The sequence below is a fragment of the Pseudoselenomonas ruminis genome, from assembly GCF_008271295.1.
In the GTDB taxonomy this organism is placed as follows: domain Bacteria; phylum Bacillota; class Negativicutes; order Selenomonadales; family Selenomonadaceae; genus Selenomonas_A; species Selenomonas_A ruminis.
On record NZ_VTOY01000003.1, the window covers coordinates 115,343 to 173,013 of the forward strand.

General features: G+C 50.7%; 55 protein-coding genes, 3 tRNA genes, 1 other RNA gene and 1 riboswitch (2 of these 60 running past the window's edge). Of the genes, 57 read left to right on the plus strand and 2 right to left on the minus strand.

Translation table 11 applies throughout. The features are described from left to right. The 20 genes from FZ040_RS05990 to FZ040_RS06085 all read left to right on the plus strand — a co-directional run. Window positions 1–660, plus strand: the end of a protein-coding gene (locus FZ040_RS05990) for a menaquinone biosynthesis decarboxylase (RefSeq protein WP_149171175.1). It extends 801 nt beyond the left edge of the window; 660 of the gene's 1,461 nt are visible here — the last part of the coding sequence; its start codon lies off the left edge, out of view; it ends in the stop codon at window positions 658–660. Continuing rightward, a complete protein-coding gene (locus FZ040_RS05995; protein WP_149171176.1) occupies window positions 657–1,505 on the plus strand; it encodes a 4-hydroxybenzoate octaprenyltransferase in 849 nt (282 codons plus the stop codon). The genes FZ040_RS05990 and FZ040_RS05995 overlap by 4 nt, the downstream gene beginning before the upstream one ends. A 21-nt stretch (window positions 1,506–1,526) precedes the next feature. Continuing rightward, window positions 1,527–2,390: a bifunctional methylenetetrahydrofolate dehydrogenase/methenyltetrahydrofolate cyclohydrolase FolD gene (gene folD, locus FZ040_RS06000; protein ID WP_149171177.1), complete on the plus strand. Its 864-nt coding sequence runs from the start codon at window positions 1,527–1,529 to the stop codon at window positions 2,388–2,390. Between the two features lie 47 nt (window positions 2,391–2,437). Next, complete coding sequence (locus FZ040_RS06005; protein WP_149171178.1) at window positions 2,438–4,105, plus strand: formate--tetrahydrofolate ligase; 1,668 nt, start codon at window positions 2,438–2,440, stop codon at window positions 4,103–4,105. A gap of 184 nt (window positions 4,106–4,289) precedes the next feature. Further along, window positions 4,290–5,039, plus strand: coding sequence for a methylenetetrahydrofolate reductase (locus FZ040_RS06010; protein WP_149171179.1), 750 nt, complete (start codon window positions 4,290–4,292; stop codon window positions 5,037–5,039). A gap of 60 nt (window positions 5,040–5,099) precedes the next feature. Continuing rightward, window positions 5,100–5,942 (plus strand): sulfide/dihydroorotate dehydrogenase-like FAD/NAD-binding protein, encoded by an 843-nt coding sequence (locus tag FZ040_RS06015; protein ID WP_149171180.1) that lies wholly within the window; start codon window positions 5,100–5,102, stop codon window positions 5,940–5,942. A gap of 3 nt (window positions 5,943–5,945) precedes the next feature. Beyond that, complete coding sequence (gene gltA / locus FZ040_RS06020; protein WP_149171181.1) at window positions 5,946–7,349, plus strand: NADPH-dependent glutamate synthase; 1,404 nt, start codon at window positions 5,946–5,948, stop codon at window positions 7,347–7,349. Window positions 7,350–7,454: 105 nt separating this feature from the next. After that, window positions 7,455–8,033 (plus strand): 3'-5' exonuclease, encoded by a 579-nt coding sequence (locus FZ040_RS06025; RefSeq protein WP_149171182.1) that lies wholly within the window; start codon window positions 7,455–7,457, stop codon window positions 8,031–8,033. Then, complete coding sequence (locus FZ040_RS06030) at window positions 8,030–8,527, plus strand: 2-thiouracil desulfurase family protein (RefSeq protein WP_149171183.1); 498 nt, start codon at window positions 8,030–8,032, stop codon at window positions 8,525–8,527. The genes FZ040_RS06025 and FZ040_RS06030 overlap by 4 nt, the downstream gene beginning before the upstream one ends. Before the next feature lie 93 nt (window positions 8,528–8,620). Beyond that, a tRNA-Asn gene (locus FZ040_RS06035) sits at window positions 8,621–8,696 on the plus strand. A 3-nt stretch (window positions 8,697–8,699) separates the two neighbouring features. Further along, window positions 8,700–8,774: transfer RNA gene (locus FZ040_RS06040), tRNA-Glu, on the plus strand. Window positions 8,775–8,779: 5 nt separating this feature from the next. Beyond that, a tRNA-Val gene (locus tag FZ040_RS06045) sits at window positions 8,780–8,855 on the plus strand. 65 nt (window positions 8,856–8,920) lie between these two features. Beyond that, window positions 8,921–9,439, plus strand: a complete 519-nt coding sequence (locus FZ040_RS06050) for a transcription repressor NadR (RefSeq protein WP_149171184.1) — start codon at window positions 8,921–8,923, stop codon at window positions 9,437–9,439. Window positions 9,440–9,545: 106 nt separating this feature from the next. Next, the gene (locus tag FZ040_RS06055) at window positions 9,546–10,346 is read left to right on the plus strand and encodes an HD domain-containing protein (protein ID WP_149171185.1); all 801 of its coding nucleotides are present in this window, start codon (window positions 9,546–9,548) and stop codon (window positions 10,344–10,346) included. 13 nt (window positions 10,347–10,359) lie between these two features. Continuing rightward, window positions 10,360–12,036, plus strand: coding sequence for a glutamine--tRNA ligase/YqeY domain fusion protein (locus tag FZ040_RS06060; RefSeq protein ID WP_149171186.1), 1,677 nt, complete (start codon window positions 10,360–10,362; stop codon window positions 12,034–12,036). 1 nt (window position 12,037) lies between these two features. Further along, window positions 12,038–12,349, plus strand: coding sequence for a hypothetical protein (locus FZ040_RS06065; protein WP_149171187.1), 312 nt, complete (start codon window positions 12,038–12,040; stop codon window positions 12,347–12,349). Between the two features lie 37 nt (window positions 12,350–12,386). Then, window positions 12,387–13,670, plus strand: a complete 1,284-nt coding sequence (locus FZ040_RS06070) for an ArsB/NhaD family transporter (RefSeq protein WP_149171188.1) — start codon at window positions 12,387–12,389, stop codon at window positions 13,668–13,670. Between the two features lie 222 nt (window positions 13,671–13,892). Next, window positions 13,893–14,489 (plus strand): hypothetical protein, encoded by a 597-nt coding sequence (locus tag FZ040_RS06075; protein ID WP_149171189.1) that lies wholly within the window; start codon window positions 13,893–13,895, stop codon window positions 14,487–14,489. Between the two features lie 24 nt (window positions 14,490–14,513). Beyond that, a complete protein-coding gene (gene mtnN, locus FZ040_RS06080) occupies window positions 14,514–15,269 on the plus strand; it encodes a 5'-methylthioadenosine/S-adenosylhomocysteine nucleosidase (RefSeq protein ID WP_149171190.1) in 756 nt (251 codons plus the stop codon). Between the two features lie 171 nt (window positions 15,270–15,440). Next, window positions 15,441–16,637 (plus strand): MFS transporter, encoded by a 1,197-nt coding sequence (locus tag FZ040_RS06085; protein ID WP_149171191.1) that lies wholly within the window; start codon window positions 15,441–15,443, stop codon window positions 16,635–16,637. A gap of 62 nt (window positions 16,638–16,699) precedes the next feature. Here the strand turns inward: FZ040_RS06085 and FZ040_RS06090 are convergent, their stop codons facing one another. Beyond that, window positions 16,700–18,079, minus strand: coding sequence for an NAD(P)/FAD-dependent oxidoreductase (locus FZ040_RS06090; protein ID WP_149171192.1), 1,380 nt, complete (start codon window positions 18,077–18,079; stop codon window positions 16,700–16,702). A gap of 338 nt (window positions 18,080–18,417) precedes the next feature. Between FZ040_RS06090 and putP the strand changes: the two genes are divergently transcribed. From putP to FZ040_RS06215, 25 genes are all read left to right on the plus strand, one after another. Beyond that, window positions 18,418–19,869 (plus strand): sodium/proline symporter PutP, encoded by a 1,452-nt coding sequence (gene putP / locus FZ040_RS06095; RefSeq protein WP_149171284.1) that lies wholly within the window; start codon window positions 18,418–18,420, stop codon window positions 19,867–19,869. A 114-nt stretch (window positions 19,870–19,983) separates the two neighbouring features. Next, a complete protein-coding gene (locus tag FZ040_RS06100) occupies window positions 19,984–20,349 on the plus strand; it encodes a VOC family protein (RefSeq protein ID WP_149171193.1) in 366 nt (121 codons plus the stop codon). A 188-nt stretch (window positions 20,350–20,537) separates the two neighbouring features. Then, window positions 20,538–21,401, plus strand: a complete 864-nt coding sequence (locus tag FZ040_RS06105) for a response regulator (protein WP_149171194.1) — start codon at window positions 20,538–20,540, stop codon at window positions 21,399–21,401. Between the two features lie 4 nt (window positions 21,402–21,405). Beyond that, window positions 21,406–21,870 (plus strand): chemotaxis protein CheX, encoded by a 465-nt coding sequence (locus FZ040_RS06110; RefSeq protein WP_149171195.1) that lies wholly within the window; start codon window positions 21,406–21,408, stop codon window positions 21,868–21,870. A gap of 134 nt (window positions 21,871–22,004) precedes the next feature. After that, window positions 22,005–24,011: a methyl-accepting chemotaxis protein gene (locus tag FZ040_RS06115; protein WP_149171196.1), complete on the plus strand. Its 2,007-nt coding sequence runs from the start codon at window positions 22,005–22,007 to the stop codon at window positions 24,009–24,011. Between the two features lie 134 nt (window positions 24,012–24,145). After that, complete coding sequence (locus FZ040_RS06120; protein ID WP_255448786.1) at window positions 24,146–24,580, plus strand: YwiB family protein; 435 nt, start codon at window positions 24,146–24,148, stop codon at window positions 24,578–24,580. Between the two features lie 39 nt (window positions 24,581–24,619). Beyond that, the gene (gene argS / locus FZ040_RS06125; RefSeq protein WP_149171198.1) at window positions 24,620–26,275 is read left to right on the plus strand and encodes an arginine--tRNA ligase; all 1,656 of its coding nucleotides are present in this window, start codon (window positions 24,620–24,622) and stop codon (window positions 26,273–26,275) included. A gap of 30 nt (window positions 26,276–26,305) precedes the next feature. After that, window positions 26,306–26,635, plus strand: a complete 330-nt coding sequence (rpoE, locus tag FZ040_RS06130) for a DNA-directed RNA polymerase subunit delta (RefSeq protein ID WP_149171199.1) — start codon at window positions 26,306–26,308, stop codon at window positions 26,633–26,635. 86 nt (window positions 26,636–26,721) lie between these two features. Further along, entirely contained in the window at window positions 26,722–28,335 is a 1,614-nt protein-coding gene (gene pyrG / locus FZ040_RS06135; RefSeq protein WP_149171200.1) for a CTP synthase, read from the plus strand. A gap of 147 nt (window positions 28,336–28,482) precedes the next feature. Continuing rightward, window positions 28,483–29,118, plus strand: coding sequence for a hypothetical protein (locus FZ040_RS06140; protein WP_149171201.1), 636 nt, complete (start codon window positions 28,483–28,485; stop codon window positions 29,116–29,118). A gap of 102 nt (window positions 29,119–29,220) precedes the next feature. After that, window positions 29,221–32,562: a transcription-repair coupling factor gene (mfd, locus tag FZ040_RS06145; RefSeq protein WP_149171202.1), complete on the plus strand. Its 3,342-nt coding sequence runs from the start codon at window positions 29,221–29,223 to the stop codon at window positions 32,560–32,562. 1 nt (window position 32,563) lies between these two features. Then, window positions 32,564–33,238 carry an SAM-dependent methyltransferase gene (locus FZ040_RS06150; protein ID WP_149171203.1) on the plus strand — a complete coding sequence of 225 codons (675 nt, stop codon included), beginning with the start codon at window positions 32,564–32,566 and terminating at the stop codon, window positions 33,236–33,238. A gap of 153 nt (window positions 33,239–33,391) precedes the next feature. Then, entirely contained in the window at window positions 33,392–33,667 is a 276-nt protein-coding gene (locus tag FZ040_RS06155; RefSeq protein ID WP_187620264.1) for an HU family DNA-binding protein, read from the plus strand. 85 nt (window positions 33,668–33,752) lie between these two features. Then, window positions 33,753–34,511: an SDR family NAD(P)-dependent oxidoreductase gene (locus FZ040_RS06160; RefSeq protein ID WP_149171205.1), complete on the plus strand. Its 759-nt coding sequence runs from the start codon at window positions 33,753–33,755 to the stop codon at window positions 34,509–34,511. Between the two features lie 67 nt (window positions 34,512–34,578). Continuing rightward, window positions 34,579–35,691 carry an MGDG synthase family glycosyltransferase gene (locus FZ040_RS06165; protein WP_439653910.1) on the plus strand — a complete coding sequence of 371 codons (1,113 nt, stop codon included), beginning with the start codon at window positions 34,579–34,581 and terminating at the stop codon, window positions 35,689–35,691. Window positions 35,692–35,798: 107 nt separating this feature from the next. Next, window positions 35,799–36,263, plus strand: coding sequence for a hypothetical protein (locus tag FZ040_RS06170; RefSeq protein WP_149171286.1), 465 nt, complete (start codon window positions 35,799–35,801; stop codon window positions 36,261–36,263). Window positions 36,264–36,340: 77 nt separating this feature from the next. Beyond that, window positions 36,341–36,637, plus strand: coding sequence for an FtsB family cell division protein (locus tag FZ040_RS06175; RefSeq protein ID WP_149171206.1), 297 nt, complete (start codon window positions 36,341–36,343; stop codon window positions 36,635–36,637). An 83-nt stretch (window positions 36,638–36,720) separates the two neighbouring features. Beyond that, the gene (locus tag FZ040_RS06180; RefSeq protein WP_149171207.1) at window positions 36,721–37,194 is read left to right on the plus strand and encodes a S1 domain-containing RNA-binding protein; all 474 of its coding nucleotides are present in this window, start codon (window positions 36,721–36,723) and stop codon (window positions 37,192–37,194) included. 87 nt (window positions 37,195–37,281) lie between these two features. Then, window positions 37,282–38,682, plus strand: coding sequence for a tRNA lysidine(34) synthetase TilS (gene tilS, locus FZ040_RS06185; RefSeq protein WP_149171208.1), 1,401 nt, complete (start codon window positions 37,282–37,284; stop codon window positions 38,680–38,682). Then, complete coding sequence (gene hpt / locus FZ040_RS06190; RefSeq protein WP_033169849.1) at window positions 38,679–39,224, plus strand: hypoxanthine phosphoribosyltransferase; 546 nt, start codon at window positions 38,679–38,681, stop codon at window positions 39,222–39,224. The genes tilS and hpt overlap by 4 nt, the downstream gene beginning before the upstream one ends. Before the next feature lie 63 nt (window positions 39,225–39,287). Then, window positions 39,288–41,321, plus strand: a complete 2,034-nt coding sequence (gene ftsH / locus FZ040_RS06195; RefSeq protein ID WP_149171209.1) for an ATP-dependent zinc metalloprotease FtsH — start codon at window positions 39,288–39,290, stop codon at window positions 41,319–41,321. Window positions 41,322–41,421: 100 nt separating this feature from the next. Continuing rightward, window positions 41,422–42,402 carry a biotin--[acetyl-CoA-carboxylase] ligase gene (locus FZ040_RS06200; protein ID WP_149171210.1) on the plus strand — a complete coding sequence of 327 codons (981 nt, stop codon included), beginning with the start codon at window positions 41,422–41,424 and terminating at the stop codon, window positions 42,400–42,402. Window positions 42,403–42,448: 46 nt separating this feature from the next. Further along, window positions 42,449–43,264 (plus strand): type III pantothenate kinase, encoded by an 816-nt coding sequence (locus FZ040_RS06205; protein ID WP_149171211.1) that lies wholly within the window; start codon window positions 42,449–42,451, stop codon window positions 43,262–43,264. A gap of 2 nt (window positions 43,265–43,266) precedes the next feature. Then, complete coding sequence (gene dusB / locus FZ040_RS06210) at window positions 43,267–44,223, plus strand: tRNA dihydrouridine synthase DusB (protein WP_149171287.1); 957 nt, start codon at window positions 43,267–43,269, stop codon at window positions 44,221–44,223. 36 nt (window positions 44,224–44,259) lie between these two features. After that, window positions 44,260–45,645, plus strand: a complete 1,386-nt coding sequence (locus tag FZ040_RS06215) for an aminopeptidase (protein ID WP_149171212.1) — start codon at window positions 44,260–44,262, stop codon at window positions 45,643–45,645. Between the two features lie 61 nt (window positions 45,646–45,706). On the opposite strand, the gene deoD is transcribed toward FZ040_RS06215, so the two are convergent. Further along, complete coding sequence (gene deoD, locus FZ040_RS06220) at window positions 45,707–46,417, minus strand: purine-nucleoside phosphorylase (RefSeq protein WP_074514377.1); 711 nt, start codon at window positions 46,415–46,417, stop codon at window positions 45,707–45,709. A 195-nt stretch (window positions 46,418–46,612) separates the two neighbouring features. On the opposite strand from deoD, the gene rnpB reads away from it, so the two are divergent. From rnpB to fliE, 12 genes are all read left to right on the plus strand, one after another. After that, window positions 46,613–46,970: RNase P RNA component class A (rnpB, locus tag FZ040_RS06225), an RNA gene on the plus strand. Between the two features lie 168 nt (window positions 46,971–47,138). Then, window positions 47,139–47,286: riboswitch (cyclic di-AMP (ydaO/yuaA leader) on the plus strand. 18 nt (window positions 47,287–47,304) lie between these two features. Further along, complete coding sequence (locus FZ040_RS06230; protein ID WP_173662983.1) at window positions 47,305–47,955, plus strand: C40 family peptidase; 651 nt, start codon at window positions 47,305–47,307, stop codon at window positions 47,953–47,955. 289 nt (window positions 47,956–48,244) lie between these two features. Continuing rightward, window positions 48,245–48,607, plus strand: coding sequence for a dihydroneopterin aldolase (folB, locus tag FZ040_RS06235; RefSeq protein ID WP_033169856.1), 363 nt, complete (start codon window positions 48,245–48,247; stop codon window positions 48,605–48,607). A gap of 167 nt (window positions 48,608–48,774) precedes the next feature. Then, window positions 48,775–49,872 (plus strand): DNA-processing protein DprA, encoded by a 1,098-nt coding sequence (gene dprA, locus FZ040_RS06240; RefSeq protein ID WP_149171213.1) that lies wholly within the window; start codon window positions 48,775–48,777, stop codon window positions 49,870–49,872. Next, complete coding sequence (topA, locus tag FZ040_RS06245) at window positions 49,835–52,117, plus strand: type I DNA topoisomerase (protein ID WP_149171214.1); 2,283 nt, start codon at window positions 49,835–49,837, stop codon at window positions 52,115–52,117. Before dprA ends, topA begins: the two co-directional genes overlap by 38 nt. After that, window positions 52,114–53,448, plus strand: a complete 1,335-nt coding sequence (trmFO, locus tag FZ040_RS06250; RefSeq protein ID WP_149171215.1) for a methylenetetrahydrofolate--tRNA-(uracil(54)-C(5))-methyltransferase (FADH(2)-oxidizing) TrmFO — start codon at window positions 52,114–52,116, stop codon at window positions 53,446–53,448. Before topA ends, trmFO begins: the two co-directional genes overlap by 4 nt. 4 nt (window positions 53,449–53,452) lie before the next feature. After that, entirely contained in the window at window positions 53,453–53,995 is a 543-nt protein-coding gene (gene hslV / locus FZ040_RS06255) for an ATP-dependent protease subunit HslV (RefSeq protein WP_149171216.1), read from the plus strand. Then, entirely contained in the window at window positions 53,995–55,386 is a 1,392-nt protein-coding gene (hslU, locus tag FZ040_RS06260; protein WP_149171217.1) for an ATP-dependent protease ATPase subunit HslU, read from the plus strand. The genes hslV and hslU overlap by 1 nt, the downstream gene beginning before the upstream one ends. Window positions 55,387–55,594: 208 nt before the next feature. Further along, entirely contained in the window at window positions 55,595–56,371 is a 777-nt protein-coding gene (codY, locus tag FZ040_RS06265) for a GTP-sensing pleiotropic transcriptional regulator CodY (protein ID WP_033169862.1), read from the plus strand. A gap of 189 nt (window positions 56,372–56,560) precedes the next feature. Further along, window positions 56,561–56,983 (plus strand): flagellar basal body rod protein FlgB, encoded by a 423-nt coding sequence (flgB, locus tag FZ040_RS06270; protein WP_149171218.1) that lies wholly within the window; start codon window positions 56,561–56,563, stop codon window positions 56,981–56,983. A gap of 25 nt (window positions 56,984–57,008) precedes the next feature. Then, complete coding sequence (gene flgC, locus FZ040_RS06275) at window positions 57,009–57,458, plus strand: flagellar basal body rod protein FlgC (RefSeq protein WP_074514390.1); 450 nt, start codon at window positions 57,009–57,011, stop codon at window positions 57,456–57,458. 40 nt (window positions 57,459–57,498) lie between these two features. Then, window positions 57,499–57,671 carry the 5' portion of a flagellar hook-basal body complex protein FliE gene (gene fliE, locus FZ040_RS06280; RefSeq protein WP_149171219.1) on the plus strand. 130 nt of this gene lie beyond the right edge of the window, so 173 of the gene's 303 nt are visible here — the first part of the coding sequence; the start codon lies at window positions 57,499–57,501; its stop codon lies beyond the right edge, outside the window.

The window sequence follows — 57,671 nt, forward strand, 5'->3', positions numbered from 1 at the left end:
ATCCTTGAGGGCTATGTCATGACCGACGAAGTCCGCCGCGAGGGGCCGTTTGGCGACCATACGGGGTACTATTCGCTGGCTGATGACTATCCGGTGTTCCATATCACGGCTATCACGCACCGCAAGGACGCTATCTATTCGTCCACGGTTGTCGGCAAGCCGCCGATGGAGGATTGCTATCTGGCCAAGGCTACGGAGCGCATCTTCCTGCCGCTCCTGCAGCAGATGCAGCCGGAAATCATCGACATCAATATGCCGCTTGAAGGCGTATTCCATGACTGCTGCATCGTATCGATCAAGAAGTCGTATCCGATGCAGGCGCGCAAGGTCATGCATGCGCTCTGGGGTATGGGACAGATGATGAACGTCAAGATGATCATCGTTGTCGATTCGCATGTCAATGTTCAGGATCTGAAGGAAGTCTGGTGGCGCGTCTACAACAACATCGATGCCAAACATGACCTCGAGATTGTCGAGGGTCCGCTCGATGTGCTTGACCATTCCTCGCCAATGGCGAAATGGGGAGCGAAGCTCGGTATCGATGCCACGAAGACCTGGCCGGAAGAAGGGCATACGCGTGAGTGGCCGGAAGAAATCAGCATGTCTGAGGATATCCGCAAGAAGGTCGATGCCAAGTGGAAGGAGCTTGGTCTCGATTGATTAGTATAAAAGCACATATCAACAACGTTGCGCTGCATCATACGATCTTTGATCTGCCGTTTGCCTTTATGGCGGCGGTACTCGCCGCTGGCGGGCATCCTTCCCTTCATGACCTGTTTTGGATTGCTATGGCCATCACCACTGGCCGTGCTGCTGCCATGGCCATGGACAACCTGGCCGATCTCAAATATGACAGCCAGCAGCCGCGCATGAATTACCGGGCTATGGTACGCGGGGAAATCACGAAACGTGAGGCGAAGGTGTTTATCGTCATCTGCCTGGTTCTCATGGTGCTCTCGGTCCTGCAGCTGCAGCCAATCTGCATTTATCTGCTGCCTGTGGCAGCGGTGCCGTTCATGATTTATCCGTACATGAAGCGGTTTACGGGCTGGTGTCATCTGTTCCTGGGCCTTGCTATCGGTATGGCGCCGGCAGGTGGCTGGGTTGGCGTCAGCGGCCAGATCACGGCGCCAATGGTGCTTTTATGCATCGCGGTAGCGCTCTGGATTGGTGCCTTTGATGCCATGTACGGCGCGCAGGATGAGGAGTTTGACAAGAGTCAGGGGCTGCACTCGCTGGCAACCGAATACGGTGCGGCTGGCGCGTTCAAGATTGCGGTTGCCCTGCATGTCATCTGCATCGTCTGCTTCTTGGCCGTTGGCGTGATGCTGCAGCTGTCATCCCTGTATTATTTCGGGGTTGGCATTGCAGCAGGAACGCTGGTCTATCAGCATCGGATTGTGAGCCCGACGGATTTTTCGCGGGTTACGCAGCGTTATTTCATGCGCAATGGCATCGTATCGGTGGCAATCTGCGTATGCACCTGGCTTAGTTTTTATCTGTAATCCATATAGGGGAGGGACTCTATGTCAGCGAGAATTCTCGAAGGAAAAGTCTTTGCACAGCAGTTCAAGGATGATGCGGGCCGCAGGGCCGAAGTCTTGCGGGAGAAATACGGTGTGAATCCGGGCCTTGCCGTTATCATTGTCGGCAGCAATCCGGCATCGCAGGTCTATGTCCGCAACAAGAACAAATCCTGTGAGGCTTTGGGAATTTATTCGGAAGTCGTGGAGATGCCGGAGACGACATCGAAGCAGGAACTTATCGCCAAGATTGATGAACTCAATCTCGATAAGCGCATTCACGGCATCCTCGTTCAGCTGCCGCTGCCGGCTCAGATTGCCAAGGATGAGGCGGAAATCCTCAATCGCATCGACCCGGCTAAGGATGTGGATGGCTTCCATCCCGTCAATGTAGGACGGCTCGTTACCGGTGAAGATGGACTCGTTCCATGCACGCCGGCAGGCTGCATCCGCATGCTGGAACTCGCAGACATTCCCCTGGATGGAAAGCGGGCGGTAGTCATTGGCCGCAGCAATATCGTGGGCAAGCCGATGCTTCATCTGTTGCTGGCTAAGAATGCTACGGTGACCATCTGTCATTCGCATACGGAGAACCTCGCCGCGATTACGCGCGAGGCCGATATCCTCGTGGCAGCCATCGGCAAGCCGAATTTTGTCACTGCGGATATGGTAAAACCTGGGGCCGCCGTCATCGACGTCGGCATCAATCGCATCGCCCCAAAAAAGCTTGTCGGTGATGTTGATTTTGAGGCCGTCAAGGAAGTGGCAGGAGCAATCACGCCAGTGCCGGGAGGAGTAGGACTCCTGACGGTGGCTATGCTCATGCAGAATGTTGTCAAGGCAGCCGAAAAGGCAGTCTGCAAATAAATAACCGAATATCTTTCACGGAAACAAACAGAGGAGAAGAAAGCCTAATGAAAACTGATGTGGAGATTGCTCAGGAAGCAGAGATGCAGGACATCCGGAAAATCGCCGAGAAACTGGAAATCTCGGAAGATGAACTGGAACTCTATGGCAAGTACAAGGCAAAAATCACGCTTGATGCTTGGGAAAAGGTCAAGAATCGTCCGAATGGTAAACTCGTTCTCGTGACAGCCATCAATCCGACGCCGGCTGGTGAAGGCAAGACAACGACAAGTGTAGGGCTTGCCGATGCCTTCCACAAGCAGGGGAAGAAAGTGGCCGTTGCCCTGCGTGAGCCATCGCTTGGACCGTGCTTCGGCCTAAAGGGCGGCGCTGCTGGCGGCGGTTATGCACAGGTTGTGCCGATGGAGGATATCAACCTTCATTTTACGGGGGACTTCCATGCGATTACGACGGCTCACAACCTATTGGCGGCTGTTATCGATAACCACATCCAGCAGGGGAATGCACTGGATATCGATGTGCGCCGTGTCGTTTGGAAACGCGTGCTGGACCTCAATGACCGCGCCCTGCGCCATGTCGTCATCGGCATGGGCGGCAAGGCCCATGGTGTGCCGCGCGAGACGGGCTTTGACATCACGGTAGCCTCGGAGATGATGGCTATCCTGTGCCTGGCCTCGGGCCTTGAGGATATGAAAAAGCGTCTCGGGGAAATCGTTGTTGCCTATACGCGCGATGGCCGTGCCGTCCGCGCCAAGGAGCTCAATGTCACGGGAGCTTTGACGCTGCTCTTCAAGGATGCCATCAAGCCGAATCTCGTGCAGACGCTCGAGGGTACGCCGGCATTCATCCATGGCGGTCCGTTTGCCAATATCGCCCATGGCTGCAACAGCGTCATGGCGACGAAGTTTGCCCTGAAGTTTGCCGATTACGTCGTCACGGAGGCCGGCTTCGGTGCTGACCTCGGTGCTGAGAAGTTCCTCGACATCAAGTGCCGTTTTGCCGGTATCCATCCCGATGCCGTAGTCATCGTGGCAACGGTCCGTGCTCTCAAGATGCATGGCGGCCTCGATAAGAAAGAGCTGGACCATGTCGATATGGCAGCCCTTGAAAAGGGCCTGGCCAACCTTACCAAGCACATCGAAAACATCCAGAAGTTTGGCCTGCCGGCAGTCGTTGCCATCAATGCCTTCCCGACGGACACGAAGGAAGAGCTAGACTTTGTCGAAAAGAAATGCAACGAGCTCGGCGCCGAGGTCGCTTTGTCGGAGGTTTGGGCCAAAGGCGGCGAAGGTGGCCTGAAACTGGCCGAGAAAGTCGAAGAAGCTTTTGGCAAGCAGAACGACTTCCATTTCATCTATGAGACGGAGCAGTCGATCCCGGAGAAGATTACGGCTATCGCGCGTGAAATCTACGGTGCCGATGGTGTGGACTTTACGGCTCCGGCAAAGAAACAGCTCAAGGAAATCGAAGACCTTGGCTTTGACAAGATGCCAGTCTGCATGGCTAAGACGCAGTATTCGTTGTCGGATGATGCGGCGAAGCTTGGCCGTCCGGAAGGTTTCCGCATCACGGTGCGCGAGCTGCGCATAGCTGCTGGTGCTGGCTTTATCGTTGCCCTGACTGGCAATATTCTCACGATGCCGGGCCTGCCGAAAAAGCCGGCGGCTGAAAATATGGACATTGATGAAAGTGGCAAAATCACTGGCCTTTTCTGATTGGATTATAGCTATTGGTGAATAGCTATTGGATAAGCGCATTGAGAAAAATCTCAATGCGCTTATTTTATAATTAATGCTGATTATCAAAACAAAGGGACAGCTACTTGCAAAATCTATAAAAACATTTTACAATATGATCTATGTAACTAATAACCAGTAGAAAAATATCTGGAGGCTGCCTATGAAACGTGTATCGGTTGAGCTGGTGCCACGCGATGAGGAATCGTTGCGCGCTGAGCTTGCGCTCTTACAGCAGTACAAGGACAAGATTGATGTCATTAATATTCCTGACTTATTGCGCTTTGAAACGCGCAGCTGGCAGGGAGCAGCTATGGCCAAAGAATATTTTCCGCAGGCTATGCCGCACATTCGCGCTATGGACATAAACCTCGCGGAAGAGCTGCCGATGAAAGATTATTTGCGTGAACATGATATCCGGGAAGTGCTGGTTATCGAAGGCGACCCGCCGCAGCGCATGACTCACGCCGTTTATCCGACGGAAAGCACCGATGTCATCCGCAAGTTCCGCGAGGAAATGCCTGAGATAGATGTCTATGCCGGCATTGACCAGTACCGGAGTTCTATGCGCGAAGAACTTTACCGCGTTCATCGCAAAGTACAGGCAGGGGCCAAGGGATTCTTTACCCAGCCGTTCTATGATATGCGGTATTTGGAAATGTACGCAGATATGTTGGATGGATTAGATGTGTACTGGGGCGTATCGCCGGTAATGACAGCTGGTTCGCAGAGTTATTGGGAACGCAAAAACAACGTGGTATTTCCGAAGTCCTTTGAGCCGGGACTTGAATGGAGTGTGGCGTTTTCACGTGAAGTCAAAGATTGGGCAGAAAAGAATGGCGAAAATATTTATTTGATGCCAATCCGCACGAATCTTGAGGAATACCTGGCTGGCGTATTTGCCACGTTATAAGATTTGCAAACAGGTCCGCAGAGTTTGTGGATGTTAGGTTATATTTTAGGAGAGTGAAACATGTTTAAAATCCTGAGGAAAGAGGAGCTTTCCCCGAATGTCTTCTCGATGGATATTGATGCACCGCGCGTCGCGAAAAAAGCACAGGCAGGCCAGTTTATCGTTCTGCGTGTAGATGAAAAGGGCGAGCGAATTCCACTGACGATTGCCAATTTCAATCGTGAGACCGGTGTCGTAAATATCGTGTTCCAGGTTATCGGTGCATCGACGATGGCTTTGGCTGCTGTCGAGCCGGGCGAGTCGATCATCGATTTTGTCGGGCCGCTCGGTCAGCCGTCGGAAATCAAGAAGTTTGATGGCACGGTAGTTGTCGTTGGCGGCGGTATTGGTGTAGCGCCGACGTTCCCGATTGCAAGGGCTATGAAAGAGGCCGGCAATAAGGTCATCGCCATCATGGGCGCCAAAAACAAAGATATCCTGATTATGGAAGATGAGATGAAGGAAGTAACCGACGAAATCCTCATCACGACCGATGATGGTTCCCGCGGCATCAAGGGCTTTGTTACCTATGCGGTACAGGAACTGGCGGAGCGTGGCGAAAAGATTGCGCAGATTACGGCAATCGGTCCGGTCATCATGATGAAGAGCGTTGCCGACTGCACGCGTGAGCTTGGCATCCATACGGTCGTCAGTCTCAACCCGATTATGGTTGATGGTACGGGCATGTGCGGCGGCTGCCGCGTACAGGTCGGCGATGAGACGAAATTCGCCTGTGTCGATGGTCCAGAGTTTGATGGCCATCTCGTAGATTTCAAGGCACTTATGAGCCGCCAGCGCATGTATCGCGACCTCGAGGCCGAAGAAAAAGACCATATCTGCAACATCGGACTGGGGAGGAAGTAAGCAATGGCTCTGTCTTTGAAAAAACATGAAATGCCGGTACAGGACCCGAAAGTCCGTGCCCATAACTTTGATGAGGTAGCCCTGGGCTACGATGAAGAAACGGCAGTAGCCGAGGCAGAACGCTGCCTGCACTGCAAGATTCCGCAGTGTCGCAAAGGCTGCCCGGTATCGGTTGATATCCCCGAGTTCATCGGCAAAATCAAAGAGCGTGATTTTGATGGCGCTATCGAAAAAATCAAGGAAGCCAACGCACTGCCGGCTGTCTGCGGCCGCGTCTGCCCGCAGGAGAACCAGTGCGAGAAATACTGCGTACTGGCCAAGAAGGGCGAGTCGGTCGGCATTGGCCGTCTCGAGCGTTTCGTGGCTGACCGCTATATGGCTAAGAACGAAGAAGTAAAGCCAATCGAATTTGCCGAAGATGCCCAGAAGGTTGCCGTTTTGGGTTCCGGTCCGTCCGGCCTTTCCTGTGCTGGCGACCTTGCCAAGATGGGCTATAAGGTCACGGTCTTTGAGGCACTGCACAAAGCTGGCGGCGTTTTGTCCTATGGCATTCCGGAATTCCGTCTGCCGAAGGACAAGGTTGTCAAAAAGGAAATCGAAAACATTGAGAAACTCGGCGTCAAATTCGAGCTTGATGCTGTTGCTGGCCGCCTGTTCACCGTCGATGAGCTGATGGAAGAAGAGGGCTTTGATGCCGTATTCATCGGCACGGGTGCCGGCTTGCCACGTTTCCAGGGGATTCCGGGCGAGGGGCTTAATGGCGTTTATTCGGCCAATGAGTTCCTGACGCGCTGCAATCTCATGAAGGCGTATAAGTTCCCTGAGTACGCAACGCCAATCAAGGTCGGCAAGAATGTCGCTGTCATCGGTGGCGGCAACGTGGCTATGGATGCTGCCCGCACGGCACTGCGCCTTGGTGCGGAGCACGTTTATATCGTCTACCGCCGCAGTGAAGCAGAGCTGCCGGCTCGTAAGGAAGAAGTCGAGCATGCAAAAGAAGAGGGCATTGACTTTAAATTGCTCAACAACCCGGTTGAGATTCTCGGCAACGAGGAAGGCTGGGTTAGCGGGATGAAGTGCATCCGCATGGAACTCGGTGAGCCCGATGAGTCTGGCCGCCGCCGTCCGGTACCGGTAGAAGGTTCGGAGTTCGAGCTGGCCGTTGATACCGTTATCGTGTCGATTGGTACGGGCCCGAATCCGATCATTGCCCATACGACGCCGGGGCTGGCTACGACGAAACGCGGCAATATCGAAGCCGATGAAGAATCGTGTGCAACGTCTAAGCCGGGCGTGTTTGCCGGTGGTGATATCGTCACGGGTGCGGCTACGGTAATTCTCGCTATGGGCGCAGGCCGCAAGGCTGCCGCCGCTATCGATGAATATCTGAAAAGCAAAAAGAAATAATGAATAGTTCCGGTCAATGAAGACCGAATAGAGTCCGTCTCAGTCGCAGCTATGTATTGAGGCGGATTTATCTATTGTATTTGGGAAAGAGGGAAAAGACGACAAATGATGAATTTTGCTGCCATTGACTTTGAGACAGCAACGGCATCCAGAGATTCGGCTTGCAGTGTGGCAGTCGTGGAAGTCAAGGATGGAAAACTATATGATTCATACTATACGCTGATTCAGCCGCCGGCAAACCGGTATAATTATTTCAATACCCGCATTCACGGAATAACGCGGGAAGATACTGCGGATGCACCGGTGTTTGCGCAGATTTGGCCGGAGCTTTTGACGCACTTGGAAGGGCGTATCGTTGTGGCGCATAATGCGCGCTTTGACATGGGCGTGCTGGGGGCTTGCCTGGCAAAATCCGGTCTGCCAAATCCGGATTTTGCCTATTGCGATACCGTGGCAATAGCCCGCAAAGTCTGGCCGGATTTGGAGAATCACAAGCTGAATACGGTAGGCGATTTCCTGCAGATTGCGTTCAATCATCACAATGCACTCGATGATGCCCGCACCTGTGCCTGCATTCCGATGGCGGCCGGCAAGGAGATGTCTACGGATAGTCTCGAAGCTTTGGTGCAGGAGCTTGGGGTAGCTGTTCAGCAATTTGGGATAAGAAAGGGGTATAAACGATGATTTTGGTAAGTGCCTGTTTGTTGGGACATAAAGTGAAATTTAATGGCGGAGCCAATACCAATGAGCTGCTGCTTAAATACAACGAACGGGGAAGATTTATTGCCGTCTGTCCGGAGTGTTTTGCCATGCTGCCGGTGCCACGTCCGCCGATGGAAATCCAGGAAGGAACGGGCAAGAAAGTTTTGATGGGAAAAGCCCGCGTCGTGGACGAGAACGGTATGGACACGACCAATTATCTTTTGACGGGCGCAGATAAAATCCTCAAGATTGCAGAAGCCTATCATGCGCGTGTGGCAATCCTGAAAGAGGGAAGTCCGTCCTGTGGTGTCAAGAAGATTCACGGCGGCAACTTTGATGGCAAAAAAATCAAAGGGCAGGGCGTGGCAGCTGCCTTATTGATGAAAAATGGCCTTACGGTCTATTCGGAAAAGGATATTACGGTGGGAAGACTAGAAGAATTAATCGCTGAAGATGTCCGTCACGATAAAATTTAAAAAAAATCGGGATTTTTTTCAAAAAAGGGGTTGCATTCTTTTTGAAAATCCCGTATAATACTTCTTGTCGACACGAGAGTGTCACCGAGTTATTCCTCGATAGCTCAGCCGGTAGAGCACCTGACTGTTAATCAGGCTGTCGCAGGTTCGAATCCTGCTCGAGGAGCCATATGGCGCGTTGGTCAAGTGGTTAAGACACCGCCCTTTCACGGCGGCTTCATGGGTTCGAATCCCATACGCGTCACCATTTTCGGGCGATTAGCTCAGCTGGGAGAGCGCCTGCCTTACAAGCAGGATGTCAGCAGTTCGATCCTGTTATCGCCCACCATTGAAAAGTATAGGCTGCCGTTAGGGCAGCCTTTTTTTTATCGTTAAACGGAAAGGGGTTTGTGCATGAATACGGAAGAACGCCGGAGAAAATTGTTTGAACGCCTGAAGGAAGCGGAACAGCCGTTAACAGGAACCAAGCTGTCCCGGGAATTTGGCGTAAGCCGCCAGATTATTGTCGGAGATATCAGCATTCTGCGGGCGCAGGGCGTGCAGATTTTTGCTACGCCGCGGGGCTATATCCTGCCTCAGGAGCAGGGGCAGGCAAGCCAGATGGTAACCCTGGTATGCCGTCATGATGCCGAAGGAATGGAAAAGGAATTATTGGCGATTGTCGATAACGGTGGTGCTGTCCTGGATGTTATCGTGGAGCATCCGCTCTATGGACCGATTCGCGGCGACCTGCTGCTGGAAAATCGCCGGGATATCCGGGCGTTTCTGTCCAAAATGCAGAAGTGCCAGGCTAATCCACTGCTCGTCGTGACTGGCGGGGTTCACATGCATACCGTGCGGGTGCCGGATGAAGAAACGCTGCAGGCTATCCGTGACGATTTGCGTAAGCTCCACATTCTGATTGAGAATTGACAGCGCTGAAAATGCAGAGAAATTCACGATATTGCGTGACAATTCCCTTCGTAGTATAATGTTTTCATGCAGTGTCCGGATGGGGTTATAGTAAGGAAGACGAGTAATGGAAGAATTACTGAAAAAAATGCATAGCTGGATGGACGATTATATGAAGCAGTTTGTCACCGATGACGAAGAAGTCATGCAGGGCATACGCATTAAGATGGTCCATACAGGATACGTTACGGAAATCGCACGGGAACTGGCCCGGCATTTGAAGTTTCGTGAGCACGACGTTCAATTGGCTGAGGTCATGGGCCTGTTTCACGACGTGGGACGATTCCGCCAGTACAGCCTATATAAGACCTTTAACGATGCGCAGTCCGAAGACCATGCAGACCTTGGCCTCAAGGTATTGACAGAGGAAATGCCTTATATGGCGGAACTTTCGCCTGAAGACGAGACGTTGGTTCGCTTTGCCATCCGCAATCATAATAAGAAGGAAATCGAACCTACGGATGATTGGCGTAAGCTGGTTTTTGCGCGGCTGCTGCGCGATGCCGATAAGCTCGACATTTACCGTGTCCTTTCGCCTTATCTGGTACCGGAGGGGGCGCAAAAAGCGCCAAACTTTGTCCCCAGCGATGCCAGTCAGCTGGTAAGTCCGGACTTTGTCCGGGATTTTGCCGAGGGAAAACAGGCGGACTACCATCGTCTGCGGACGCATGGGGACCGGAAACTCGTACGGCTCATGTGGGTCTATGACATCAACTACAGCTGGACGCTTCGCAAGATGGTAGAGCGGGGGTATATTGACCTCATCATCAAGTACCTGCCGGAACAGGAAGGTCTGGAGGAAGGAATCCGCCGTCTGCGGAAATATGTTAAAGAAAAATGCGCGGCCGAAGACCGTGTGGAGTTATAAAGGAGAGAATCAAATGGCAGAGAATACGACGATCGCTTCCAATTTCATTCAGAATGCGATTGAGGAAGACCAGAAGAACGGAAAGTATACGGAAGGTATTCATACGCGTTTCCCACCTGAGCCGAATGGTTATCTCCATATCGGCCATGCAAAATCGATTTGCCTGAACTTCGGTCTGGCCGAGCACAATCATGGCCTTTGCAACCTTCGCTTCGATGATACGAATCCGACGAAGGAAGATACGGAGTATGTTGACTCGATTCAGGAAGATATCCATTGGCTTGGTTTTTCCTGGCAGAACCGCATGTTCTATGCATCGGATTACTTTGACAAACTTTACGATTATGCCTGTGAGCTTATTAAAAAGGGACTTGCTTATGTCGATGACCTGTCCGCTGACGAAATCCGTGCCTATCGCGGGACGCTTACGGAACCGGGCAAGGAAAGCCCATACCGCAACCGCAGTGTTGAGGAGAATCTCGACTTGTTCGCCCGCATGAAAGCTGGCGAATTTGCCGATGGGGAAAAGGTACTGCGGGCCAAGATTGATATGGCATCGCCGAACATGGTCCTGCGCGATACGGTCATCTATCGCATTGCTCATGCGCATCATCATCGCACGGGAGATGCCTGGTGCATCTATCCAATGTATGATTTTGCTCATCCGCTTTCCGATGCGATTGAGGGCATCACGCATTCGGTTTGCACGCTCGAGTTTGAGGAGCACCGTCCGTTCTATGACTGGCTCTTAGAATCGCTGGGCTTTGATGCCAATACGCGTCCACGCCAGATTGAGTTTGCGCGTTTGAACCTTACCAATACGGTCACGAGCAAGCGCAAATTGCGTCAGCTGGTCGAAGAGCATTTCGTCAGTGGCTGGGATGATCCGCGTATGCCGACGATTTCGGGACTTCGCCGCCGCGGCTACACGCCGGCATCGCTGCGCAAGTTCTGCGAAGAAATTGGCGTTGCGAAAGCGGACAGCCTGGTTGATGTCAGCATGCTTGAGCATTGCGTCCGCGATGACCTCAACGAAAATGCTGACCGTGTTATGGCGGTACTGCGTCCGCTGAAGGTCGTCATCACGAACTATCCGGAAGATAAAGAGGAATACCTGCTGGCTGACAATAATCCGATGCATGGCGGCAGCCGCTTTGTACCGTTCTCGCGGGAAATCTACATCGAGCAGGAAGACTTCATGGAAGAGCCGCCAAAGAAATATTTCCGCCTCAAACCGGGCGGCGAGGTTCGTCTCAAACATGCCTATATCATCAAATGCGAGGAAGTTATCAAAGATGAAAATGGCAAGGTTGTAGAACTTCACTGCACGGCTTATTTGGATTCGAAGACTGGCGGGGCAACCGCTGGCCGCAAAATCAAGGGCACGATTCACTGGGTAGCTGCTAAGACGGCTCTGCCAGCAGAAGTACGCCTTTATGATTATCTTATCGAGTCGGATGAGAACGGCAATGTGCCCGCGGACTTCCTGGAAGCACTCAACAAGAATTCGCTGGAGACGATTGAAAATGCGTGGATTGAACCGAGCGTCAAGCTGACGGCAGCTGGCACGCATTACCAGTTCTTGCGCACGGGATATTTTGTCGTAGACCCGGATACTACGCCGGACAAGCTCGTATTCAACCGGGTGGTTGGTCTGCGTGACAGTTGGGCAAAGGTAAAGAAGGGATAATATGAGCAAAATACCAAAAGGCCTTACGGATAAGGACATGTTCCAAAATTATGTGGAGGAAGCTACGCTGGAGGACACCTTCATTAAAGCGGAGAAGGCCGCTGAGCAGAAGCGCCGCGAACGCGCCGGCATTGAACCGCCGGCACAGCTTGGCAAGGCCGGTTTTACGCCGGAGCTTACCGAGGAGCTGGGCAAGGCTTTGCTGCAGTTAAAGATGGAACTGTTCCGTGAGGGAATCCAGAAGTATTCGTTCAAGATCAAGCGCGATGGGGAAAACATCGTGCTGGTTCCGAAGTATAAGAAAAACCAGTAAATTGAACCAGTATAAATAAAGAAAGAAGTGGATTGTATTGCTGAGCAGCACAACGGTAGCAGTCATCATTTTTGTTACTGCTTACGCGCTGATAATTTCCGAGAAGGTTCACCGTACGATTGTCGGTATTTTCGGAGCGATGCTGATGATACTCTGTGGAATCATCAGCCAGGAAACTGCTATTCATCATATTGATTTTAATACCTTAGGGCTCTTGATGGGCATGATGATTATCGTCAATATCACCAGTGAGACCGGACTTTTCAATTTTCTGGCCATTTGGGCGGCCAAGAAAGTAAAGGCTCGTCCGATTGCCCTGCTGGTGGCTTTGTCGACTCTGACCATGATTTGTTCCGCCCTGCTCGATAACGTTACTACGGTTTTGTTGACCGTACCGATTACGTTCAGCATCACGGCACAGCTCAAGGTGGATGTAAAACCTTATTTGATTTCGCAGATTCTGTCCTCGAATATCGGTGGTACGGCGACTCTCATCGGCGACCCGCCAAACATTATGATTGGCAGTGCTGTGGGGCTTAATTTCATGGATTTTGTCATGAATATGACCGGGGTATCGATTGTTATTTTTATCGTCGTACAGGCGCTGCTCATCCTGCTTTATGGCAAAGGGCTCAAGACTCAGCCGGATCTTCAGGAAAAGGTCATGCGCCTTAATGCGAAGAGCCAGATTTCCGATGTAAAGCTTTTGAAGAAATGCTTGTTTGTTATCTTCGTTACGATTTCCCTGTTTGTTATGCATGGCGCTCTTGGCCTGGAAACGGCTACGGCTGCTCTTACCGGAGCAGGTTTGCTGCTGCTCATCACGTTTACGCGCAATGAGGCGATGATTTCCAAGGTACTTTCGAAAGTCGAGTGGCTGGCCATCTTCTTTTTTGCTGGTCTGTTTGTATTGGTCGGCGCGCTGGTGGAAACGGGGGTCATCAAGATGCTCGCCGCTGAGGCCATCAAGCTCACGAATGGTGATGTAACGGCTACGGCTGTGCTGATCCTTTGGATGAGCGCCATTGCTTCGGCCTTTATCGACAATATTCCGTTTGTGGCGACGCTTATCCCGCTGATTCAGGATATGGGGCAGATGGGCCTTACGAATCTTGACCCGCTCTGGTGGTCACTGGCACTTGGTGCCTGCCTCGGCGGCAATGGTACTTTGATTGGTGCTAGTGCTAACGTTGTCGTTGCCTCGATGGCAGCACAGCGTGGCCGTCAGATTTCCTTCCTTGGATTTATGAAAGTGGCCTTCCCGGTCATGGTGCTGACGATTATTATGGCCAATGTTTACATCTGGCTGCGTTATCTTTAAGAATGACTGCAAGAAGCTGTCTTCCCTGATTCGGGGAGACAGCTTTTTTAAGCAAGTGCTATAGCATTTCCTATGTCGCCTTTTGCGTAAGGAGTGGAGTAAGGGGCGTCTTCTTAGGGAATCAGTATGTATTTGTGGCTAATTTTTTATTGTGTAACATTTTTTACAGACTGCCTTCGTTTTTTTCCGTATAGTTAGGGAATACGAAACGGAGGTAATAGAATGAGTGCATTTTTAGGACCGATTCACTATTGGATGTATGAAAAGATATTGGTGCAGGAGGAACTCGTGGCCCGCATAGCTGCTAAAGCAGTGCAGGAGGGCTGGCTGGATTCGACAGCGGAGTTTGTGGCTGGCGAAAGCCGCCCGCTGGAAGAAATCATCGATGAAGCCAATATTCACGGCTGGTTAAGCGCCCGGATTGAAAGTGTGGAAAAGCGCTATGCCGGACTGGTGGTCGGGCTCGTAACCGGGCATGAGGAAAGAATGGCTGACTTGAAGGCGATCGCCTATGCATTGGGAAGCGGAAAAGCTGCCGCTGCCGATAGTACGGCCGGCGAGTGCTACAAGCGGATTGAGGATTGTACGCTGGATGGTATGCCCTGCGATGGGGTAAATGCCGTTACCGATAAAAGTGAGGAAAGCTTTAGCTGGCAGCAGCGGTTTGATGTTCATGGCATGTATTGGAAGGAAGCGGGGGGCCGGGGGGAAGACTACTATGCCCTGCGCCAGCAGCTGGTGGCTGGGATTCTTTCGGCAACCGATTTTGTTTTGACAAGTTCTGGACAGGGAAAATACTGTTTATGTCATAAGGAGTAAAGATTCGTAAAGGGGCGAGAATAAATGGATACCCAAAGGATAATGATTGAAGGTGCCATGAATATGGAAACCAGTCTGCTGCTCAAAGCGCTGGCTGACCCGCAGGAACATATCGTGGGGCAGTGGCGTTTTGTCGAGGGATGTTACCATTCGGTGCATTTGGTGGTGGCTGTGACTTCAATCGGTATGACGAATGCGGCGGCAGCTACGGCGCTGGGTATCGAAAAATTCCGCCCTGCTGCCGTTATAAGCCAGGGCACTGCCGGTGGTCATGACCCGGCACTGCAGGCTTACGATATCGTGCTGGGCAAGCGCTCTTTCGACGCAAGTGCTTACCGCACGGCCCAGGAAGAAAAGGCAGATTGGCGGCATCTTGAGCTCATGGGGGCGTATGCCTATGATGCGGCCGCCCAGGCTTTTGTTCCGCAGGCCGTTTATTATCCCGGGGATGAAAAACTGCTGGCAGCGGCGCGTACGGTGGGACAGGAGTATACGCGGGGCCGTGTAGTCGATGGCTGCATCGCAAGCTGCAATACCTGGAACCGGCAAAAAGAGCGCCTGCAATACCTGCACGACCAATTTGGCTCTTCCTGCGAGGATATGGAGGTAAACTCGGCGGCACAAATCTGCCAGCAGTACGGGATTCCGTTTCTCGGCATCCGTATCCTATCGAATACCGAATTCCGGGCGGAGGAATTCCAGCCAGAATCGGCAGGTGTTTGCCAGCAGTTTGTCTTAGCCGTGGCAGAGCAATACAACCGGGAGTTGGCTGGCAACTGACAAAATCATAGTAGGATAGTTAAAGCAGTCTGTATGGCAGGCTGCTTTTTTATTGTCAAAGTGCTATAGAGAATCAGGCGGTTGTAATATATAAATTGACATGTAAATTATTACATATTATAATTATTCTTTGTAATTGACAGGTCAATTACGGAAAGGAGCGATAGTATTTTGACAAGAGAAAAATTATGGACACGGAATTTTGGTGCGTTGATTGCGGCAAATGGCTTGTTGTTTGCTAGCTTTCATTTTTTGCTGCCAACGATTACCTTGTATGCAGCTAGTCTGGGGGCAACGGGTATGCAAATGGGATTGATTGGTGGTATTTTTGGTTATTCGGCAATTTTTATCCGCTTGTTTACGGATACAGGCGTAAGGGCGTTTGGCAAGAAATTATGCCTGTATGCTGGCCTTATCCTTTGCGTTCTGGCAACGCTTGGCTATCTGTTTTTTACGAATATCAATGCCCTGGTTTTTGCCCGGGTAATTCACGGTTTTGGCTTTGGTCTGGCTACGACGTTTGCCGCGGCATTGGCTGCTGATGTAATTCCTGCTTCACGCCGGGGCGAAGGCATTGGTTATTTCGGCTTGGGCAGTACGGTTGCCATGGCGATGGCACCAGCTTTAGGCTTGTGGCTGCTTTCTGAGGGTGCGGTAAATCTCTTTTTATCCTCGATAACAGCGGCATTGCTGGCGTTATTCTTTTCTTATATCTGCCGGGGCAAAAAGATGGTATCGGAATTGCCGCCAGTGGCACCAATCAAGTCATCCATTCGCAATCGCTTGTGTGAACGCAATACGGGCGGACCAGCCCTGCTGACTATTTTGTTTGGTGCTGGCTACGGCAGTGTCAACACTTTCATTGCCATGCTGGCGGCAGAAAAGAGCATCGAAGGGGCAGGCCTCTTCTTTGTAGTAGGTACTTTGTTTATCTTTATTTCCCGTCCATTTGGCGGGCGGCTTCTTGACCGGTATGGCGCTTTTGCCGTAGTCCTGCCAGGGGCAATTTCATATTTAGCCGCTCTGGGGCTTTTGATATGGGCTCCGTCTTTAGCCTGGCTGCTGGTGGCATCGGCCTTTTATGGTCTGGGAGCAGGCGCACTGCTGCCGGCACTTCTTACCTGGATGCTCAATCAGGTACATCCGGACCGGCATAGTGTCGCCAGTGCAACGTTCTATAATATGTTGGATATCGGCACGAGTACCGGTATTATGGTGCTCGGTACGGTGGCGGGCGAAATCGGCTTTACCGGAATGTTTGGCTGGATTGCAGCGATCATGGGAGCATTTTTGCTGCTGGCGGTCATCCAGTATCGCAGCCGGGATACGAATGAGGTTTCTTTTGAGGAAATTGAAGACGCAGAGTAAGTAAATAAAAATGAGACGTACAAGGCAAAGTGACTTGTACGTCTCATTTTTTATATAACAGCTTATTTTACGCGGTCGAGAATACGGCGGGCAACGTAGACACCGCTGGCACCTGCTTGCGAGAGGCCGCGGGTAACGCCGGCACCATCGCCGATGGCAAAGACGTTCTTGAGCGTGGTTTCGAGTTCTTTGGAGAGAACAACGCGGGAACTGTAGAATTTGACTTCAACACCGTAGAGCAGGGTGTCATCATTGGTCATACCCGGGGCGATGTTGTTGAGTGCCTGAATCATTTCGATGATGTTGTCGAGATGGCGTTTCGGCAGTACGAGAGACAAATCACCCGGCGTTGCCTGCAGGGTTGGCTTCGTGAAGCTCTTCGTCATGCGGTGGGCATTCGTGCGGCGTCCCTTCATGAGGTCGCCAAAGCGCTGGACGATGATACCGCCGCCGAGCATGTTTGAGAACGAAGCAATGCGTTTGCCGTACTGATGCGGCGATTTGAACGGCTCCGTGAAGCGGTTGCTGACGAGCAGGGCGAAGTTCGTGTTGTTGCTCTGCAGTTTCGGATCGCTGTAGGAATGGCCGTTGACCGTTACAATGCCATCGGTGTTTTCCATGACAACGTGGCCGTGCGGGTTCATGCAGAACGTGCGGACCTGGTCGCCGTAGCGTTTCGTGCGGTAGACGAGTTTTGCCTCATAGACCTGGCTCGTGATATGGTTCCAGACTTCGTCAGGAACTTCAACACGGACGCCGACGTCGACGCGATTGTTTTCCTGCTGGAGGCCGAGTGATTCGCATTCGTTGGAGAACCATTCGGCGCCAGCACGGCCTGGAGCGACAATCAGGTATTCGGCTTCAATCGTTTCGCCATTTTCCAGTTCAAGGCTGTTGTGGCCTTCACCGTCGGAGTGGATATGAGCGACCGGGCACTCAAAGCGGAATTCCACTTTGTCTTTGAGGTACTCATACGTTGCCTTAAGCATGTTGAGGTTGTTTTCCGTGCCGAGATGACGGACGCTGGCACTGAGAAGATGGAGGTCATGCTGCAGAGCCAGCTGGCCAATGTTGGAATTTTCGGTGGAGAAGACTTCGGCTGGCGCGCCATGCTTCATGTTAATCTTGTCGACGTAGTTGATGAGGTCCATGACTTCGTTATCGGGCAGGTATTCGTTGAGCCAGCCGCCAAACTGTGTCGTGAAGTTGTACTTGCCGTCGGAGAAGGCGCCGGCACCGCCGAAGCCGCGCATGATGCTGCAAGGTTTGCAGCCGATGCAGCTTTTTACTTTACCCGTTGATATGGGGCAGACGCGGTGGTAAATGTCCTTGCCGCTTTCAAGAACCAGGATATGGAGCTCCGGTTTTTTTTCTGCTAGCTCGTAAGCGGCAAAGACTCCTGCCGGGCCGCCGCCAACAATTGCAACATCGTACTTTTTCATGGAAATTCCCTCCTAAAATATGTGGCCTGCATAAATTCGGGCGCACAAAAAGAGCGCAGATTTTTGCTGTTCGGGTGGGAAGCAATCTGCGTATTCAATCGGTTTTTCTTGGGCTTCTCGCAAAACCTTTGCTATTATACGAGAAGATTTTACAGATTGCAAGCTTTTTTTTGCGAAAAAAATATAAATGTGTACACTATAACAGAAATAGTATAGCTCCTATATAAATAATAGTTGCATTTATAAGGCGTTTATGGTTATAATGTATATCATATTGTAAACCTGTAACATGATTTTGAGGAGGAAAACTATTGACACATAATCTGGCAATCATCAATATGTTTATCTTGTATATTGGTGTCATGATGGCAATCGGTGTTTACTATTATCGCCGGACGCGTAATATGAGTGATTATTTTTTGGGAAACCGCAAATTGGGGGCCTGGGTAACCTCTTTGAGTGCTGAGGCGTCGGATATGAGCGGCTGGATGCTGATGGGCGTTCCAGGCTTTGCTTATCTGGCAGGCCTGAATGCGGGCTGGATTGCCGTTGGCATAGCGATTGGAACCTGGGCTAATTGGCATTTCGTGGCGGCACGGCTTCGCAAATATACGGAACTTGCCAATAACTCGCTGACGCTCCCAGAATTTTTGGAGAACCGCTTTGAGGACACCAGCGGACTGCTGCGCATTGTGCCGGCAATCTTCATTTTGATTTTTTTCATCATCTATACGTCCTCGGGATTTGTTTCGGCGGGCCGTTTATTTGAGACGGTTTTTGGGATCCCGTATCAGTATGCGATTTTTATCGGTGCCGGGGCAGTGGTATTCTACACCTTGGTGGGCGGTTTCCTGGCGGTTTCCCGTACGGATTTCATTCAGGGGATCATGATGTTTTTTGCCATACTGGTGGTTCCGATTACGGCTGGTATGTCCATGGGCGGCTTGGGCGCAACGCTTTCGGCTATCGACAGTGTTCAGCATTCCATGCTGGAGCCTTTCACGAAGCCGGATGGTTCCGTGCTGGGCATTATTGAGCTCATTTCCCTGCTGGCCTGGGGTATTGGCTACTTTGGACAGCCGCATATCCTGGTGCGCTTTATGGCAATTTCCAGCTCCAGGGAAATCAAACAGGCTACCCGCATTGCTATGACCTGGGTAGTGGTTTCGCTGGCTGCCGCTGTGGCGGTGGGAATGGCTGGCCGCGTGTTTTTGGCTGACCCTCTTCAGGGGACCGAATCGGAGACGGTATTTCTCGTCATGACAAATACCATGTTTCCGCCGGTGGTAGCGGGGCTGATCTTGTCGGCAGTTCTGGCGGCTATTATGAGTACGGCGTCTTCCCAGCTGTTGGTAGCAGCATCGGCCTTTGCCCAGGATTTCTATCGCACGCTGACCCGCAAGGAGGCTGACCAGAAAGAACTGGTATGGATAAGCCGTGCATCGGTTTTGGTCATTGCCTCGCTGGCAATCTTTCTGGGACTTAATCCGAACAGCTTCATCCTCGATATGGTTGCGTATGCCTGGGCGGGATTTGGCGCAGCCTTTGGACCGGCCCTGCTCATGAGCCTCTTCTGGCGCCGTACTACCCGCAATGGTGTTTTGGCTGGTATTATCGTGGGCGGCGTAACGGTTCTCGTCTGGAAGCAGCTGGCGCTGTTCGGCCTTTATGAAATCGTGCCGGGCTTTGTGTTCTCTCTGCTGGCCATTTATGTAGTCAGTCTTTTGGACAAAAAGCCGTCGCCGACGATTACGGCTGTGTTCGATTCCGTCAAGCATAGTGAAATATAATGAGGGATAAGATGTCTCCGTGCTCTAAAGCGGGGACGATTTTCCTTTGGTAAATTTAAGCTAGTGGCAGTATAATTATTGACAGGCACTTAGTTGAAGTAAGGAGGAAATGCTATGAATTTCAAATTTGTCCATAATAACCTGAATGTATTAGACCTTGAGCGAAGCTTGCAGTTCTATCAAAAGGCACTGGATTTAAAAGAGGTACATCGTCTGGAAAATCCGGATTTTACCCTGGTGTATCTTGGAGACGGTGGCAGTTCCTCGCATGAATTGGAGCTGACCTGGCTGAAAGGGCGCAAAGAACCCTATAATCTTGGGGAAAATGAATTTCATATTGCCCTTACGGTGGATGATTTTGAGGCGGCACATGCGCGTCACAAGGAAATGGACTGCATCTGCTATGAAAATGCCGCGATGGGGATTTATTTCATCAGCGACCCGGATGGCTATTGGATTGAAATCCTTCCGGAAAAGTAAGGAATAGCTATGGAAATGAAATGGTATCAGCGTAAAATCTGATACCATTTTATTTTTTTTATGGAGGAGCAGGGATTTTCGTCATGCATAGCGAAAATTTAAGTATTGAGAATTGAATAGCCCTAAGAGTATAGGTAAGGAAATAGTGTCACGTAGTCTTAAGTATTAAAAGAAGCAGGTGAGCATTTGTGGAGAAAGTCAAAGTGATGATTGTCGACGATTCAAAAATCAGTCGGGCAATGCTGGAAGGGAATCTCAAGAAGACCAACTTTGAAGTATGCGCTATGGCAGCAAATGCAGCGGAGGCTGTTCAGCTTTATGCTGAACACAGACCGGCTGTAGTTACCATGGATATGAATCTTCCGGATGCGGATGGCATTGAATGCAGCCAACGTATCCGTGCAATCGACTCCGATGCAAAGATTGTCATGATTAGTGCCATGAAGGATGCCAGCCTGGTGGCAAAGGGACGCGAGGCTGGGATAAGTGCGTTCATGCAGAAACCAATCAATACCAATGATTTGATTGATACACTGATGATGCTGTGCCAGAACAAGGTAGGGAAGGTTGCCGTATTGCGGGAATCTTATGCGAAACCTTTTGCGCGGGCACTGCAGCAGGGGCTTTTCAGCTTAGTCGGTGTGCACAGTGAAGTAGAAGTCGAGTTGGATGAACGCCGTTTCCTCGATGTCAGCGGCGTGGCCGTTATCATTGGCTTGACTGGCTATCCTGTTGGCCGTGCCATTGTTTCCATGGAAGCGGATACCATGCATAAGTTTTCGATGATTATGCTGGACAAAGAGAGTTTGGAGGATATTACGGAAGAGGAGGCTAGTGAGTCGGTAGAGGAGTCTGCCAATATTATCGTCGGCCGTGGTGTATCGAATATCAACGATATATTCAAGGACAAAGAGATGCGCATTACGCCGCCGGGCACAATTTGCGGTTCAAATATCCGCATCGCAAGCCCGAAGTTGACTACTTTCCGCATCGTAGCAAAAACTCGGATTGGAGATATAAGCATGAATGTGGGATTTGCGGAAGGAGATTGATACGATGGATGCAAAGTTAGTGAATCCGTTTGTGGATGCATTCACAACTGTCATGCCGCAGATGGGATTTCCCGAGCCGAAGCGCCTGAAGATGAATGTTAGGGAACAGAATGCCGTGAGCAAGGGCGTGTCTGTTATTGTTGGGTTTACCAAACAGATTCGTGGCAACGTTGTGTATAATATGACTGAAGATACGGCGAAATTCATTGCTTCGACAATGATGATGGGGATGCCCGTGGCAGAGTTTGATGCGATGGCTCAGAGTGCCATTTCGGAAATGAGCAATATGCTTACAGCCAATGCGGCAACGAATCTTACGGGAATGGGTCTCGAGGTAGATATTTCGACCCCGTCGCTTTCCATTGGGGAGAATTTTCAGGTGAAGATAAGTGATGCCCAGTATCTTACCGTTGAAATGGATTTGGCTGGTCATGTGGTAGAGCTTGACATTGCGGTAGAACAGCAGTAAGATTTGCATATGGAATTGATAATAGAGCATTGCATAAAATTTTTATTTATGCAATGCTTTTACTATGAGTTCCAAAGATGATGTGTGTATGCCGGATTGGGGAATCCGGCGAGGAGAATCAGGAGGTTAGGTTGATGAGATTAAACAGCCTACGGACAAAATTTTTGGCGGGGTTCCTGCCAATGTTTGTCGGCAGCTTTTTTGTGTTTTTTGCAATCAGCTACTACATGTCCAGCAATGCGATGTTTGAAAGTGCGGATATGATTTCCCGGGAAATCGGTAAAAGTACCGCATTGCAGATTGAAAAAACCTACTTGGAAAAGGAAATGGTCATTGAGGGGCTGGCGATGAACCAGGGAATTATTTCTGGTGACCGTGAGCAGCGCATGAAGATTATGGCAAACATCAAGGCGAGGTCGGCTGGGTTTGCCATGCTGGCTTACTCTGATGTAAACGGCAAGGCCTATAGCGAGACCGGAAAAGATATGGACCGCTCATCCCGTGAATACATTAAGAAGGTTCGCGAGACGAAAAAACCTTATATGACCGGTCCGTCGGTATCTGGTTCAACGGGAAAACTCATTACGATTATGGCTTATCCGGTATTGGATAATGGCAATTTGACTGGTATTGTTTACGGCACGATTGAACTTGACGAGATTTCAGAAATTGCGGGCAGTATCAAGTATATGGAAACTGGCCGTGTCTATATTGCCGATCAGGAAGGCTTGGTTATCGCTTATGCACAGCAGCCGGATGATGTCGGCAAGTTGGATATTTCCAAGGAGACATCAAATAAGACAATCGATAAAGCTTTAGTGGATGGCTACAATAAGGCAATCCAGGAAGATAAGCAGGTAGATACGGAATATACGACTTCAGCGGGAGTAGCTTCGAAGGCGGTTATGACGCCGATTCATCTGGGAAATCGTACCTGGTTGGCCGTTTCGGTAGCCCCGCTTGATGAAATCCGTGCGGATGCCAATAATCTGATTCGCGTGCTGACGCTGGTCGGATTGGTTATGGTTCTTGCCATCGCAATGATCATTTGGGTTGTTTCGGGCAAGATGGCTGCACCAGTCATTTCGCTTCGTGAGGATTGCCGGATTCTCAACGACGGCGACCTCCGTTCGCGGCCCTTGTCGGTAGATACCAACGATGAGCTCGGGGAATTGGCCCGCGGCTTTGAAAATATGCGGCAGACGATTCGCGGCCTTATCAGCAGCATTCAGAGCAGTGCAGAAAAAGTTTCGGCTTCGGCAGAAGAGCTTACGGCTGCATCGCATCAGTCGGCTGATGCTTCGAATCAGGTTGCTCAGCAGATTACCGATATTGCTACGGGAATTGCTAACCAGTCGGAACTGGCTGAGGAAGCGGATCAGGCAGCTCAGGATATTGCCGGTCGTACGGACAGCGTCGTTATGAATACCGAGGCAATTGCCTCCGTTACGCAGATGACGGTCGAAAGCGTCACCTCTGGCCGTGATGCAATCAACACGGTAGTTGATTCCATGCAGAATATCAGTGACAGCACCTCGACGGTTAAAACGTCCATTCAGGCACTGTCCAAGAGTTCCGAGGAAATCAGCAAGATTGTCGAAATGATTTCCGGCATTGCCGAGCAGACGAATCTGCTGGCACTCAATGCAGCTATCGAGGCTGCCCGTGCCGGCGAGGCTGGACGCGGTTTTGCTGTCGTAGCAGATGAAGTTCGCAAACTGGCAGAGGAATCGGCATCGTCGACGCAGCAGATCGCAAGTCTGGTCGCACAGATCCAGACGGATATGAAAGATGCCGTCGAGGCCAGTGAGCTCAGTGCTGAAAGCGTTGCGAGCAGCATGGATTCGGTTAAGAGCGCCGATGAAGTCTTCGAGTCTATCAAGATTTCCATCCAGTCGCTGGCAATGGGCATTGAGGAGGTTACGACGAATTTCCGCAGCATTGCCGAAGGCACGAAGACGATGCAGCATTCGGTAAATAACATTGCGGAAATCAGCAGCCAGAACGCATCCCGGGCGCAGTCGGTATCGGCTACGACGGAGGAGCAGTCGGCTTCTACCCAGGAAATTGCGGCAGCAACCCGCAGCCTGGCAGAGCAGGCAGAGCAGCTGGCTCATCAGATTGATAAATTCCGGACCTGATGGATTTTAACCATCAAGGCGGCCCACGATTATGTGGGCCGCTTTTCTTTTTGAAAAATATAGTTGGCAATGCTTGCGCATTGGTTTATAATAGTGTACAGTATGTTTTTTAAAGAGGTGATAGTGTGAGCGCAATGAATCCGGTCATTGTTCGGGTACGCGGCAGTCAGCGGGATGACAGTGGGGAAGAGAATACCATCGAATCCATGGCAGTGGGGCGGCACTCGGTAAAGAACGGAAAGCATTACGTGCTTTATGAAGATGCCTTGCTGGATGAGAAGGTGAAGACTTCAACGGTGCTGAAGTTCAGCAGTGAAGAAGTGGTAATCCTGCGAAAGGGCGGCGTGCATCAGGAAATGCGCTTCCGGGAGGGTGCTGAAACAAGCAGCACGTATCGGACACCTTATGGGGATTTGAGACTGTCGATCCGCACAAGCAGACTCCGGGTGAGTCTGGGATTGCTGGATAATCGTATTGAGGCGGAGTACGATATTGCCATTGACGGACAATATCAGAGCAGCAATACGCTGCAGGTTCAAATCTCAAACGACAAGAAACAAAACGACTGAAAGCTGCCCTGTCGGACAGATTTAGGCTAGGGGGATACTATGGATATCAAAGATAAACTCTCGGCTGCTATTGAGCAGGCCGCGAAAGATGCGATTGCCGATGGCGTTTTCCCGGAAGGAGAACTGCCGAAAATCGTTTTAGAGGTTCCGCCGCAGAAGGAGTTTGGCGATTTTGCTACGAACTTTGCGATGCAGTCAGCCCGCGTATTCCGCAAGAATCCGCGTCAGATTGCCGAAGAACTGGCAAAGCGGATTGAGGGCGATTGGCTTGACCACACGCAGATTGCCGGCCCTGGATTCTTGAATTTCTATCTGAAGGGCAATGTACTTTACGATTCGTTCCAGAAGATTTTGGCTGCTGGTGAGTCGTTCGGCCAGCTTCCGGCAAAAGATGCACCGAAAATCCAGGTCGAGTATGTCAGCGCCAATCCGACGGGACCGCTTCATGTTGGCCACGGCCGTGGGGCAGCGGCTGGCTCCGCGCTGGTTAATCTGCTCCGCGCGGCTGGTTATCCGGTGGAAAGCGAGTACTACATCAACGATGCAGGCAATCAGATGAATAATCTGGCCCGTTCGGTAAATGCCCGTTATCTGGAACTTCTTGGCCGCGAGGTCGAGTTCCCGGAAGACGGCTATCATGGCCAGGATATTGTCGATACGGCACAGCGCATCATCGACAAGGAAGGCGACAAATACCTCAATATGGAGGAAGACGAGCGCCTGAAAATTTTCCAGGACCTTGCTTATGTAGAAAAGCTGGCTGCCCTGAAGGAAGATTTAGCTGCGTTCCAGGTCACTTTTGACAAATGGTTTAGTGAGCGTACGCTTCATCCTGAGGCGGTTAAGGCGGCAGTCAAGATCCTGCAGGACAATGGCAATATCTATGAGCAGGATGGTGCTTTGTGGCTGAAGTCTACGGCTTATGGCGATGATAAGGACCGCGTAGTTATCCGCGATAATGGCGTGCCGACTTATCTGGCTGCTGATATTGCGTACCATCACAATAAATATGAGCGTGGGTTTGACCGCCTTATCAACATTTGGGGCGCTGACCATCACGGCTATGTCTGCCGCGTCAAGGCAGCCATGGAGGCACTGGGACACGACCCGAAGAAGCTGACGGTATTGCTGCTACAGATGGTAGCGCTCTATCGTGGCGGCGAACTGGTTAAGATGAGCAAGCGTACGGGCCAGAGCGTTACGCTCAACGAGCTTATGGAAGAAGTTGGCACCGATGCTGCCCGCTATTTCTTCCTGATGCGCTCGCTCGACAGCCAGCTGGATTTTGATCTTGACCTTGCCAAGAAAAAATCCAACGACAACCCGGTTTATTATATCCAGTATGCACATGCCCGCATTTGCAGTATCTTCCGTCAGGCGGAGGAGACGAAACTGGTCCTTGGTGAAAAGCCGGAGCTTAGCCTGCTTACGGATTCGTCCGAGATTGACCTCATCAAGAAGATTGAAGAGTACCCTGAAGAGGTGGAGAAGGCAGCTGCCGATTACGCGCCGCAGCGCATTGCCCGCTACAGCTACGACCTGGCTGCCCTGTTCCACAGCTTCTACAATAAGTGCCGCATCATGGGCGTTGAGCCGCAGCTGGCGGAGGCCCGTCTGGCACTCGTGACGGTTACGGCTCATGTTATCCGTCACTCCCTTGGCATCCTTGGCGTTTCCGCCCCGGAGCATATGTAAAACAACAGAATTGGAAGGAGACCATTATCTATGGATTTCGTCAACAGCTCGGAAGTCGATATCGCTTATTATGTTCTGACTCAGAAAGGGCAGACCATCTATTACAAAGACCTGGTTCTCGAGGTTATCGAGAAGAAACATAAGCCGGTACAGTCGCTGTCGGCAGCAATTTCGGAAGTGTATACGCTCATCAATATGGACAGCCGTTTCCACTATGAAGGCGATGGACAGTGGGGCCTCACGGAGTGGAACCCGCCAGAAATCAAACGCCACAGCAGCCGTTCTGGCGCTGGCAAATCGAAAGCTGCCAACAAGGCTATCAACAACCGTCAGAAGAAGCTTGAGAGCATTCAGGAATAATTCTATTTAGGATATTGACAGTCCTGGTCAAAAAGGATAGAATAGGCAACATGTTATTTCAATAAGAACGTACAGGAGGCAGTTCCATGGCAAAGTATATTTTCGTTACCGGTGGTGTTGTATCTTCCCTGGGAAAGGGCATCACGGCTGCATCGCTCGGCCGTCTGCTCAAGAGCCGGGGCCTGAAGGTCACGATTCAGAAGTTTGACCCGTATATCAACATCGATCCGGGTACGATGAGCCCGTATCAGCACGGTGAGGTATTCGTCACTGACGATGGTGCTGAGACGGACCTTGACCTTGGTCATTATGAGCGTTTTATCGATATCAATCTGTCGAAGAACTCCAATATTACCACGGGTAAAGTATACTGGTCGGTCCTGAATAAAGAACGTCGCGGCGAATATCTGGGGTCGACGGTTCAGGTTATTCCCCATATCACCAACGAAATCAAGCAGAAGGTCTATGATGTTGCAAAAGCAGACGGTGCGGATGTAGTCATCACGGAAATCGGTGGTACGGTCGGTGATATCGAAAGCCAGCCGTTCCTTGAGGCTATCCGCCAGGTCAAGAAGGAAGTTGGCAAGAATGATACGCTGTACATTCATGTCACGTTGCTTCCGTATATCTCGGCTGCCGGCGAACTCAAGACGAAACCGACTCAGCATAGCGTCAAGGAACTGCGCGCTATCGGCATTCAGCCGGATATTCTCGTCTGCCGCACGGAAAAGACTATCTCGAAAGAGATGAAAGAAAAGATTGCGATGTTCTGTGATGTTCAGCCGGAGGCTGTCATCGAGAACCGCACGGCATCGACCATCTATGAAGTTCCGCTCATGATGCAGCGTGAAGGGCTGGATAAGATTGCCCTGCAGAAGCTCAATATGGATTTTGGCCCCGCAGATATGTCTGATTGGGAGAAAATGGTCTACAAAATCAATAACCCGAGCAAGAAAGTCAAGATTGCCGTCGTCGGCAAATATGTAGAACTGCCGGATGCCTATATCTCGGTAACGGAAGCCCTGCATCATGGCGGCATTGATAACGATGCTTCGGTTAAGATTCACTGGGTTAATGCCGAAGAAATCGAAAATCCGGAGACGGACCTCGACGAAGTCTTCGTGGGCTGCAAAGGTATCCTGGTACCGGGCGGCTTCGGTGACCGCGGCGTTGAGGGCAAGATCAAGGCAATCCAGTATGCGCGTGAGCACAAATTGCCATTCCTGGGCTTGTGCCTGGGTATGCAGTGTGCGGTTATTGAATTTGCCCGTCACGTATGCGGTATGACTGATGCACACAGCTCGGAGTTCGATGCTGAGACGAAGCATCCGGTCATCGACCTGATGGAATCCCAGCAGGGCGTTGAAAACAAGGGCGGTACGATGCGTTTGGGTGCATACGAGTGCCTGCTTCGCGAAGGTACGCATTCCTTTGCTGCCTATGGCAAAGCAAACGTGCAGGAGCGTCATCGTCACCGTTATGAGTTTAACAACGAGTATCGTCAGGCACTTACGGAAAAGGGACTCGTCATTGCCGGTACGCTGCCGGATGACAGCCTGGTTGAGATGATTGAGGTCAAAGACCATCCGTGGTTTGTAGCTACGCAGGCTCATCCGGAGCTTAAATCCCGTCCGAACAATCCGCATCCGCTGTTCCGTGACTTTGTCAAAGCTGCGCTTGCTGTCAGCCAGTCGAAATAAGTGAAAAAGCCTTGAATTTCCTAAGGAAATTCAGGGCTTTTTTTCATCCAAAAAACTTTTAGGGCGGAAGGATTTCGAATGAAGGCTGGCGAAGTATAATCTCACATAGCAATGGAAATGGGATTCTTCAGAAAGGAGGAGATGGTGATGCTTATCGATACGGCCTGTTCATTAGCGTTCTACTGCCAACGCTGCGGCCGGATACAGCTCCAGGATGTGCCGCTCTTCAGCGGGCAGAAGCACTTCGTGATGGAATGCGGCAACTGTGGGCATACGATGGGAGAAATAACATGGAAACCGCGTAAAGGCTTGCTGCTAAAAACGGTCTGTGGGGCCTGCAAGGGAGAGAATCACCAGCAATTTACCTGGCGGCAGCTGCGCCGCCTGCGCTTTGAAAAGCTCTATTGCGAACATGACCATTTTGAATTGGGGTATATTGGCCAGTGGCAGGACATTGCCGAATTTTTGGATTTCAATGATGCGGAATACGATTCGCTGCATCCCAATGATGGAGACCGGTTCTTAGAGCGGCAGCAGACGCTGCTGGAGGCGCTGAACCGGGTTCATGACCTGGCGAGCAGCGGCGAGCTCGAATGCCCCTGTGGCAGTTCGGAGATTTCAGCAGCTGTACGCGGTGAAGAGATTATCCTCGAGTGCCAGTCTTGTGGAAGTTATTGTATCCTTCCCGCGCACAATGCCGAAAATTTACAAAACCTGCGTCCGGGGATGGCGGCTGCCTTTGTATGGAAACCGCGGTCGTTCCTTGACGTCCGGGGAAAATAGGATTATTATAAATAACATTGAATTGATTTTACAGGGACTATCGGCTGCCTGAGCAGCCGGCAGTCCCATTTTGGCGTAATGAAAACAGACAGAGGTGTGAGGATGAATTCTTTATTGGCAGCCATAGGACAGGATACTGCGGTGCAAAAGCTGCAAACCTGTTTTTCCGGCAAGACCTGTGAGGTGCTGGCCTATGGATTGGGAAGTTCTCAGAAGCATGTGGCCTTTGCTTCCTGCTATGAAAAAGCTCCGCAGCCATGGGTGATATTGGTTCATAACCGTGATATGGCAAGTGCCTGGCGCGAAAATCTGATGGCTTTGCTGCCGGAGGTTGCTGTGGTAGAGCTGCCGGAATTGGATTTAGAAAATGTCCAGGCGGCAGCCAAGAGCCTGGAACGGTCAGCACGGCGTATGGATGTGCTCGGCCGTCTCATGCGGCATGAGCCGGTCGTGGTGCTGGCAACAGCCGCTGCCGCCGTTCAAAAGGGCATGAGCCGGAATGAGTTTGAACGGCTGAGCCTGCGGATTCAGATTGGACAGCAGTTCCCGCGCGAAGACCTGCTAAAACATCTGGTTCAGCTAGGCTATGAAAATGCCGTCGATGTGGAGTGTGTCGGTCAGTTCAGTGCGCGGGGCGGTATTGTGGATGTCTATCCCATCAACAGCCAGGCACCGGTCCGCATCGAATTTTTTGATGATGAAGTGGATTCTCTCCGCGAGTTTGATTTGGAGACGAAGCGTTCCATCCGCAATATCAGCAGCACGGCTATCCTGCCGCTGGCGCAGACCGATGATGCCGGCCGTCCGGAACTTTTCCTGACGTATCTGGAAAAGCGAGGGGCGGTTCTCTTTGATGAGCCGATACGCATTCGCGAGCAAATCAAGACAATGGTAAGGGAGAACCCCGAAATCAAAAAGGAGGTTTTCAGCTGGGAAGATATGCTGGAGGCAGCCAAGGGCAACCATGTATTTTATTCTGCGCTGATGCTGCAGCAGGTGCATGGAGCTGAGCCGGAGAAGACCATCAGCTTTACCGCTACGAATATGACGCCGTTCCAGCGGCAGATGGATTTACTGGAGAATGAGGCAAACCGTTGGCTGGGGCAGAAACAGCGCATTTTGGTGCTGCTTGGCGACCGGGAAAAAGCCAACTCGATGCGCGAACTCTTTGCCCGTCATCGCGTGCCTTCTGCGGTGGTGGCAGAAGGGGCAGAACTGCGCGAGGATTTAATCAACATCCAGCAGGGTACGCTGCTGTCCGGTTTTGAAATGGCTTCGGCCCGGCTCGTCGTGGTGACGGAAAAGGATATCTTTGGTCATCAGAAGCGCAAGACGATTCGGGCAGCGCACAAGGGAGACCGCATTGCCCATTTCCGGGAAATCAAGCCGGGGGATTATGTCGTCCATGTCAACCACGGTATCGGCAAATACCTTGGGGTGGAAACCCTGGAAGTCGGAGGGATCCACAAAGATTACCTGCATATCAAGTACGGTGGTGACGATAAACTCTTTGTACCTACCGACCAGGTAGGACTGCTGCAGAAATACATCGGTTCGGAAGGGGATGTTCCCCGCCTTCATCGCATGGGCGGAACCGAATGGGTCAAGGCAAAAGCCCGCGCGAAAAAATCGGTAGAGGATATTGCCAAGCAGCTTATCGAAATATATGCCAAGCGCCGTCAGGCCAAAGGCTTTGCCTTTTCTCCCGATGATGCGACGCAGCAGGACTTTGAGGATGCGTTTCCCTATCAGGAGACGGAGGACCAGCTCAAGGCAATTGCTGAAATAAAGGCAGATATGGAAAAAGAGAAGCCTATGGAGCGCCTGCTCTGCGGTGATGTTGGCTTTGGCAAGACCGAGGTGGCTATCCGGGCAGCCTATAAGGCGGCTATGGACGGGAAACAGGTGGCGGTACTGGTGCCGACGACTGTTTTGGCGCAGCAGCATTATAAGACATTCAGTTCCCGCTTTATGGATTTTGCGCCGCAAGTCGACGTAATCTGCCGTTTCCGTTCGGCCAAAGAGCAAAAGGAAACCATTGAGAAGGTAAAGGACGGGAAGGTCGATATCCTGATTGGCACGCATGCTATTCTCAATCAAAACAAGGTTCAGTTCAAGAATCTCGGCCTGCTGATTGTCGATGAAGAGCAGCGTTTCGGTGTCAAACAGAAAGACAAAATCCGCAGTCTGGCGGCGGGAATCGATGTGCTGACGCTTTCGGCCACGCCGATTCCGCGAACGCTCCACATGTCGCTGGTCGGGGCGCGGGATATGAGTATTATCGAAACACCGCCGGCTGAGCGTTTCCCCGTACAGACTTATGTGGTGGAAAACAACGATACCGTTTTAGCCAATGCCATCAAGCGTGAGCTGAAACGCGGCGGGCAGGTATATTTTGTCTACAATCGGGTCGATACCATCGACCGCATGCGCGACAACATCCAGCAATTGGTACCCGATGCCCGGATTCAAACGGCGCATGGCCAGATGCCGGAGGAGATGCTCGAGCAGGTTATGATGGACTTTTACGAGGGCGCCTATGACATCCTGTTGGCAACCAGCATTGTGGAAAACGGCCTGGATGTGGCCAATGCCAATACGATTATCGTCTACAATGCCGACCATTTTGGCTTATCGCAGCTCTATCAGATGCGTGGACGGGTGGGCCGTTCACATCATATGGCTTTTGCTTACTTTGTCTACCAGGCCGATAAGATACTGACGGAAACTGCTGAGAAGCGCTTGCAGGCGATGAAGGAATTTGCTGAACTCGGGGCAGGCTTCAAGATTGCCATGCGCGATCTCGAGATACGCGGGGCAGGAAATCTGCTGGGGTCACAGCAGCATGGGCACATAGCCAGTGTTGGTTTTGAGATGTACTGCAAGCTGCTGGAAGAAGCCGTGGAGAAGATGAAAAGCGGCAAGAAGGAAGTGGAACCGCCAAAGCCAGACCCGATTATCGACTTGCAGGTTGAAGCTTATCTTGATGGTGGTTATATCGATGATGCAATGCACAAGATTGAAATTTACCAGCGCATTGCCGCCATCCGCAAAAATGAGGAGCTGCACAACCTGCTCGATGAACTGATTGACCGCTTTGGGGAACCGACAAAACCGGTTATGCATCTTTTGGAGGTAGCCCGCATTAAAAATTATGCCCGCGACCTTTCCATCCGTTCGATTTCAGAGATGCCGAAGGCATTGGATATCTATTTGCTTCCCGGATACAAAATGCCGGTAAAGGGCATGATTGCGCTGGATAAATTGTTTGGCCGGAGCATGCGGGCCCTGCCGGATAAAAACGGTTTCCGTTTTGCCCTCAATGACAAATACAAGAAAAATATTACGAACTTTGTTACGCGGCTGCTTATGATTGCCGCAGGCGATGAGGCTGCTTTGACAGGCAGCAGAGAAACACAGCAGCCGGTAAGGCAGGAGAGATAATATGGCAACAATCACAGTAGTAGGATTAGGTCCGGGACGTGCCGGACTCATTACCCGGGAGAGCTGGGAACTCATGGAAAAGGCAGAGCGGTTGGTTCTGCGCACGCGCATTCATCCTACCGTTGAGGCTTTGGAAACAGCGGGAATGGTTTTTTCGACTTACGATGGCTTTTATGATGAGGCAGCCGATTTTGAGACGCTGTACCGGAAAATTGCCGCCGACCTTTTGGCACGGGCGGCAGCCGAAGGCGATATCGTCTATGCGGTTCCCGGCAGCCCGCTGGTGGCAGAACGCACAGTGGTGCTCCTGCGTGAGCTTGGCCGGGAGTCAGCCGTGACGGTCGACATCCGTCCGGGCATGAGCTTTGTCGAAGTCATGTATACCCGTTTGGGCATTGACCCGATTGACGGGCTGACCATCATCGATGCCGAAGATGTGGAAACATTGAAAGAGAAACCTGCGCAGTCGCTCGTTATCACCCAGGTCTACAATCAGCAGATTGCGTCGGATACCAAGCTGATGCTGATGGATTTATACCCGGATGAATATGAGGTGATGTATATCCACAATCTGGCTTTGCCGGATGAATCCATCCGGCAGATACCACTTTATGAATTGGACCGGCAGAAGGATGTTGATCACCTTACGAGCTTGTTTATTCGTGCAAAAGCCTAAAAAACGCAGCGAAAAACGCGTTTTTTCGCGTTTTTTCGTGAAATCCCTTGATTTTTATTTGCTTTTCTGTTACATTCACTATTAGCAGGCTGGTGAATGTGCATAACATTCGTTCGCGCCTGGGAAAAGGTATTTTTTAAGGGGGCTGCAATTGTGAATAAAACTGAATTGGTAGCTGGTGTTGCCGAAAAAACCGGTATGACGAAAAAAGATGCGGAAAAAGCAGTAAATGCACTGTTTGAGAGCATTCAGGAGGCACTGACTTCAGGCGACAAAGTCCAGATGATTGGTTTTGGCACCTTCGAAGTAAAGGAGCGGCCGGCTCGCAAGGGCCGCAATCCGCGCACTGGCGAGGATATTGTGATTCCGGCAGCAAAGAATCCTGCATTTAAGGCAGGCAAGGCATTAAAAGATGCCGTAAATGGATGATAAAGTTTTTTAATGGCAATGTACCGGGTCCTGACGGGACCCGGCTTTTTTTATGATGCGGCAGTTTGGGAAGGAGAAGTGTTGGATGGAGCGGCAGATGGATAAAAACGTGGTGATGATTTCCGGAGGGACATCGGGAATTGGTCTTTCGGCAGCGAAGGGCTTTTTAAAAAAAGGGATGCGGGTGGTATTGCTGGGGCGTTCCCAAAGCCGGGGCGAGGCTGCTTTGCATGAGCTGGGTGACGAGGAAAACGTGATGTTTCTTTCCTGCGATGTGGGGCGGCATGCAGATTGTGACCAGGCAGTAGCGGAGACGTTGAAGCGCTGGGGAAGGCTGGACGTACTGGTGAATTCCGCAGGGATTTATGTGGAAGGCGCCATCGAGGATATGACGGATGACTGTCTGGACGAAGTCCTTACAATCAATGTAAAGGGAACATATTATCTTTGCCAGGCGGCGGTGCCAGCGCTGAAGGCTGTGCGGGGAAATATCGTAAATGTTGCCTCGGATGCCGGAGTTCATGGCAATTATTATTGTTCGGCTTATTGTGCCAGCAAGGGCGCTGTCGTTATGTTTACCCGGGCCCTGGCTTTGGAACTGGCCGGCTTTGGCGTGCGGGTAAATGCCATTGCCCCGGGGGATATTTTGACTCCGCTGACCGAAAAACAGCTTGAAGCAGCGCCAAACCGCGAAGAAGCCTTGCGGCAAATGGCGTCGGTTTATCCGCTCGGGCGCATCGGAACGCCGGAGGAAGCAGCCGCGCTGATTTTGTTTTTGGCGTCCAAGGATGCCTCCTTTGTGACCGGAGCAATCTGGGGGGTTGATGGTGGATTGACTGCCTGAAATGTGATACAATAGGCCAGTGTGTATTTTTATACAGAGAGGAGGGAGAAGTACGAAAGCGTTCAAGATTTTGCTGTTGACGGCATCAATCGGTTCGGGTCATATCAAGGCAGCTGAGGCTATTGAAAAGGAGCTTCAAGGGATGCTGCCACAAGCGGATATCACGACGGTTGACTTCATGTCGCGCCAGACGTCCTGGCTGCATTGGCTCATGAAGAAAATCTATTTGATTATGCTTGATTTTGTGCCGAACCTTTACGATGTCTTTTACAAAGTATCTGGTGGTGCTTCGGGCGGCTCTTTGGTGCAGAGTGCTTTTGCTGTCGTGATGCAGCCGGTGATGCAGCGGATTATCCGGCGGGCAGAGCCCGATGTGGTGATTTGTACGCATCCATTTCCAGAGGGGGCGGCGTCGTTGTGGAAAAAACGTCACAATCCGCATTTGCCCTTGGTGGTAGTCATGACGGATTACTCACTGCATCAGATATGGCTGTATCCGCGGGTAGAGGCATATTTCATGGCGACGGAGGCTATGCGTCAGGAAATGACGGAAAAGGCTTTTTCGCAGGCAAGACTTCATGCCGCGGGCATTCCGGTTGATGTGTCTTTGCAGGCACTGCCGGGAAAAGCTGAATTGCGGGAGGTATACGGAATCCCGCAGAATAATCCGGTGATTCTCTTGATGGGAGGAGGACTTGGATTAGGAGGGATAAAGGAAACGCTGCTGGAGCTCGAAAAGATTCCGCAGTCCCTTACCTTGTTGGTAATTGCCGGACGCAATGAACGACTTTTAGAAGAGGTACGCAAGTGCGCTGCGCAGTATCATCATTTGGTGAAGGCCTGGGGGTTTACCGATAAGGCCCATGAGCTCATGAGAGCGGCTGATCTTTTGATTACTAAGCCAGGGGCACTTACCATCAGTGAAGCTTTCGTGCTGGGATTGCCGATGCTTTTGCATGACCCCATTCCTGGTCCAGAGACCGAAAATGCGGTTTATGCAACAAGGCATGGCGCAGCTGTTTGGCTGCATCCGGGAGAAAAATTAGCACCGGCTGTGCAGGAACTCTTGACAGGGGATTGTCTGGAGAGTATGTCAGCCAGGGCAAAGGAATGTGCTAAACCGGCTGCGGCTGCGGAAATTGCGCAGTGCATCGTAACGATGCTGACAGGAAAAAAATAATTTCAAGATGTTAGCAGGTTTTTGGTATTGTAACGAGGAATACTATATCAACAGTCTGCGGACAGCTGGAGGGGATTAATCCGCTGTAGAAGGAATTGGTGATAGAAATGGCCGTATTTCAATTAATGAAGGACGACAACAATCAGTATATTTGTCCCAAATGCAAGGGAAAGCTGCGCTTTGTTGATGGCAGGGCCGTACAAATTGTCGATGGCAGAGCGGATATGAGTTCGATTCTGCCTAAATACGAATGCGATCATTGCGGGATTTATTTTCAGGAACTTTTGGGATCTGGTTTTTATAATGAGTATGATCTTCCGCAGAAAAAGGCCGCGAAAAAGATAGTAAAAACCGGTGACCTTCAGCCTATGGTGTTGAAGCGTGACCAGAATAATCAATGTGTCTGCCCGCGCTGTGGGGAAATGATGGATTTTGTGGAAGGGCAGGCTGTCCGGCTGGTGGATGGCATTCCCGACATGGAAAATGTCAAAGACCATTTTTATTGCAAGCGCTGTAATTCCACATTTCGCCGGCTGGCTATGACCAATTATTTCCAATGGTCGGAAAAATAATTGGCGATTGGCTTGCATATCGCATGGTTTGCCGTTATCATTAAGAGGATTGAGATTTATCAGAAGGAGGGAGAATGATGAATAACAGAAAACGGCCGAAGAAATACCGCGTCAGCTGGTTTTTTCTGTTGCTGGTCATCATTGTAGGCTATTTTGTCTCCATACTGATATCTCAACAGGTGTATCTCAGTCAGGTTAGCAGGGATCAGGCAGCAGCTGAGGCAAGGCTGCAGGCTGCTCAGAAAGAAAATGAGGCCCTGCGGCAGGAAAAGGAGAAACTCAATGAATTGGGGTACATCGAAAAGATTGCGCGGGAAGAGTTGGGCATGACGCGCGCTGGTGAGCTTCCGTATACTACCGGAAGCCGCAAATGAGTGTTATCTGCCTTGACACTATTCTATGGTCAAGGTTATAATAATTCGTGTATTCTTTACTACATTAAGGAGGAAGAATTAATTTGTCCATTGAAGTTGGCAGTGTGGTCGAGGGTGTCGTAACCGGCATCACAAATTTTGGCGCATTCATTGAATTGCCGGAAGGCAAGAATGGTCTTGTCCACATTTCAGAAGTCGCAGATGTTTATGTAAAAGATGTCCATGACTTCCTCACAGAAAAAGATAAGGTTAAAGTCAAGGTATTGACGATTGATGAAAAAGGCAAGATTGCGCTTTCCATCAAGCAGCTCCAGGAGAAGAAGCCGGAGGAACATGTTGGTAAACCACATGCTGCTGCTGCGAGTGATTCTTCCGCCCGTCCATTGCGCCCGCGTGCGCCACGTGATTTCCGGAAACCGAATCGGTTTAACAATTCCAATGCATCGTTTGAGGACAAGCTTTCCCGCTTCCTCAAAGACAGTGACGAGCGTCTGACGGATTTGCGCCGTAAGACGGATTCGAAACGCGGAGGACGTGGCTCCCGTCGTTCGGACTAATCGTACGACAGTACATTGGTGATTTCAAAGCACTCTGCATAAGGGTGCTTTTGTTCGTTTTGTTGCAGAAAGCTTGGTGATAGGGTTATGATGGAAAAGGTAGAAACGTTCTGCCGGCAGCATGACCTGTTGCCGAAGGGGGCCGGAATCCTCGTGGCCTGTTCGGGCGGACCGGATTCTTTGGCGCTGCTTATGCTGTTGTGGCAGCTGCGCGGACGGTACCGGCTTCGGGTGGCTGCCGCTCATTTTGAGCATGGCATCCGTGGTGCGGAATCCAAGGAGGACGCGGCTTTTGTGCAGTCCTTTTGCCAGCAGCACGGCATCCCTTTCCGGATGGGAAGCGGAGATGTGCCGGCTTATGCAGCGGAAAACGGGCTCTCGCTGGAAACGGCGGCCCGGAAGCTTAGGTATGCGTTCTTGGAAAATGCCCGGCGGGAATTGTCGCTGGATTTTTTAGCGGTAGCGCATCATGCGGATGACCAGGCAGAAACAGTGCTCATGCGCATTTTGCGGGGGACGGGAACGGATGGCCTGGCTGCCATGCGTCCGAAAAGTGGCACGGCTGGTCATATCCTGCGCCCCTTTTTGGGCGTAACCAAACAGGAAATTCGTCAGTGGTGTGCGCGTATGCATTTGTTACCGCGGGAGGACAGTACGAACCAGCAGGAAGACTGCACGCGCAATTTATTGCGGCTGCGAACCCTGCCCGCCTTGCGGCACGCGTATAATCCGGAACTGTCGAAGGCGTTATGCCAGCTGGCAGATATTGCCGCTGCGGAAAGCGATTATATTGAGTCCCGGGTGGATGCCATTTGGAAACATCCTTTGGTTGAGCTCGCGGATGACGTTGCGCTTTTTACCGGACCTTTTGCGCAATTGCCACTGGCTTTGCAACGCGGTGTTGTCCGGCGGTTCTGGCACTGTCTTACGGGCAGCAGCTGTGATTTGAGCTTTGTACAGGCAGAAGACGTGCGCAGGCTATGCTTGGAAAACCGGACGGGAAGCCGTTTGGAACTGCCGGGGGGCTGGCGGCTGCGCCTTGCCTACGGGCGGCTAAGCGGCCAGCCAGGTATTTTAGACGGCCAGGCTGAGACTTTGCCGGCGGTACCGCTTCAAATACCTGGCAGGACCGTTTGGGGAAATTACTGCTGTGAGGCTAGTTGGCTGGAGGCACTGCCGGCTGCTACTGGTCCATGGGAATATTACTTTTATCCTGAGGAGTTTTCGGAGCCGTTGGTCATCCGCCAGCGGCAGGCGGGCGATGTGATTCAATTGGCAGGCGGGCGCAAGAAACTCAAGCGGCTGCTGATTGACGACAAGATTCCCCAGGAGGAGCGCGGCCGGCTGCCGCTTATCGCAGCAGGTCACGAAATATTATGGGTTGTGGGCCATCGGCGCAGTACCTTGTGTCCGGTGGATAATCATACAACAGCTAAGAAGAAATTCTTATATCTCAAGATTCAAAGAAGAGAGGAACATTTATCATGATGAACGACGATATCGAGAAGGTAGTATATTCGGAGGAGACGCTTCAGGCTAAAATTGCGGAGCTTGGCCGTCAGATTACGGAAGACTATAAGGATGTCAAAGAGGAGATTTTCTGCGTAGGCATTCTTAAAGGTGCTGTTATGTTCTATACGGACCTTGTTCGTCAGATTGATTTGCCGGTTCATTTTGACTTCATGATTGCTTCAAGCTATGGAAATGGCACGTCTACCAGCGGTACGGTTAAAATTTTAAAAGATCTTGACTATGATGTAGAAGGAAAACACCTCATCATTATTGAAGATATAATAGACTCGGGTACGACCATGAATTATCTTATGAAGTATTTCAAAGAGCGCAAACCGAAAAGCGTCAAACTTTGTTCGCTGCTTTCGAAGCCGTCCCGCCGCGTGGTGGATGTCAATATTGACTACTGCGGTTTTGAAGTACCGGATGAATTCCTGGTTGGCTATGGCTTAGATTACGCAGAGGTATATCGCAACCTGCCGTACATCGGTGTTTTGAAGCCGGAGATTTACGCCTGAGTATGCCAAACAAATAAATCCGCAGGAGCCTTTTAAAAGCTTCCGGAAAGGGAGGGCAATGGATTGAATAAGTTTCTACGAAATGTAGGGTTCTACCTGTTGATTATCCTGGTCGCAATTTCCATTATCGACTATTTTTCAACAAAGAACACAACCAAGCAGGAAATCGAGTATACGCAGTTCCTGCAGCAGGTGGATAACGGTGAAGTATCAAAGGTCGTAATCATCCAGAATACGATCCGTGGAAAGCTTTCCGATGGTACGGAGTTCACGACCATCACACCGGATGCCCCGAATAATGACCCGCAGCTCTATCAGAAGCTCAGCAGCAAGAATGTTGAGATTGCCGCTGAGAATCCGCCGGAGCCGCCATGGTGGTCGACGATGTTCTCGTCGGTTCTGCCGATTCTCCTGCTGGTGGGTGTATGGTTCTTTATCATGCAGCAGACCCAGGGGGGCGGCGGCCGCGTCATGTCCTTTGGCAAGAGCCGTGCCCGTATGAGCGGAGCGGACAAAATCAAGGTGAACTTCAAGGATGTTGCTGGTGCTGATGAGGCGAAACAGGAACTTGAGGAAGTTGTCGAGTTCCTCAAACATCCGAAAAAGTACAATGACCTTGGCGCCCGCATTCCAAAAGGTGTGCTGCTCTTTGGCCCTCCGGGTACTGGTAAGACTTTGCTGGCGCGTGCTGTCGCTGGTGAGGCTGGTGTTCCGTTCTTCTCGATTTCCGGTTCGGATTTCGTAGAGATGTTTGTCGGTGTTGGTGCATCCCGTGTTCGTGATCTCTTTGATCAGGCGAAGAAAAATGCACCGTGTATCGTGTTCATCGATGAGATTGATGCAGTCGGCCGTCAGCGTGGTGCTGGCGTCGGCGGCGGCCACGATGAGCGCGAACAGACGCTGAATCAGCTGCTTGTCGAGATGGATGGTTTTGCTGCTAATGAAGGCATTATCATCATCGCGGCAACGAACCGTCCGGACATTCTTGATCCGGCACTGCTGCGCCCGGGCCGTTTCGACCGCCAGATTGTTGTCGATAAGCCGGATGTACGCGGCCGTCTGGCTATTCTCAAGGTTCATACCAAGGGGAAACCAGTAGCGGAGGATGCCGATCTTGATATCCTTGCCCGCCGTACGCCGGGCTTTACTGGCGCAGACCTCAGCAACCTGGTCAATGAGGCAGCACTCTTGGCTGCCCGCCGGGATAAGAAAAAGATTTTCATGCAGGAACTCGAAGAAGCCATTGAGCGTGTAATGGCAGGTCCAGAGCGCAAATCGCACATCATGAACGATGAAGAGAAGCGCCTGACGGCATATCACGAGGGTGGTCATACGCTCGTGGGCATGATGCTCAAGCATGCGGATCCGGTACATAAGGTTACCATCATTCCGCGTGGCCGCGCTGGCGGTTATACGCTGATGCTTCCGAAGGAAGACCGCAATTATGCAACCAAATCCGAACTCCTCGACCGTCTCAAGGTAGCTATGGGCGGCCGGGTGGCAGAGGAAATCGTGCTGAAGGAAATCAGTACGGGAGCCTCGCAGGATATCCAGCAGGCAACCCGTATGGTACGCGGTATGGTCATGCAATACGGCATGAGCGATGTCCTCGGTCCGGTGGCTTATGGCGAGAGCCAGAATCATCAGGTATTCCTGGGCAGAGATATCAATCATGAGCGCAACTACTCAGAAGAAGTTGCCAGTGAGATTGATAAAGAAGTCCGTAAATATCTGGAAGAAGCCTATGAGGCCTGCCGTGAAATTATCACGGAAAACCGCGACAAGCTCGAGCTTATCGCACAGGCACTTATGGAGCGTGAGACGCTGACGGCTAAACAGCTTGAAGAATTGCTGACAACTGGCAAGCTGGCCGATGACGAAGAAAAAAATACAACGGATTCCTTGAACTTTGAAAAGAAGAAAGACGATTGGTCCTTCTTTGACCCGGCACCAGTCGGGGAAAACGAGCAGCAGGACGATACGGATGCTGCCAGTAAGGAAAAGGAAGACGAGAATGACGCGGCAGAGGAAAAAACGGACGCGGAGAAAGAAGACAAAGCGGAACCAAAATTCAATGTCACGCATTACGACCGCTGAGGCGGATAAGGAAAAGACCTTCTGTAACAGAAGGTCTTTTTTAATGGTTCTTTTCGTTGTATAATGAACAGGTGTGAAATAGAGCAAAGGAGGATTTCCATTGCGTACTGAGATTCTTGATATTTTGCGCCGTGCCGGCGAGCAGTATATTTCCGGGGAAGAAATGGCAAACCGCCTCGGCGTATCCCGGACGGCAATATGGAAACATATCCGTGAACTGCGTGAGGAAGGATATGATATCATAAGCCATTCGCGAAGCGGGTATTCGCTTCGTGAGGCACCGGACAGGCTGCTTCCCGGAGAAATCCGGCATGGCCTTAAGACGCGCTGTATCGGGCGGGACATTCACTTTAAAGAAACGCTGGGCTCCACCAATACCTGGGCCAAACAGCTGGCGGCTGATGGAGCTCTCGATGGCACCATTGTCGTGACCGAGCAGCAGACTGGTGGCAAAGGGCGGCTGGAGCGCCAATTCTTTTCGCCAGCAGGCAAGGGAATCTGGTTTTCGGTTATCCTGCGTCCGCCGTTTATGCCGCAGGAAGCACCAAAGTGCACGCTGATGGCGGCGGTGGCTGTGGCAATGGCGATGGAGAAATTCGGCCTTGAAGCGGGCATAAAATGGCCGAACGATATTCTCTTTGAAAATAAGAAATTGGTGGGAATCTTGACGGAAATGAGTGCGGAAATGGACCGCATCAATTATGTCGTCATTGGAACGGGCATCAATGTAAATATCCTGCCAGAGGATTTCCCTGAAGATATACGGGATAAAGCGACATCGCTTCAGCTGGTCAATCATGGCGAAAAGGTTCCAAGGGTGAAATTTTTCCAGACCATGCTCGAAGCGATGGATAAGCTCTACGATGAGGTCCTGGCCAGAGGGTTTGCACCAGTTATGGATGCATGGCGGAAGTATTCAGTCACTTTGGGCCAGGAAGTCCGCGTAATCGGTGTCCGCGATGGCGAGGAATACGTGGGAACAGCGGTCGACATCGATGAAGATGGAGCACTGCTCGTTGATGCGGAGGACGGATGTCACCGCGTGCTGGCAGGCGATGTCTCCATCCGGCCAAGAAAGTAAGAGAAAACCATGCGGATAGTTCTGCATGATTAGAGGAGGAACCCTTTTGTTATTAGTTTTTGATATTGGCAACAGCAATATTGTCATGGGAACCTATGAAGGCAAGAAGCTGGTCAAACACTGGCGAATTTCGACAGACCGCCAGAAAACCGGTGACGAGTACGGTATGCTCATGAATGATTTGTTTAATTATCAGGGCATCCGCATGACGGATATCCATGCGATCATCATTTCGTCGGTTGTACCGCCGCTGGTCGTTCCTATGGTGAAAATGTGTGAGCGCTATTTCCATATCCGTCCGCTGGTCGTAGGCCCGGGAATCAAAACTGGCATCAAACTGCACTATGAAAATCCGCGGGCAATTGGTGCCGACCGAATTGTTAATGTCGTCGGTGCTTATGAACAGTACGGCGGACCGCTGATTGTCATCGATATCGGTACGGCAACTACGTTTGATGTCGTCGGCGATGAGGGGGATTTCCTCGGCGGCGTCATCGCACCGGGAATCGGAACCAGTGCCGATGCGTTATTCCAGCGGGCGGCACAGCTTCCGCGCATTGAGCTGGTACCGCCTAAACAGATTATTTGCCGCAATACCATTCAAGGCATGCAGGCCGGTATCATCTTTGGCTACGTCGGCCAGATTGACGAGATTGTGCGGCGCATCAAGGGGGAATATGGCAAGGAAATGAAGGTTATTGCCACCGGCGGCCTTTCGCGCATGATTGCCAAAGAGTCCTCTACGATCGATAAGGTAGACCATTTCCTGACGCTTACGGGACTGCAGGCGCTTTATGAGCGCAACGCCGACCGCCGGGAAGGGCGCAATGCGGACCATCTGCAGAGGGAGACGGAAGCATGAGCATGAATATCGGAACTTTCCATTTTGAAGTGCCGGTATTTCTGGCTCCTATGGCGGGCGTGACGGACACGGCATACCGCATTATTGCGCATGATATGGGGTGCCCGCTTTGCTATGCTGAAATGGTCAGCAGCCAGGGGATTCATTTCCGCAATGAGCGCACGCTGGAGATGCTGAAGACGGAAGTGGCAGAACGGCCGATTGCTATGCAGATTTTTGCCAACACGCCGGAGATGGCGGCTGAGGCAGCGAAATACGTTGAAGATTTGGGGACAGCAGACATTCTCGATTTCAATATGGGGTGTCCGGCTCCTAAGATTGTCAAAAATGGCGAGGGTTCGGCATTGATGCGCGAACCGCAGAAGGCGTTTGCGATTTTGTCCGCTATCCGCAAAGCTATCAAGATGCCGTTTACTGTCAAGATGCGCAAGGGCTGGGACGAAGAACATGTCAATGTCCTTGAAATGGCAAAGCTTGCCGAGGAGGCAGGTGTTGATGCGATTGCGGTCCATGGCCGGACCCGTGAACAGTTCTATCGTGATAACGCGGATTGGGAGATAATTGCCAAGGTAAAGCAAAGTGTCAAGATTCCCGTTATTGCCAATGGTGATGTACGCAGCTGCAATGACCTTAAAAAAATTCTGGCCGTTACGGGGGCAGATGGGGTTATGATCGGCCGGGCAGCGCAGGGCAATCCCTGGATATTTAAACAGCTCACGCATTACTGGAAAACAGGCGAGATGCTCTTAGGGCCGACGATGAAGGAACGGGCGGAAGTGATTATCCGCCACTTGGACCTGTTGTTGAAGTACAAGGGAGACTATGTCGGGCCGCGCGAGATGCGCAAGCATGCTACCTGGTATACGCGGGGAATAACCCATGGAGCCGTGCTGCGGGATAGATTCAATAAAGCTGAATCGCGGCAGGATTTTTTAGATATCATTGAAGAATTCTTTTAACGATGTTCCCCAAGCGGGGATAAGAGGAGTAATAGTATGGCAGAAGAAAAAAAATCCGTTTGGAGCCAGTATAGTGATGAGGAAAAACAGGAACTCGAGAAGCTCAATGCGGGCTATCGTGAATTTTTGAGCAAATGCAAGACTGAGCGCGAAAGCGTAACGGAGGCTGTCAAGCAGGCTGAGGCTGCCGGTTATCGTGACCTTATGGACGTGGTAAAAAAAGGCGAAAAGCTTTCGGCTGGCGATAAGGTATATGCCGTCAATATGAAGAAGGCACTGGTTCTTTTTAATCTTGGTGAAGAGCCGCTGGAGCAGGGAATGAACATCCTTGGCGCTCATATCGATACCTGCCGGCTGGATGTGAAGCAAAATCCGCTCTATGAGGATGGCGGATTGGCTTATCTCGATACCCATTATTACGGCGGCATAAAGAAATACCAGTGGGTTACCCAGCCGTTGGCGCTTCATGGCGTAGTAGCTAAGAAAGATGGCCGCGTCATCGAGATTTGCATCGGTGAGGACGAGTCGGACCCGGTATTCTGTGTTACGGACCTTTTGATTCACCTTTCGCAGGAGCAGATGAAAAAAAATGCTGCCAAAGTCGTAGAAGGGGAGGATTTGGATATCCTCGTTGGCAATTATCCGCTGAAAAAGGACGATAAGGAATCAGTAAAAGCAGGTGTCCTGAAGCTTATTAAAGATAAGTACGATATCGAGGAAGAGGACTTCCGTTCCGCAGAATTGGCGCTGGTTCCGGCTGGGAAAGCGCGTGAGCTTGGCTTTGACCGCAGCATGACGTTGGCGTATGGCCAGGACGACCGCGTTTGTGCGTATACATCGCTGGTGGCAATGCTGGCTACAGGCAGAATGCGCCGCACCGCCTGCTGCCTGCTGGTCGATAAGGAAGAAATTGGCAGTGTGGGGGCAACAGGCATGCAGTCCCGTTTCTTTGAAAATGTTGTGGCCGAACTGCTGAATGCCTGCGGCTCTTATAGCGATCTCACGTTGCGCCGCACGCTGGCAAATTGCAAAATGCTCTCCTCGGATGTTTCGAGTGCGTATGATGCTTTGTATGCCAGTGCGTACGATAAGAAGAATGTTTCCTATCTTGGCAAGGGCATGGTGTTCAATAAGTTCACAGGCGCCCGCGGCAAATCGGGTTCCAACGATGCCAATGCAGAATATCTGGCTGAACTTCGCCGGATTATGGATGACAACAACGTTCATTATCAGCTGGCTGAGCTGGGCAAGGTCGATTTGGGCGGCGGTGGAACCATTGCCTACATCATGAGCTTGTATGGAATGCAGGTAATTGACAGTGGCGTTGGTGTCATGAGCATGCACGCTCCTTGGGAAGCAACCAGCAAGGTGGATGTGTACGAGGCCTGCAAAGGCTATACGGCGTTTTTGCAGAACGCCTGATACAAAAAGAACCGCTATTCGCATGGCGAATAGCGGTTCTTTTTGTATAAATCCGGATGGATTAGTCTTCGATTGCCGTTTCGAGGGCAATTTTTATCATGTCGTTGAAGGAAGTCTGACGTTCTTCCGCCGAGCAAGCCTCACCCGTCAGCAGATGGTCGCTGACCGTGAAGAGAGCAAGAGCCTGAACGTGAGCTTCAGCAGCCAGCGTGTAGAGGGCAGCTGCTTCCATTTCAACAGCCAGGATGCCGTATTTGCGGAGCTTTTCGTTGTCGATTTCATCATCGTAGAAGCGGTCTACGGAAATGATGTTGCCGACCGTTGCATGCAGATTCAGCTTCTTCGTGTTTTCCACAGCCTTCGAGAGAAGGTCAAAATCTGCCAGCGGTGCATAGTTGATGGAGCCGCCAAAGATGTTCTTAATGATCGAAGAATCCGTGCTGGCGCCCTGCGCAATCAGTACGTCGCGCAGTTTGACATCCGGGTGCATACCACCGCAGGTACCGACGCGGAACAGTTTCTTGACACCAAACGAATGGATGAGTTCGTGGGTGTAGATGGAGATGGACGGAATGCCCATGCCAGTTCCCTGAACCGAAACAGGAACACCTTTGTAGGTACCGGTGAAACCGAGGATATTGCGGACGGAGGTATATTGTTTTGGGTTGTCGAGGAAATTCTCCGCAATGAATTTTGCACGAAGCGGGTCGCCCGGCAGCAGGATGCGCTCTGCGATATCGCCTTTTTCAGCGCCAATATGAGGTGTAGCCATGATGTTTTCCTTCTTTCTCAAAATCAATTCTGAAAAGTTAAAACTTATAGGACAATTATAAAAAAAAATAAGAAATAAGAAAAGGGCAAATGTCCTTAATTTATTAGAAAACAATTAAAATTATAGTCGAAAGAGCAGATTAGTACCTGGTTTGACAAAGACGTGCTAATTGTGCTATAATATGCAACGTTGATATAAGTTGTCAAGACAATCGCGGCTGCCTCTTGAAGGCAGATGAGGAAAGTCCGGGCTCCACAGGGCAGTGTGCTGGATAACGTCCAGCGAGGGTGACCTTAGGGATAGTGCCATAGAGATTTAGACCGCCTGACTTGTCAGGTAAGGGTGGAAAGGTGCGGTAAGAGCGCACCAGCAGTCAGGTGACTGGCTGGCTTGGGTAAACCCCACACGGAGCAAGACCAAATAGGGAAGGGATGATGCGGCCCGCGGAACCTTCCGGGTTGAGTCGCTTGAGCCGGCAGGCAACTGCCGTGCCTAGATAAATGATTGTCACCGCGCAAGCGGAACAAAACTCGGCTTATTGATTGCTTATAGCAACGTAAGATGAATATTGTGGCTGTCAGCGATGGCAGCCAATTTTCATGTCTGGCAGCTTTCTGAAAAGAAGCTGAAAAAATAAGCCAGATTAAGACTAACTGAGAAAAACATTAGTAACAAGAAGGAATAATGCGGTTTTTGCCGTATTATATAAATTGGGTCCTTACATAAGAATAAGCCGAATCCAGCCCAGGAGCGGGGGAACCAGATATTTTGGGGCGAACGTCAGACTCATGGCAGCATGATACTGAAGCGGGTGGTCTTCTCTACCCGAGCCCGGCAGCTAACCTCGTAGGCGAATAGAGAGAGGAGTTGGCTTTTTGAGTAAAGCAATGCGTGTATTTGCGCTATCCATGATCCTTATGTGCTGGTTTTCCGTATGTGGTGCTTCGGCATTCCGCGTGGGTGATCAGGGCACCGATGTAGCAGAGATTCAGGGACAATTGGTCCGTCTCGGCTACGATGTATCAGCTGATGGTGACTTCGGTCCGGCCACGGCTGAAGCTGTAAAGGCATTCCAGAGTTCGCACGGTATGAATGCAGATGGACAGGTCGGTTCTACGACCTACACGGCACTGCTCGGCAAGACGATGCCGGCAGTATCGCATGGTTCCAACTACATCAAGCGTACAGTCATCGATGAGTCGATGCAGTATCTTGGCGTTCCGTACGTATTCGGTGGCACGACCCCGAATGGTTTTGACTGCTCTGGCTACGTTCAGTATGTCTTTGCACATGCTGGCATTTCTCTGCCGCGCACGGCTGATGTCCAGTATGAGGCTGGTTCGTATGTTTCTGACAGCGAACTCATGCCAGGTGACCTGGTATTCTTCTCGACGTATGAGCCGGGTGCATCCCACGTCGGCATCTACCTTGGTGACCGCAAGTTCATCAATGCGTCGTCCAGCCGCGGTGTCAGTGTAGCGTCGCTGGATAGCTCTTACTGGGGCTCCTGCTACATCGGCGCTCGCCGGGTAATGTAATTATGACCAGTTTTTTGGGAGAGGCATAGACCTCTCCAATTTTTTTATTGATTTTGTGTCGGAGGTGCCGGATGGGCGATTTATTTTTGCTTTTATTGATTTTTTTGATGGTCGCGTATGCATTTTGGGATGAGCTTTTTACCCAATAACATAGAAATATTCGGAAATATTCAGGAAACAGGCAGGATTTTTGCCAAGGGTCACGAAATAAGGTAACCAGAAGCAATGAGGATTTTTGTGAGTTGCAAGATGTAAAAAATGGTATCATTTGAAATGAGGAGTGACTACGATGGCAAAGGTTAGAATCCACAATATGATGTTCTATGGCTTCCATGGTGTTTATGAGTATGAGCGCGAGCAGGGCCAAAAATTTTATGTCGACATCGAGATTGAGACAAAAGACGACCGCATGGCGGAAACCGATGATGTCAAAGACGGTGTTGACCCGGCTGCTATTTATGATATCGTCAAGGACGTAACAGAGAATAAACGCTTCCAGATGTTAGGAGCATTGTCGGCACATATCGGGGATAAGCTGTTGGCAAAATATCCGCATTTCCGTACGGTGACGGCACGGATTCGCAAACCGTCTGTTCCTATTTCTGGTCCTATCGATTATGTTGAAGTCGAAACAACTCGCGTTCAGGGATAAAACGAATCTGTTGGGCCATCAGCCGAATATTGGCTGATGGCCTTTTATACTGTTTACATTTCGATACAACTACTTAAAATTTTTATGAAATTGTTGGGGAAAGTGTTGCATTCAACATAAATTTTCGTTAAGATAAACAAATGTATAGGTCTAAGGATGGCGATAAAATGAAATCCGAGGATAACTATTATCTGGCAGCATTGGCCCGCTGCCGCGGCTTGGGAAGCCGGAATATACAAAAACTGCTCAGCCGGTTTGCATCGGCGGCCGCGATTTGGCAGGCATCTTTGGAGGCACTTAGTGCCGTGGGGAAAATGTCTTTTGTACAGGCGCAGAATTTGGCGGTTTTCCGCAAGGAAAATCCGGACTTGCCCGAACAGCTGGCGGAGCAATGCCAACGATTAGGGATAAGCCTTTGTACTATAACGCAGGAAAGCTACCCTAATATATTGAAGGAAATCTTTGATCCGCCCGTGGTTCTCTACTACCGTGGAATTTTACAGCCGGAAGCAGCAAGAGTGGCTATGGTTGGAGCCAGGCGCTTTACACCCTATGGTGAAGGAATTGCTTTGGAATTTGGAAAGCAATTGGCAGCGGCTGGCCTGACAATCGTCAGCGGTGCTGCCCGGGGGATTGATACAGCATCGCACAAGGGAGCGATGAAGTCTGGCCGGACGGTAGCGGTACTGGGATGCGGCGTGGATGTGGCCTACCCCGCGGAGAACAAGCGGCTTTTGCGTGAGATACCGGAAAGAGGCGGTGTAGTCCTGTCGGAATATGGCCCGGGGACAAAGCCGCTGCCGGTTTTCTTCCCTGCCCGGAACCGTATAATAAGCGGTTTGTCACAGGGAACGCTCGTGGTAGAAGCGGCCCGGCATTCCGGTTCACTGATTACGGCTGAACTTTCTCTTTCGGAGGGCCGGGATGTGTTTGCCATTCCGGGCAGCATTTACTCTGCGACCAGTCAGGGCTGTAATCATTTGATTCAACAGGGGGCCAAACTGGTACAGGAACCAGCGGACATTCTCATGGAATATGGATTGTCCGCACCACCGAAACAAAAGGCAAGACGTCAGTTTACGCCGGAGGAACGGCAGATTTGGCAGGTTTTGTCTTTTGAACATCCGTTGACTATCGATGAGATTTTCGATAGCCTGCCCAACGGAGAAATGTCGAATCTGGCTTTTCTGCTCCTGCAAATGGAGCTTAAAGGCATTGTTATAGAGAATGAGCTGCACGCGTACAGGCGTGCTGAGAGGGAGTGATGGTTTGACTGCAGCAGCAACGAAAACCAAGACAAAAGCAAAGACAAAAACTAAAGCCAAGGTCAAGAAGACACTGGTCATCGTAGAGTCACCAGCTAAGGCAAAGACGATTGAAAAATATCTGGGCCGCAAGTATATGGTTCGGGCTTCGATGGGACATCTGCGCGATTTGCCGAAGAGTCAGTTTGGCATAGATGTAGAGAATGATTTTGAGCCAAAGTACATAAATATCCGTGGCAAAGGCGACCTCATCAAGGCACTGAAGAAGGATGCCAAGAACGCCGATAAAGTATATCTCGCAAGCGACCCTGACCGCGAGGGAGAGGCCATTGCCTGGCATCTGTCGTATATTTTGGGGTTGGATCCCGAGGCAGACTGCCGCATTGTATTCAATGAGATTACGAAGCCGGCCATACAGGATGCCGTAAAGCATCCGCGGGCTATCAATATCGATCAGGTGGATGCACAGCAGGCAAGGCGTATGCTGGACCGCATTGTTGGCTACAAGCTCTCGCCGCTTCTGTGGCGCAAGGTTCGCAAAGGACTGTCAGCAGGGCGCGTGCAGTCGGTTACGGTAAAACTCATCTGTGACCGTGAAAAGGAAATCCAGGCCTTTGATTCGGTGGAATACTGGACGGTCGGCTTGAAACTGCGCAAGGAAAAATCGGCGATGTTCGATGCAGAACTCACGCAGGTGGATGGCAAGAAGCTGGACCTCCATAACGAGCGGGAAACGAAGGAACTTCTCATCGACTTCCACAAACAGGAACTAAAAGTTGATGCCGTGAAGAAAAGTGAGCGGCGCCGTAAGCCATCGGCGCCGTTTACGACGAGTTCCCTGCAGCAGGATGCAGCCCGTAAGCTTGGCTTTACTTCGCGTAAGACAATGATGCTGGCACAGCAGCTTTACGAAGGAATTGAATTGGGCCGCCATGGGGCAACCGGTCTTATCACCTATATGCGTACGGATTCAACCCGCCTTTCGGATTTGGCCCAGAATGATGCCCGTGCCTTTATCAGCGAACAGTTTGGCGAGGCGTATGTTCCCAAAAAAACAAATGTTTATGCAGCTGGGAAAAAGGCACAGGATGCACATGAGGCAATCCGTCCGACAAACGTTACGCTGACGCCGGAAGCGATTGAGAAATTCCTCAATAAAGATCAGCTCAAATTATATACGCTGATTTGGCAGCGCTTTACGGCAAGCCAGATGACGGCTGCTGTTTATGATACGATGAGTATTTCCATCAAGGCAGGAGAACGTTATACGGTCCGCGCAGCAGGCTCTAAACTGAAGTTTGCTGGTTTCACGGCCGTCTATGCTGGTGCCGACTCTACCAAAAAGGAAAAAGACGTTGTGCTGCCGGAACTGGCGGAAGGCGATGTATTGAATACGGCCAAAACGCTGCCGCAGCAGCATTTTACCGAACCGCCGCCGCGGTATAATGACGCGTCTTTGGTAAAGACGCTGGAAGAAAAAGAAATCGGACGGCCGAGTACCTATGCGCCAATCATCGAAACGATTCAGGCGCGCGGCTATGTACAGCGCATCGATAAGCATTTCCAGCCTACGGAACTGGGTTTTGTTGTGGTGGACATGCTCGAAGAGTATTTTAAAAACATCGTTGATGTGAAGTTTACGGCGAATCTGGAAAATGAGCTCGATGAAATCGCCGAGGGAAAAGTTGAGAAGAATAATCTTCTGCGGGAATTTTATGGCCCCTTTGAGACGACGCTGGAAAAAGCAGACGAAGCCATTGGCCATGTTGAACTTCCGGTGGAAGTGTCGGATGTAAAATGTGAACTCTGCGGGCGTATGATGGTGGTAAAACAAGGCCGGTTCGGCAAGTTCCTGGCCTGCCCGGGATTCCCGGAATGCCGCAATACCAAACCATTGCTGGTGGATACGGGCGTCAAGTGTCCGAAATGCGGCGGCTCGATTGTAGAGCGCAAGACGCGCCGCGGCCGGAATTTTTACGGTTGCAAGAATTATCCGGAATGTGATTATACGACCTGGGATCAGCCGCAGAAGGAGACCTGTCCGAAATGCGGGGCATTTATGCTGAAACACCATTATAAAAATGGGCGGGCACTGCTTTACTGCAGCAACGATGCTTGTGAGACGCGCATCGACCATCCCATCAATAAGGAATTGGATAAGATGCGCCAGCGGGCAGAGGCGAAAAAAGCCCGTGATGCGGAGAAGGCAGCAAAGGCTGCGAAAGAGGAAAAGAAGAAGGAATGAAAAAAGTTATCATCATAGGAGCTGGCTTGGCTGGCTCCGAGGCTGCCTGGCAGGCAGCGCAGTTTGGCGCTGAGGTCACCCTCTATGAGATGCGCCCGGTCAAATCGACTCCAGCCCATAAGACGGCAGGTTTTGCGGAACTTGTTTGCAGCAATTCCCTGCGCGGGGCAGGTCTTGAGAATGCCGTAGGTGTCCTCAAGGAAGAAATGCGCCGGTTGAATTCAATTATCATGGAGGCGGCGGATGCTACCAAGGTTCCCGCAGGGGGCGCTTTGGCGGTTGACCGTCATGGCTTCAGTGACTACGTGACCAAAAAGGTTTCGGAGCATCCGCGGATTACCGTAATCCATGAAGAACTGGAGGAAATCCCGCTGGCGGATGATGCCATAACCATTGTGGCCAGCGGACCGTTGACGGACGGGAAACTGGCCGAAGATGTGGCGGCCCGCACGGGAAATGATTCCCTGTATTTCTACGATGCTGCTGCGCCGATTGTCAGCATCGATTCGGTAGATATGAGCAAAGCATACCGTGCTTCCCGCTATGGAAAGGGCGAGGCGGCTTATATCAACTGCCCGATGACGAAGGAAGAATACGAGTCGTTCTGGACAGAGCTGGTAAATGCGGAAAAAGCTCCAACGAAGGATTTCGAGAAGGAGAAATTTTTTGAGGGCTGTATGCCGGTTGAAGTTATGGCCAGCCGCGGGAAAGACACCCTGCTTTATGGACCGCTCAAACCGGTAGGTTTGGAACATCCGGAAACGGGAGTCCGGCCGCATGCTGTGGTTCAGCTCCGGCAGGATAATGCCAGTGCGACGCTTTACAATATCGTTGGTTTCCAGACGCATTTAAAATGGCCGGAGCAGCGCCGGGTTTTTGGCATGATTCCGGGCCTTGAGCATGCGGAATTCCTGCGCTATGGCGTCATGCATCGCAATACGTTTTTGAATTCACCGAAACACATGCGTCCAACCCTCCAGCTTCGCGGAGAAGATTCCCTGCTCTTTGCGGGTCAGATGACAGGTGTTGAGGGGTATATTGAGTCGGCATCATCCGGTCTTATTGCCGGTGTTAATGCGGCACGGCTGGCGATGGGGAAAGAGCCGCTGGTATTCCCAGAAGAAAGCTGCCATGGTGCCTTGTGCCATTACATAACGACTAGTGAAGCCAAGCACTTCCAGCCGATGAATGTCAATTTTGGCATTTTGCCGGATATTGATATGCGCAATGAAAATGGCAAATACATTAAGGATAAAAAGCTCAAAAAACAGCGTCTGGCAGAGCGGGCACTGAATGCAATTGAAATGTTTAAGGATAAGATTGGAGAGTAATGCCATGGAAACACAATTTCATGCAACGACAATCTGTGCGGTTCGTAAAGATGGCAAGACGGCCATCGCTGGTGATGGACAGGTTACCTTTGGGGAACACACTATCATGAAGGCTAATGCGCGCAAGGTACGCCGTCTTTATCACAACAAGATTTTGGCTGGTTTTGCCGGTTCCGTAGCAGATGCGTTTACGCTGTTTGAGAAATTTGAGGCAAAACTGGAGTCTTATAACGGCAATTTGCAGCGCGCGGCTGTAGAGCTGGCAAAGGAATGGCGGACGGATAAAGTGCTCCGCAAATTGGAAGCTTTGCTGCTGGTAGCTGACCAGGATACGATGCTGATGCTGTCCGGCAATGGCGAAGTCATTGAGCCGGACGGCGATGTAGCGGCGATTGGGTCTGGTGGTTTTTATGCGTTGTCTGCTGGCCGGGCAATGGTAAAACACACGGACATGAGTGCGGGTGAAATTGCCAAGGAAGCATTGACAATTGCGGCTGATATCTGTGTCTACACGAATCACAATATCAAGGTGGAGGAACTGGACTAATGACAGAAATTGGTGTAAATGAACAGACTCCGCGCCAAATCGTGGAAGAGCTGAATAAATACATTGTCGGACAGGACGAGGCGAAGCGTTCAGTAGCGATTGCCCTGCGCAACCGCTGGCGCAGCCGGCAGCTGGCTGCGGACATGAAGGAAGAAGTCATTCCGAAGAACATTTTGATGATTGGTTCTACGGGCGTCGGCAAGACGGAGATAGCACGCCGCCTGGCTAAATTGGTCCGGGCACCGTTCATCAAGGTCGAAGCTACCAAATTTACGGAGGTTGGCTATGTTGGCCGCGACGTCGAATCGATGATTCGTGACTTGGCAGAGACGGCGGTACGCATGGTTCGCCAGCAGCGCATTGAAGAAGTTCAGGAAAAGGCAACCGAACTGGCCGAAGAACGGATTCTTGATGTGTTTGTGCCAGAACAAAAAAAATCGCAGAATCCGCTGGGACGCCTTTTCGGTGTAGAGGAAGAGTCACAGGAAGAGCCGCAACCCGAACCCAAATATCAGGCGGGAAGAGAATGGGTTCGCAAGCGTTTGGAAAATGGAGAACTCGAACAGGAAATCATCGAGATTGATGTCGAAGAGTCCGGCAAGCCGATGGTTGGCATGTTTGCTGGTTCAAGCCTTGAGGGCATGGGCGACAACCTCCAGGATATGATTGGCAATCTGATGCCGAAGCGTCATAAAAAGCGCAAGGTGACGGTCGAGCAGGCAAGGAAGATTTTTACGCAGGAAGAAGCCAACCGCCTGATTGATATGGAAGCAGTTGCCGATGAAGCGATAAAGGTTGCGGAACATAGCGGTATCGTATTCCTCGATGAGATTGATAAGGTAGCCGTTAAGGGGAATTCCTCGGGAGCAGATGTATCCCGTGAGGGTGTTCAGCGGGATATTCTGCCCATCGTCGAAGGTTCTACCGTTATGACTAAATACGGTCCGCTGAAGACCGACCATGTGCTGTTTATCGCTGCGGGTGCATTTCACATGGCAAAGCCGTCGGATCTTATCCCGGAGCTTCAGGGCCGTTTCCCTATCCGCGTGGAACTTAAATCCCTGCGCAAGGAAGACTTTGAAAAGATTCTTACGGAACCTCGCAATGCGTTGCTCAAGCAGTATGAGGCGCTCCTCGAAACGGAGGGCGTGCAGCTTTCCTTTGCGGACGATGCGATTTCCCGCTTAGCGCAATTGGCTTGTGATGTCAATGAACAGGCAGAGGATATCGGCGCTCGCCGCCTGCACACGCTGCTGGAAAAACTATTGGAAGAAATTAGTTTTTCAGCACCGGAGCTGGAAGAAAAACAAGTGGTTATTGATGCTGAGTATGTGGATAAGCAGCTGGCGGATATCGTAGTAAACCGTGACCTGTCGCAATTTATTTTGTAAAGGTTATTCGTGTCACAGCAAATTAAGGGCCTGAGTCTCAGGTCCTTAGTTTATTACGTAAGAAAATATTTCGAAAATTTAATTAAAAATATTGTTCAGCATCTATGATTATTTTGAAAAATGTGATAAAATAACCTTAATCATGTGATGGGATTATTTATCGAACTGATATTGTGTATCGGAATATTTTGAAAAGGAGAAAATCTAAATGGCATCATTACTTGAAAAAACAAGAAAAATCAACCGTCTGCTCCAGCGTTCGGAAAATGTTGAATACGATGGCATTTCCCGTGTACTCAGCAATGTACTGGGGGCTAATGTCTATATCACCAACCGCAAGGGAAAGATTTTTGGCTATGCCTTCGTCGATGATTTCGAGTGCGATTTGATGGTCGACAAGGTCATCAACCAGGGAGAATTTCCGAAGCATTATGTGAATTGGCTTATCCGCATGGATGAGACCAATGCAAATCTCCGCTCTAAGACGGGCATGTGTGCCTACGAAGAAAATACGAAATGCATGTTCAATGGCAAGAACACGACGATTGTCCCGATTTATGGCGTGGGCGAGCGGATCGGTACGCTGATCGTGGCAAAATACGATGAAGAATTTACCGATGATGATTTGCTCCTTTGCGAGTATGGCGCTACGGTTGTTGGTATGGAAATGCTTCGCGACCATGCGGAGAAGATTGAGATTGAGGCACGAAAGAAAGCTACGGTTCAGATTGCCCTCAATACGCTTTCTTTCTCTGAGCGCAAGGCTGCGATTGCAATTCTTTCGGCGCTGCAGGATACAGAAGGCTACCTTGTTGCCTCGAAGATTGCCGATAAGGTACGGATTACGCGCTCGGTTATTGTCAATGCGTTGCGCAAATTCGAATCGGCAGGCGTGATTACTTCCAAATCCCTGGGCATGAAGGGCACGTATATAAAAGTACTCAATGAATATCTCCTCGACGAGGTTCAGAAATTGAAGGATTGAGGTCTTTCGAAGTGATGGCTGGTACAAAAATGTATCAGCCTTTTTCTTTTTGGCAAAAAAAGAGAGAGGGTACTTCTAAAAAGAAGAAAAAAATGATAAAATTTGAAGGAGTTGCAGTGGTTATGTAGAAAATAAATAAAAGATAACTATGAACGGGTGCTGAAATCCGAGAGAGGATGTGATTCTGGAATGCTGGAACAAATCATGAATTCGCCGAACTTCGACTATCTGGGCCGCGGTCTTCAGGCTGCAAATTTGCGCCACGAAGTCATTAGTAACAATATCGCTAATGTCAATACGCCGAACTTTAAAAGGAGTGCGGTTAATTTTGAAGACTTGCTGGCAAAAGAAATGCATCTGGGAGACAGCAGCAGACGCGTGCAGATGGTACGCACGCATGACCGTCATCTGCCAATGGCAATGACAGGCAAGGTACATGCTGTAATCGAAGAGGATGGCACGACGACAATGCGTGTGGACAACAATAACGTTGATATCGATATTGAAATGGCAAGCCTGGCCAAGAATCAGCTTTATTACAACGCCATGTCCACCGAGCTTGGGAGCTTCATGACGAAGATGAAGAATGTAATCACCAGTGGTCAGAGCTGATGATGGGAGATAGAGGAGAAACTTTATGAGCATGTTTTTGGGAATCGATGCAGCAGCATCGGGACTTACAGCCGAGCGCCTTCGTATGGATGTTATTTCCAATAATATTGCGAATGCCAATACCACAAGGACTCAGGAAGGCGGTGCATATCACCGCCGTTATGTGGTTTTTGAGCCGCGTGCGAAGTCAGGAAACAGTTTTTCCAGTTTTTTGCAGCGTTCGGTCAATAAACTCGAAGCAGGCGATGGCGTCCGCGCCGTCAGCATTGGCACGGATGATACGCAGGGGCCGCTGGTGTATGACCCGGGACATCCGGATGCCAATGCCCAGGGGTATGTGGAACGGCCAAATGTCAATATTGTGGCCGAAATGGTCGATATGATTACTGCTTCGCGTGCTTACGAAGCCAATACGACGACTATCAATGCTGCTAAGTCCATGGTAACGAAAGCATTAGAGATGGGCAGCAAATAAGCAAAATTCTTAAGATATCGGCTTTTGAAAGGATAGAGCTATGGAGATACAAGCATTGCAGATGACACCGGTGTCGATGCACGCCGACAGTCATTTAGGGGAGACCCAGCCAAAAGAAGAAGTAAAGGGCTTTGGTGAGTATCTGAAGGATGCTTTAAAGAAGACGAATGAACTCCAGCTGGATTCGGACCGGCAGAATGCGCTGCTGGCAGC

What these genes read in the sequence shown, in the direction of transcription:
- FZ040_RS06010 (WP_149171179.1), top strand. Translation starts at nt 4,290, where the DNA reads ATGAAACGTGTATCGGTTGAGCTGGTGCCACGCGATGAGGAATCGTTG.
- FZ040_RS06015 (WP_149171180.1), top strand. Translation starts at nt 5,100, where the DNA reads ATGTTTAAAATCCTGAGGAAAGAGGAGCTTTCCCCGAATGTCTTCTCG.
- FZ040_RS06055 (WP_149171185.1), top strand. Translation starts at nt 9,546, where the DNA reads ATGGAAGAATTACTGAAAAAAATGCATAGCTGGATGGACGATTATATG.
- FZ040_RS06030 (WP_149171183.1), top strand. Translation starts at nt 8,030, where the DNA reads ATGATTTTGGTAAGTGCCTGTTTGTTGGGACATAAAGTGAAATTTAAT.
- rpoE (WP_149171199.1), top strand. Translation starts at nt 26,306, where the DNA reads ATGGATTTCGTCAACAGCTCGGAAGTCGATATCGCTTATTATGTTCTG.
- flgC (WP_074514390.1), top strand. Translation starts at nt 57,009, where the DNA reads ATGAGCATGTTTTTGGGAATCGATGCAGCAGCATCGGGACTTACAGCC.
- FZ040_RS06090 (WP_149171192.1), bottom strand. Translation starts at nt 18,079, where the DNA reads ATGAAAAAGTACGATGTTGCAATTGTTGGCGGCGGCCCGGCAGGAGTC.
- gltA (WP_149171181.1), top strand. Translation starts at nt 5,946, where the DNA reads ATGGCTCTGTCTTTGAAAAAACATGAAATGCCGGTACAGGACCCGAAA.
- FZ040_RS06150 (WP_149171203.1), top strand. Translation starts at nt 32,564, where the DNA reads ATGGCAACAATCACAGTAGTAGGATTAGGTCCGGGACGTGCCGGACTC.
- dprA (WP_149171213.1), top strand. Translation starts at nt 48,775, where the DNA reads ATGAAATCCGAGGATAACTATTATCTGGCAGCATTGGCCCGCTGCCGC.
- FZ040_RS06170 (WP_149171286.1), top strand. Translation starts at nt 35,799, where the DNA reads ATGGCCGTATTTCAATTAATGAAGGACGACAACAATCAGTATATTTGT.
- FZ040_RS06175 (WP_149171206.1), top strand. Translation starts at nt 36,341, where the DNA reads ATGAATAACAGAAAACGGCCGAAGAAATACCGCGTCAGCTGGTTTTTT.
- codY (WP_033169862.1), top strand. Translation starts at nt 55,595, where the DNA reads ATGGCATCATTACTTGAAAAAACAAGAAAAATCAACCGTCTGCTCCAG.
- dusB (WP_149171287.1), top strand. Translation starts at nt 43,267, where the DNA reads ATGAATATCGGAACTTTCCATTTTGAAGTGCCGGTATTTCTGGCTCCT.
- FZ040_RS06230 (WP_173662983.1), top strand. Translation starts at nt 47,305, where the DNA reads ATGCGTGTATTTGCGCTATCCATGATCCTTATGTGCTGGTTTTCCGTA.
- hpt (WP_033169849.1), top strand. Translation starts at nt 38,679, where the DNA reads ATGATGAACGACGATATCGAGAAGGTAGTATATTCGGAGGAGACGCTT.
- FZ040_RS06115 (WP_149171196.1), top strand. Translation starts at nt 22,005, where the DNA reads ATGAGATTAAACAGCCTACGGACAAAATTTTTGGCGGGGTTCCTGCCA.
- FZ040_RS06065 (WP_149171187.1), top strand. Translation starts at nt 12,038, where the DNA reads ATGAGCAAAATACCAAAAGGCCTTACGGATAAGGACATGTTCCAAAAT.
- FZ040_RS06110 (WP_149171195.1), top strand. Translation starts at nt 21,406, where the DNA reads ATGGATGCAAAGTTAGTGAATCCGTTTGTGGATGCATTCACAACTGTC.
- tilS (WP_149171208.1), top strand. Translation starts at nt 37,282, where the DNA reads ATGATGGAAAAGGTAGAAACGTTCTGCCGGCAGCATGACCTGTTGCCG.
- FZ040_RS06215 (WP_149171212.1), top strand. Translation starts at nt 44,260, where the DNA reads ATGGCAGAAGAAAAAAAATCCGTTTGGAGCCAGTATAGTGATGAGGAA.
- hslU (WP_149171217.1), top strand. Translation starts at nt 53,995, where the DNA reads ATGACAGAAATTGGTGTAAATGAACAGACTCCGCGCCAAATCGTGGAA.
- mfd (WP_149171202.1), top strand. Translation starts at nt 29,221, where the DNA reads ATGAATTCTTTATTGGCAGCCATAGGACAGGATACTGCGGTGCAAAAG.
- mtnN (WP_149171190.1), top strand. Translation starts at nt 14,514, where the DNA reads ATGGATACCCAAAGGATAATGATTGAAGGTGCCATGAATATGGAAACC.
- hslV (WP_149171216.1), top strand. Translation starts at nt 53,453, where the DNA reads ATGGAAACACAATTTCATGCAACGACAATCTGTGCGGTTCGTAAAGAT.
- FZ040_RS06120 (WP_255448786.1), top strand. Translation starts at nt 24,146, where the DNA reads ATGAATCCGGTCATTGTTCGGGTACGCGGCAGTCAGCGGGATGACAGT.
- FZ040_RS06005 (WP_149171178.1), top strand. Translation starts at nt 2,438, where the DNA reads ATGAAAACTGATGTGGAGATTGCTCAGGAAGCAGAGATGCAGGACATC.
- FZ040_RS06075 (WP_149171189.1), top strand. Translation starts at nt 13,893, where the DNA reads ATGAGTGCATTTTTAGGACCGATTCACTATTGGATGTATGAAAAGATA.
- FZ040_RS06100 (WP_149171193.1), top strand. Translation starts at nt 19,984, where the DNA reads ATGAATTTCAAATTTGTCCATAATAACCTGAATGTATTAGACCTTGAG.
- flgB (WP_149171218.1), top strand. Translation starts at nt 56,561, where the DNA reads ATGCTGGAACAAATCATGAATTCGCCGAACTTCGACTATCTGGGCCGC.
- topA (WP_149171214.1), top strand. Translation starts at nt 49,835, where the DNA reads ATGAGCTGCACGCGTACAGGCGTGCTGAGAGGGAGTGATGGTTTGACT.
- FZ040_RS06050 (WP_149171184.1), top strand. Translation starts at nt 8,921, where the DNA reads ATGAATACGGAAGAACGCCGGAGAAAATTGTTTGAACGCCTGAAGGAA.
- FZ040_RS06025 (WP_149171182.1), top strand. Translation starts at nt 7,455, where the DNA reads ATGATGAATTTTGCTGCCATTGACTTTGAGACAGCAACGGCATCCAGA.
- FZ040_RS06160 (WP_149171205.1), top strand. Translation starts at nt 33,753, where the DNA reads ATGGAGCGGCAGATGGATAAAAACGTGGTGATGATTTCCGGAGGGACA.
- trmFO (WP_149171215.1), top strand. Translation starts at nt 52,114, where the DNA reads ATGAAAAAAGTTATCATCATAGGAGCTGGCTTGGCTGGCTCCGAGGCT.
- FZ040_RS06140 (WP_149171201.1), top strand. Translation starts at nt 28,483, where the DNA reads ATGCTTATCGATACGGCCTGTTCATTAGCGTTCTACTGCCAACGCTGC.
- argS (WP_149171198.1), top strand. Translation starts at nt 24,620, where the DNA reads ATGGATATCAAAGATAAACTCTCGGCTGCTATTGAGCAGGCCGCGAAA.
- folD (WP_149171177.1), top strand. Translation starts at nt 1,527, where the DNA reads ATGTCAGCGAGAATTCTCGAAGGAAAAGTCTTTGCACAGCAGTTCAAG.
- FZ040_RS06060 (WP_149171186.1), top strand. Translation starts at nt 10,360, where the DNA reads ATGGCAGAGAATACGACGATCGCTTCCAATTTCATTCAGAATGCGATT.
- pyrG (WP_149171200.1), top strand. Translation starts at nt 26,722, where the DNA reads ATGGCAAAGTATATTTTCGTTACCGGTGGTGTTGTATCTTCCCTGGGA.
- folB (WP_033169856.1), top strand. Translation starts at nt 48,245, where the DNA reads ATGGCAAAGGTTAGAATCCACAATATGATGTTCTATGGCTTCCATGGT.
- putP (WP_149171284.1), top strand. Translation starts at nt 18,418, where the DNA reads ATGTTTATCTTGTATATTGGTGTCATGATGGCAATCGGTGTTTACTAT.
- deoD (WP_074514377.1), bottom strand. Translation starts at nt 46,417, where the DNA reads ATGGCTACACCTCATATTGGCGCTGAAAAAGGCGATATCGCAGAGCGC.